At 73.3% G+C, this 56091-nt stretch carries 48 protein-coding genes and 1 pseudogene (2 of these 49 running past the window's edge); 22 read left to right on the top strand and 27 right to left on the bottom strand.

Annotation, left to right across the window (positions count from 1 at the left end; genetic code table 11):
- The 3 genes in view from FGW37_RS22050 to FGW37_RS33910 are tightly spaced (each overlapping or abutting the next) and all read right to left on the bottom strand, a layout consistent with a single transcriptional unit that may run on beyond the window.
- On the bottom strand, nt 1–289 hold the 5' portion of the coding sequence (locus tag FGW37_RS22050; protein WP_058046245.1) for a DUF742 domain-containing protein. The gene continues 107 nt to the left of window position 1, outside the view; only the first 289 of its 396 coding nucleotides appear in the window; its start codon is at nt 287–289; its stop codon lies beyond the left edge, outside the window.
- Nucleotides 286–795 carry a roadblock/LC7 domain-containing protein gene (locus FGW37_RS22045; protein WP_179082628.1) on the bottom strand — a complete coding sequence of 170 codons (510 nt, stop codon included), beginning with the start codon at nt 793–795 and terminating at the stop codon, nt 286–288. Before FGW37_RS22045 ends, FGW37_RS22050 begins: the two co-directional genes overlap by 4 nt.
- Complete coding sequence (locus FGW37_RS33910; protein ID WP_281394893.1) at nt 792–3434, bottom strand: sensor histidine kinase; 2643 nt, start codon at nt 3432–3434, stop codon at nt 792–794. The genes FGW37_RS22045 and FGW37_RS33910 overlap by 4 nt, the downstream gene beginning before the upstream one ends.
- Before the next feature lie 248 nt (nt 3435–3682).
- Here FGW37_RS33910 and FGW37_RS22035 point away from each other — a divergent pair, with 248 nt between their 5' ends.
- Complete coding sequence (locus FGW37_RS22035) at nt 3683–4447, top strand: protein phosphatase 2C domain-containing protein (protein ID WP_179082627.1); 765 nt, start codon at nt 3683–3685, stop codon at nt 4445–4447.
- A gap of 44 nt (nt 4448–4491) precedes the next feature.
- On the opposite strand, the gene FGW37_RS22030 is transcribed toward FGW37_RS22035, so the two are convergent.
- A complete protein-coding gene (locus FGW37_RS22030) occupies nt 4492–4923 on the bottom strand; it encodes a MarR family winged helix-turn-helix transcriptional regulator (protein ID WP_179084843.1) in 432 nt (143 codons plus the stop codon).
- Nucleotides 4924–5211: 288 nt separating this feature from the next.
- Between FGW37_RS22030 and FGW37_RS22025 the strand changes: the two genes are divergently transcribed.
- The gene (locus FGW37_RS22025; RefSeq protein WP_179082626.1) at nt 5212–6078 is read left to right on the top strand and encodes a lysozyme; all 867 of its coding nucleotides are present in this window, start codon (nt 5212–5214) and stop codon (nt 6076–6078) included.
- A 102-nt stretch (nt 6079–6180) separates the two neighbouring features.
- Here the strand turns inward: FGW37_RS22025 and FGW37_RS22020 are convergent, their stop codons facing one another.
- Entirely contained in the window at nt 6181–9078 is a 2898-nt protein-coding gene (locus FGW37_RS22020) for a M4 family metallopeptidase (RefSeq protein WP_425506575.1), read from the bottom strand.
- Between the two features lie 149 nt (nt 9079–9227).
- On the bottom strand, nt 9228–10085 hold the full coding sequence (locus FGW37_RS22015) for an MBL fold metallo-hydrolase (protein ID WP_179082625.1): 858 nt from the start codon (nt 10083–10085) through the stop codon (nt 9228–9230).
- A gap of 123 nt (nt 10086–10208) precedes the next feature.
- Here FGW37_RS22015 and FGW37_RS22010 point away from each other — a divergent pair, with 123 nt between their 5' ends.
- Entirely contained in the window at nt 10209–10634 is a 426-nt protein-coding gene (locus FGW37_RS22010) for a MarR family winged helix-turn-helix transcriptional regulator (RefSeq protein WP_179082624.1), read from the top strand.
- A gap of 65 nt (nt 10635–10699) precedes the next feature.
- On the opposite strand, the gene lon is transcribed toward FGW37_RS22010, so the two are convergent.
- Both lon and FGW37_RS22000 read right to left on the bottom strand, forming a co-directional pair.
- A complete protein-coding gene (lon, locus tag FGW37_RS22005) occupies nt 10700–13099 on the bottom strand; it encodes an endopeptidase La (protein WP_179082623.1) in 2400 nt (799 codons plus the stop codon).
- A gap of 207 nt (nt 13100–13306) precedes the next feature.
- Nucleotides 13307–14284, bottom strand: a complete 978-nt coding sequence (locus FGW37_RS22000) for a GlxA family transcriptional regulator (protein WP_425506658.1) — start codon at nt 14282–14284, stop codon at nt 13307–13309.
- A gap of 148 nt (nt 14285–14432) precedes the next feature.
- On the opposite strand from FGW37_RS22000, the gene FGW37_RS21995 reads away from it, so the two are divergent.
- Complete coding sequence (locus tag FGW37_RS21995; protein WP_179082621.1) at nt 14433–15299, top strand: NAD(P)-dependent oxidoreductase; 867 nt, start codon at nt 14433–14435, stop codon at nt 15297–15299.
- Nucleotides 15300–15616: 317 nt separating this feature from the next.
- Here FGW37_RS21995 and FGW37_RS34000 read toward each other — a convergent pair whose 3' ends face one another.
- Nucleotides 15617–16669, bottom strand: a complete 1053-nt coding sequence (locus FGW37_RS34000) for a rhomboid-like protein (RefSeq protein ID WP_179082620.1) — start codon at nt 16667–16669, stop codon at nt 15617–15619.
- A gap of 195 nt (nt 16670–16864) precedes the next feature.
- Here FGW37_RS34000 and FGW37_RS21985 point away from each other — a divergent pair, with 195 nt between their 5' ends.
- From FGW37_RS21985 to FGW37_RS21965, 5 genes are all read left to right on the top strand, one after another.
- A complete protein-coding gene (locus FGW37_RS21985; protein ID WP_179082619.1) occupies nt 16865–17578 on the top strand; it encodes a spermidine synthase family protein in 714 nt (237 codons plus the stop codon).
- A 92-nt stretch (nt 17579–17670) separates the two neighbouring features.
- Nucleotides 17671–18408 carry a response regulator transcription factor gene (locus FGW37_RS21980; protein WP_030366311.1) on the top strand — a complete coding sequence of 246 codons (738 nt, stop codon included), beginning with the start codon at nt 17671–17673 and terminating at the stop codon, nt 18406–18408.
- Entirely contained in the window at nt 18405–19598 is a 1194-nt protein-coding gene (locus tag FGW37_RS21975; protein ID WP_246430495.1) for a HAMP domain-containing sensor histidine kinase, read from the top strand. Before FGW37_RS21980 ends, FGW37_RS21975 begins: the two co-directional genes overlap by 4 nt.
- 240 nt (nt 19599–19838) lie before the next feature.
- Entirely contained in the window at nt 19839–23648 is a 3810-nt protein-coding gene (locus FGW37_RS21970; protein ID WP_179082618.1) for a multifunctional oxoglutarate decarboxylase/oxoglutarate dehydrogenase thiamine pyrophosphate-binding subunit/dihydrolipoyllysine-residue succinyltransferase subunit, read from the top strand.
- Nucleotides 23649–23781: 133 nt separating this feature from the next.
- Nucleotides 23782–23961 (top strand): DUF6104 family protein, encoded by a 180-nt coding sequence (locus FGW37_RS21965; protein WP_126916014.1) that lies wholly within the window; start codon nt 23782–23784, stop codon nt 23959–23961.
- A 37-nt stretch (nt 23962–23998) separates the two neighbouring features.
- On the opposite strand, the gene FGW37_RS21960 is transcribed toward FGW37_RS21965, so the two are convergent.
- Nucleotides 23999–24817, bottom strand: coding sequence for a hypothetical protein (locus FGW37_RS21960; protein ID WP_179082617.1), 819 nt, complete (start codon nt 24815–24817; stop codon nt 23999–24001).
- 120 nt (nt 24818–24937) lie between these two features.
- On the opposite strand from FGW37_RS21960, the gene FGW37_RS21955 reads away from it, so the two are divergent.
- Nucleotides 24938–25864, top strand: coding sequence for a DUF4097 family beta strand repeat-containing protein (locus FGW37_RS21955; RefSeq protein ID WP_179082616.1), 927 nt, complete (start codon nt 24938–24940; stop codon nt 25862–25864).
- Nucleotides 25864–26877, top strand: coding sequence for a PadR family transcriptional regulator (locus FGW37_RS21950; protein WP_179082615.1), 1014 nt, complete (start codon nt 25864–25866; stop codon nt 26875–26877). The genes FGW37_RS21955 and FGW37_RS21950 overlap by 1 nt, the downstream gene beginning before the upstream one ends.
- A gap of 77 nt (nt 26878–26954) precedes the next feature.
- On the opposite strand, the gene FGW37_RS21945 is transcribed toward FGW37_RS21950, so the two are convergent.
- Nucleotides 26955–27401, bottom strand: a complete 447-nt coding sequence (locus FGW37_RS21945; protein WP_179082614.1) for a hypothetical protein — start codon at nt 27399–27401, stop codon at nt 26955–26957.
- Between the two features lie 235 nt (nt 27402–27636).
- Between FGW37_RS21945 and FGW37_RS21940 the strand changes: the two genes are divergently transcribed.
- A complete protein-coding gene (locus FGW37_RS21940) occupies nt 27637–28869 on the top strand; it encodes an NsdA family TPR-like regulatory protein (RefSeq protein WP_246430494.1) in 1233 nt (410 codons plus the stop codon).
- Here the strand turns inward: FGW37_RS21940 and FGW37_RS21935 are convergent.
- The 4 genes and pseudogenes from FGW37_RS21935 to FGW37_RS21920 all read right to left on the bottom strand — a co-directional run bounded on the left by FGW37_RS21935 (nt 28850) and on the right by FGW37_RS21920 (nt 32851).
- The gene (locus tag FGW37_RS21935; RefSeq protein ID WP_179082613.1) at nt 28850–29512 is read right to left on the bottom strand and encodes an HAD family hydrolase; all 663 of its coding nucleotides are present in this window, start codon (nt 29510–29512) and stop codon (nt 28850–28852) included. The two genes, FGW37_RS21940 and FGW37_RS21935, sit on opposite strands and share 20 nt — an antisense overlap.
- A gap of 145 nt (nt 29513–29657) precedes the next feature.
- Complete coding sequence (locus FGW37_RS21930; RefSeq protein ID WP_281394889.1) at nt 29658–30419, bottom strand: amino acid ABC transporter ATP-binding protein; 762 nt, start codon at nt 30417–30419, stop codon at nt 29658–29660.
- Nucleotides 30416–31357 (bottom strand): annotated as a pseudogene (locus FGW37_RS21925) (amino acid ABC transporter permease); the annotation flags it as partial. The pseudogene FGW37_RS21925 and the gene FGW37_RS21930, both read right to left, overlap by 4 nt.
- A gap of 528 nt (nt 31358–31885) precedes the next feature.
- Entirely contained in the window at nt 31886–32851 is a 966-nt protein-coding gene (locus FGW37_RS21920; protein ID WP_179082612.1) for an ABC transporter substrate-binding protein, read from the bottom strand.
- Between the two features lie 632 nt (nt 32852–33483).
- On the opposite strand from FGW37_RS21920, the gene FGW37_RS21915 reads away from it, so the two are divergent.
- The 3 genes from FGW37_RS21915 to FGW37_RS21905 all read left to right on the top strand — a co-directional run bounded on the left by FGW37_RS21915 (nt 33484) and on the right by FGW37_RS21905 (nt 37466).
- Complete coding sequence (locus FGW37_RS21915) at nt 33484–34695, top strand: NAD(P)-dependent malic enzyme (RefSeq protein ID WP_179082611.1); 1212 nt, start codon at nt 33484–33486, stop codon at nt 34693–34695.
- A 307-nt stretch (nt 34696–35002) separates the two neighbouring features.
- Nucleotides 35003–35965 carry a zinc-binding dehydrogenase gene (locus FGW37_RS21910; protein ID WP_179082610.1) on the top strand — a complete coding sequence of 321 codons (963 nt, stop codon included), beginning with the start codon at nt 35003–35005 and terminating at the stop codon, nt 35963–35965.
- A 7-nt stretch (nt 35966–35972) separates the two neighbouring features.
- A complete protein-coding gene (locus FGW37_RS21905; protein ID WP_179082609.1) occupies nt 35973–37466 on the top strand; it encodes a cellulase family glycosylhydrolase in 1494 nt (497 codons plus the stop codon).
- Between the two features lie 60 nt (nt 37467–37526).
- Here FGW37_RS21905 and FGW37_RS21900 read toward each other — a convergent pair whose 3' ends face one another.
- Entirely contained in the window at nt 37527–38288 is a 762-nt protein-coding gene (locus FGW37_RS21900; RefSeq protein WP_179082608.1) for a class I SAM-dependent methyltransferase, read from the bottom strand.
- A 101-nt stretch (nt 38289–38389) separates the two neighbouring features.
- Between FGW37_RS21900 and FGW37_RS21895 the strand changes: the two genes are divergently transcribed.
- A complete protein-coding gene (locus tag FGW37_RS21895) occupies nt 38390–39037 on the top strand; it encodes a CGNR zinc finger domain-containing protein (RefSeq protein WP_179082607.1) in 648 nt (215 codons plus the stop codon).
- Here FGW37_RS21895 and sodX read toward each other — a convergent pair.
- Nucleotides 38923–39393: a nickel-type superoxide dismutase maturation protease gene (gene sodX / locus FGW37_RS21890; RefSeq protein ID WP_179082606.1), complete on the bottom strand. Its 471-nt coding sequence runs from the start codon at nt 39391–39393 to the stop codon at nt 38923–38925. The genes FGW37_RS21895 and sodX overlap by 115 nt on opposite strands.
- Before the next feature lie 146 nt (nt 39394–39539).
- Here sodX and sodN point away from each other — a divergent pair, with 146 nt between their 5' ends.
- A complete protein-coding gene (gene sodN, locus FGW37_RS21885; RefSeq protein ID WP_168095046.1) occupies nt 39540–39935 on the top strand; it encodes a superoxide dismutase, Ni in 396 nt (131 codons plus the stop codon).
- 69 nt (nt 39936–40004) lie between these two features.
- On the opposite strand, the gene FGW37_RS21880 is transcribed toward sodN, so the two are convergent.
- Both FGW37_RS21880 and FGW37_RS21875 read right to left on the bottom strand, forming a co-directional pair.
- Nucleotides 40005–42674: an HAD-IC family P-type ATPase gene (locus tag FGW37_RS21880; protein ID WP_179082605.1), complete on the bottom strand. Its 2670-nt coding sequence runs from the start codon at nt 42672–42674 to the stop codon at nt 40005–40007.
- Nucleotides 42658–43077 (bottom strand): ArsR/SmtB family transcription factor, encoded by a 420-nt coding sequence (locus tag FGW37_RS21875; protein WP_168095044.1) that lies wholly within the window; start codon nt 43075–43077, stop codon nt 42658–42660. Before FGW37_RS21875 ends, FGW37_RS21880 begins: the two co-directional genes overlap by 17 nt.
- A gap of 161 nt (nt 43078–43238) precedes the next feature.
- Here FGW37_RS21875 and FGW37_RS21870 point away from each other — a divergent pair, with 161 nt between their 5' ends.
- Nucleotides 43239–43502: a GlsB/YeaQ/YmgE family stress response membrane protein gene (locus FGW37_RS21870; RefSeq protein ID WP_179082604.1), complete on the top strand. Its 264-nt coding sequence runs from the start codon at nt 43239–43241 to the stop codon at nt 43500–43502.
- A gap of 69 nt (nt 43503–43571) precedes the next feature.
- On the opposite strand, the gene FGW37_RS21865 is transcribed toward FGW37_RS21870, so the two are convergent.
- Complete coding sequence (locus FGW37_RS21865) at nt 43572–44231, bottom strand: HAD family acid phosphatase (protein ID WP_179082603.1); 660 nt, start codon at nt 44229–44231, stop codon at nt 43572–43574.
- Nucleotides 44232–44444: 213 nt separating this feature from the next.
- Here FGW37_RS21865 and FGW37_RS21860 point away from each other — a divergent pair, with 213 nt between their 5' ends.
- A complete protein-coding gene (locus FGW37_RS21860; RefSeq protein WP_425506657.1) occupies nt 44445–45317 on the top strand; it encodes an RNA polymerase sigma factor SigF in 873 nt (290 codons plus the stop codon).
- Nucleotides 45318–45597: 280 nt separating this feature from the next.
- Here the strand turns inward: FGW37_RS21860 and FGW37_RS21855 are convergent, their stop codons facing one another.
- Together FGW37_RS21855 and FGW37_RS21850 are read right to left on the bottom strand one after the other, a co-directional pair.
- Nucleotides 45598–45966 carry an ATP-binding protein gene (locus FGW37_RS21855; RefSeq protein ID WP_179082601.1) on the bottom strand — a complete coding sequence of 123 codons (369 nt, stop codon included), beginning with the start codon at nt 45964–45966 and terminating at the stop codon, nt 45598–45600.
- 106 nt (nt 45967–46072) lie between these two features.
- Entirely contained in the window at nt 46073–47317 is a 1245-nt protein-coding gene (locus FGW37_RS21850; protein ID WP_425506573.1) for an MFS transporter, read from the bottom strand.
- Nucleotides 47318–47436: 119 nt separating this feature from the next.
- On the opposite strand from FGW37_RS21850, the gene FGW37_RS21845 reads away from it, so the two are divergent.
- Nucleotides 47437–48393: a LysR family transcriptional regulator gene (locus tag FGW37_RS21845; protein WP_179084837.1), complete on the top strand. Its 957-nt coding sequence runs from the start codon at nt 47437–47439 to the stop codon at nt 48391–48393.
- Here the strand turns inward: FGW37_RS21845 and FGW37_RS21840 are convergent.
- The 5 genes from FGW37_RS21840 to FGW37_RS21820 all read right to left on the bottom strand — a co-directional run bounded on the left by FGW37_RS21840 (nt 48383) and on the right by FGW37_RS21820 (nt 54780).
- Nucleotides 48383–49096, bottom strand: coding sequence for a DUF3592 domain-containing protein (locus FGW37_RS21840; RefSeq protein ID WP_179082599.1), 714 nt, complete (start codon nt 49094–49096; stop codon nt 48383–48385). The genes FGW37_RS21845 and FGW37_RS21840 overlap by 11 nt on opposite strands.
- 150 nt (nt 49097–49246) lie before the next feature.
- Nucleotides 49247–50656 carry a sensor histidine kinase gene (locus tag FGW37_RS21835; protein ID WP_179082598.1) on the bottom strand — a complete coding sequence of 470 codons (1410 nt, stop codon included), beginning with the start codon at nt 50654–50656 and terminating at the stop codon, nt 49247–49249.
- The gene (locus FGW37_RS21830) at nt 50653–51336 is read right to left on the bottom strand and encodes a response regulator transcription factor (protein ID WP_179082597.1); all 684 of its coding nucleotides are present in this window, start codon (nt 51334–51336) and stop codon (nt 50653–50655) included. The genes FGW37_RS21835 and FGW37_RS21830 overlap by 4 nt, the downstream gene beginning before the upstream one ends.
- 368 nt (nt 51337–51704) lie before the next feature.
- Nucleotides 51705–53051 (bottom strand): hypothetical protein, encoded by a 1347-nt coding sequence (locus FGW37_RS21825; protein WP_179082596.1) that lies wholly within the window; start codon nt 53049–53051, stop codon nt 51705–51707.
- Between the two features lie 118 nt (nt 53052–53169).
- Nucleotides 53170–54780 (bottom strand): LCP family protein, encoded by a 1611-nt coding sequence (locus tag FGW37_RS21820; RefSeq protein WP_246430491.1) that lies wholly within the window; start codon nt 54778–54780, stop codon nt 53170–53172.
- Nucleotides 54781–54938: 158 nt separating this feature from the next.
- On the opposite strand from FGW37_RS21820, the gene tatA reads away from it, so the two are divergent.
- Nucleotides 54939–55202 carry a Sec-independent protein translocase subunit TatA gene (gene tatA / locus FGW37_RS21815; RefSeq protein WP_179082595.1) on the top strand — a complete coding sequence of 88 codons (264 nt, stop codon included), beginning with the start codon at nt 54939–54941 and terminating at the stop codon, nt 55200–55202.
- Nucleotides 55203–55297: 95 nt separating this feature from the next.
- Nucleotides 55298–56091, top strand: the 5' portion of a protein-coding gene (locus FGW37_RS21810) for an alkaline phosphatase (protein WP_179082594.1). 583 nt of this gene lie beyond the right edge of the window; 794 of the gene's 1377 nt are visible here — the first part of the coding sequence; it begins with the start codon at nt 55298–55300; its stop codon lies beyond the right edge, outside the window.

Genomic DNA, 56091 nt, shown 5'->3' with positions numbered 1-56091 from the left:
CGAGCAGGAGGACCCGGACCGCGCCGAGCGGCATCCGCAGCAGGGCGGCGATCTCCGCGACCGACCGCAGCCGGTGGCACAGGTCCAGGATGGCGCGGGCCTCGGGCGGCACGCGGGCGCCGGGGCCGGCGTCGCCGTGCGGTCCGGTGCCCGCGGGGTCCCCCGGGGTGTCGAGCGCCGCCACGAACGTCTCCACGAGCAGCAGCCGGCACCGGCGGGGGCGCCCGCCGGTGAGCGAGTAGGGGCGGACGCGCGCCGGCTTGCCGCAGGCGGCGGTGGAGGCCGTCATCCGACCGCCTCCACCGACTGCCGCAGCTCCCTGCGGAGTTCGGGGGTGAGGACGTGCCCGGCCCGGCCGACGAACAGGGCCATGTGGTAGGCGACGACGCCCATGTCGCAGTCGGGTTCGGCGTGGACGCCCAGCAGCGAGCCGTCGCTGATGGTCATCACGAACAGGCTGCCCTCGTCCATCGCGACCATGGTCTGCTTGACGAAGCCGCCGTCCATCAGGCACGCCGCACCGGTCGTCAGGCTGCCCAGGCCCGCCACGATGGTGGCGAGGTCGGCGGTCGAGCCGCGCGGGCCCTCCGGTCTCTCGCCGCGGTGGGCCATGCGCGGGTCGGAGGAGAGCAGGAGCAGCCCGTCCGAGGACACGACGGCGACGGACCGCACGCCGGGCACCTCCTCCACCAGGTTGGTCAGCAGCCAGTGCAGGTTGCGGGCTTCGTGGCTCAGTCCGTAGGAGACGGGGCCGGCGGGGGATACGGGGGTCGCCCCCCGGGGGAATGCAGTCAACCGCGTGCCTCCTCGGGGGTGCCGCCGGCGTCCGGCGGGCCCGCTTGATTCCGTTGTGTCTCGCGCCCGGCCAGCTCGGCCCGGGCGTCCCGCCGCCCGTCGGCCGCGCCGCGCTGGAAGCCGGCCAGTTTGCGCCGCAGCGCCTCCGCGTCCACGCCCTGGCGCACCCGCCGGGGGGCGGGGCGCTGGGCGACGACCTTGGGGGTGCGCTTGGGCAGGGCGGTGCCGTTGGGAAGTCCGGTGCCGGTGCCGTCGGCGGGTGGGGCCGTGGTCTCCGGGGGTGCGGCCGGGCGGGCGTGGCGCCCCGTCGACGCGGGCGGCGACGGCACGGACGGGGGCGCCTGCGCCACCCCGGTGAGCTGCATCGTCGACTCCGCGGACGGCACGGGCTCCGCGAGGCCGCCGGGCACGGCGGGCGGGTCCGCCGGGTGGACGGGCGCGGGTGCCGCATGGGCGCCCGGCGGCCGGTGGCCCTGCTGCGGGCGGCCGCGCAGCGTATGGGAGTTGGCCTCGGCGATGGAGCCGGGGAGGTGGACCTGCGGGACGGCGGCGGCGCCCGGGACGGGCGGGGTGTCGCCCAGGCCGGTGACGGCCGGGGGGCCGGCGGGCAGCAGGCTCACGGGCAGCACCACGACCGCGGCGACCCCGCCGGTGGTCTGCTCGCGCAGCTGGACGCGCACCCCGTGCCGGAGGGAGAGCCGGGCGACGACGTAGAGGCCGAGGCCGAGCGGCGACTGCGCCGCACGCCCGGAGCGCCCCGCGCCGTCGGCCCGGCCGGTGTGGTCGGCGGCCGGCAGCGGGGGGCAGGCGGGGTCGGGGTCGGCCAGCAGGGTGTTGACCTCGGCGAGCCGCTCGGGGGCCATGCCGATGCCCTCGTCCTGGACGCAGAGCACGATCTCGCCGCCCTCCAGGTGCCAGGCGGAGACCTGCACCTGGGCGTCCGGCGGAGAGAACGCGGTGGCGTTCTCCAGCAGTTCGGCGACGAGGTGGCTCACGTCCTCGGAGGCGAAGCCGGCGAGGCGGGCGTGCGGCGGCAGGGACTGGATGCGCACGCGCTGGTAGCGCTCGGTCTCGCCGACGGCCGCCCGCAGGACGTCGAGCAGGGGGACGGGGCCCGCACGGCCGGTGCCGCTCTCGGCGCCGGCGAGGACGAGCAGGTTCTCGCTGTTGCGGCGCATGCGGGTGGCGAGGTGGTCGAGCTTGAAGAGGGTCTCGAGGCGCTCGGGGTCGGCCTCGTGGGCCTCCATGCCCTCGATGACGGCCAGTTGGCGCTCGACGAGGCCGAGGGTGCGCAGGGAGAGGCCGACGAGGATGCCCGTCTCGCCCTCCCGGCCGCCGGGCTGCTCGGCGGGCAGGGCGGCGAGCCGCTCGGTCAGCCGCTGCTGCTCGGCGCGCAGGGAGTCGCGCTCGTCGGCGGCGTCCTGGCGGGCGGCGATCAGGCGGGTGCGCTCGCCTTCGAGGGCGGCGATGCGGCCTTGCTGGCGGCGGAACTTGCCCTGGAGGTGGTTGACGGCCCGGGCGGTCTCGGCGAACTCGTCGTCGCGGCCCTTGAAGGCGATGGGCTCCTCCGTCACCGGGTCGGCGCTCACGCGCCGCGTGCCCAGCCGCACGGTGCCGAGCGGGCGGGTCACCGAGCGGGTGGACCAGATGCCGGTGAGCAGGGCGGCGAACAGGCACAGCGCGGCGGTCAGCACCCGCCGCTCCAGCTCGGTCATGGCCTCGTGGCGCAGGGCCTCCAGGCGGGGTGCCTCGCTCTCGGCGAGGGCGGTCTCGACGCCGCGCATGCGCTGGAGGCGGGTGGTGAGGGCCGTACGGACGGGCTCGGCCGGCTGGGTGGCGAGCTCGCCGGCCGCCTGGCTCTTGGTGAGACGGGCGAGATGGCCCTGGGCCGCGGTGATGTCGGGGCCGGTGACGGCCTCGGCGTAGGCGTCGCGGGCGGCGGCGGGGGCGAGGCGCCGGAAGTCGGCCAGGGCGTCCTGGGTGCGGGTGTCGGCGCGCTGGGCCGCGGCGGCCAGCTCGGGCTTGCGGCCCTGGGCGGCCAGGGCGCCCAGGAGCAGGCCGCGCCCGGCCGAGGCGGCCTCGGTGGCGCGGGCGAGCGGCGGCAGCGCGGCGGAGTCGCCGCCGCCGGCCTGCCGGTCGAGGGTGTCCGCGAGGCCGTGGAGGGCCTGCACGGCGGGGGTGTAGGCGGTGAAGGCGGCCAGGGCGTCGCCCTTGCCGGAGTAGGCCTCGTGACGCGTGCGCGGGAGGGCGTCGAGGAGCTCGCGCACGGGCGCGGGCGCTTGCGGCCGGAACTGCTCGATCTGCCGGTCCAGCGCGACCCGTTGGCGGTCGGAGAGCCCCGCGCCGGTGGAGTCGGCGCGCCCGCCCGCCACGTACTGCACCATGGCGTCGCGCTCGTCGGCCAGGGAGTGCGCGAGGGCGAGGGCCGACTCGTCGGCGGTGGCGAGGGCGGCGAGGCGGCGGGCCTCGGTGAGGTCGCGCCAGGCCTCGCGGACGCCGGAGGCGCTCGCGCCGAGCACGGCGAGGGCGATGACCGCGACGGAGGCGGTCAGTCGGTTACGTACGCGGGCGGTGCGCTCCGGCACCGCCGTGGCCCGCGGCTTCCGTCCGCCGCCGCCCCCAAGCCGCTTCTTCCGCACCGGTGCTCACAATCTTTTCTCGTCCCACCCCTGGTACTGATTTGACCCTTTCAGCACCTCTGCGGGGCGGGGGTGCCCATCGACCGCCCGGCCACTCGAAGGAGTGAATCTCTATGAGAGATTGACAATCGGCCTGCTTCACTCATCGCACACGTGCCAGGTCAGCACGTCACCTGAAGCAACGCGGAGGTCGCCGACAGGATGCGCACGTGCCTCCGTCGATTTCCGGCATCCGGCACACTGGCCCCATGCGCATCGAACTCGCCACCCGGCCGGGGGACATCCGACACCCGAACGAGGACTTCGTATCCGTCGCCCTGCCCGCCTCGGGTAAGGGCGGTGCGCTGGTCCTGCTCGACGGGGTGACGCCGCCGCCCTCCGGAGAGACCGGGTGTGTGCACGGAGTGCCCTGGTTCACGGCGCGGCTGGGCGGTGCGCTCCTCGAACTGGCCGTGGCGGAACGGGAGCTGGCGCTGGCCGGCTGCCTGTCGGCCGCCGTCTCCCGTACGGCGGACGCCCACCGGGACTCCTGCGACCTCGCGCACCGGCGCACGCCGCAGGCCACGGTGGTCGTCGCGCGGTGGGACGACGCGCGCGTGGAGTACCTCGTACTCTCCGACTCCGCGCTGCTCGTCGAATCTCCCGGCGGCACGGTGACGGCCGTCCTGGACGACCGCATCGAACGCCTGCGGGCGCTGGGGCCGGTGACGGACGCCGCGCGCAACGCGGAGGGCGGCTTCTTCACGGCCGCGGCGGATCCGGACGTGGCCGCGCGGGCGGTGACGGGCTCGCTCGCGCGGGCGGAGGTACGGGCGCTGGCCGCGCTCACGGACGGCGCGGCGCGGTGGGTCGAGGTGTTCCGGGAGGGGGACTGGACCGCTTGCCTGGCGGTCCTGGCGAAGGACGGCCCGCAGGCGCTGATCGACCGCGTACGTACCGCGGAACGGGGCCCGCAGGGCGAGCGGCCGGGGAAGCGGCACGACGATGCGGCGGCCGTGTACGTGGAACTCTGACGGGCCTCCGCCCCGGCCGGAGCCGGTGGACTACAGCCGGTGGACTACTGCTCCGCGCTCGCGTTCAGCTGGTGCAGCAGCCGGGCCAGTTCCGCCACCTCGCCGCGGTCCCAGTCCGCCAGCTTGCGTACGTACTGCGCGCGGCGGGCGTCGCGGACGCGCGTGAAGCGGGCACGGCCCTCCTCGGTGATGCGGACCAGGGAGGCGCGGCCGTCGGCCGGGTCCGGTTCGCGGGTGACGAGGCCGAGCTCGCACAGGGCGCGCAGCTGGCGGCTCATCGTGGCCTTGCCGACGCCGAAGTACGCCGCGAGGTCCGTGGCGCGCTGCCGTCCCGCGTCCTCCAGGCGGACCAGGAGGCCGTAGGCCGCCGCCTCCAGCTCGGGGTGGACCGCGCGCGCCATCTCACCGGAGGACGCCCGGGCCCGGCGCAGGAAGACGGCCAGCTCGCGTTCCAGCGAGAGGTAGGCCTGGTCCATACCTCTGCTGTCCGCGGCGCCCGGCCCGCCCTCCTCGGGGGGCGGGGTAGTCGTCTGGTGCACGTCAGGGCCCTCTCCGGGTTTCCGGTTGTTGAAAGTTTTTCCCGTTCGCGGTCTTCACCGCAGCTCCGCCAGTATTTCGCAGGATTAGACCAACGGCAGCACCGCGTCCCCCTATGCCTGGCGCGTCCGTCCCCATAACGTCATTTATGACATGGCCATACCAATGGCTCGCGTCGCCGACGCGTCATTGGTACTCCCCCCACGGACCCTTCTGGAAGGCACGCCATGGTCGCGTTCAGATACAGATCCGGCCGCACGGGCCGCAGATCCCCCACGGCGTTACGCGCCCTCTCCGTCCTCTCCGTCCTCCTCTCCTCCCTGCTGACCGCCCTCTGCCTCCTCGCCCTGCCGGCCGCCGCGCAGGATGCGAAGCCTCCCGCCCACCCCGAGCGGGACTGGCTCGGCTCCACCCTGCGGGCCCACGAGGACCCCGGCCCCGGCACCCCTCCCCCGCCCCGGACCGCCGCCTCCGTCGAAGGGGTCGACGTCTCCAGCCACAACGGCAACGTCCCCTGGGCCACCCTCTGGAAGGCCGGAAACCGCTTCGCCTACGTCAAGGCGACCGAGGGCACGAGCTACACCAACCCGTACTTCGCCCAGCAGTACAACGGCTCGTACGCCGCCGGCATGATCCGCGGCGCGTACCACTTCGCCCTGCCCGACAACTCCGGCGGCGCCGCCCAGGCCGTCTACTTCGCCACGCACGGCGGCGGCTGGTCCAAGGACGGCAGGACGCTGCCGGGCGTCCTGGACATCGAGTACAACCCCTACGGCCCCACCTGTTACGGGATGAGCGCGAGCGCGCTCGTCGGCTGGATCAGGGACTTCTTCTCCGCGTACAAGGCGCGCACGGGGCGCGACGCGGTGATCTACACCTCGACCAACTGGTGGAAGCAGTGCACCGGCAACTACGGCGGCTTCGCCTCCGCCCACCCCCTGTGGGTGCCCCGCTACGGCGCCTCCCCCGGTGCGCTCCCCTCCGGCTGGGGCTATCACACCTTCTGGCAGTACACCGACACCGGACCGACCGTCGGTGACCACAACCGCTTCAACGGTGCGTACAGCCGGCTCCAGGCCCTGGCCAACGGCTAGGGCCCGCCTCGCCGGACCGCAGGGAAAGACGCCGGGCCCCCGGCACATCGGCGCCGGGGGCCCGGTACTGCGCTCACGCGGGGTGGGAGCCGGACGTGCGGGTCAGCCGCAGGTGCCCGCCGGGCGGGTGCGGGTGACCAGGTCGGTGGTGCCGGTCGTGCCGTCGATCCAGACCACCTGCTTGCCGCCGGCCGCGGCGGCCGAGGTCTGCTCGCCGCGGTTGCACGAGACGCGCGCCCGGGACGAGCCGTCGGCCGCGAACTGCCAGAGCTTGGCCAGCGTCTCGTTGCGGTACGTCATGTCCGGCACCTCGGCGGTCACCGTCACCGCGCTCTCGGAGACCGTCAGGTCGGAGGCGTGCAGCGCGTCCGCGCCCGTCTCCTTGCTGAGGTCCGTGACGCCGGTGCCGTCGAGCGCGGCGCGCCGGACGGCCACCTGACCCTGGTCCCCGGCCGCCTCGTCGGCCGGCCAGAAGACGCCGGTCGCGTTGATGCCGGTCTGCCCGATGGACTCGGGCTTGCCCAGCTGTCCCATGAGGGTCCTGGTGCCGGTCTTGAGGTCAAGGACCTCGGTGCCGACGCCGTAGTCGTCGCCCTCGGGATAGAGCTTGGCGTAGGCGACCTTCCCGCCGCTCAGCGACGGCAGGGCCGTGGCCAGCTCGGCGCGGCCGCCGTCCACCCAGGTGGGCTGCTTGTCGCCGGTGCGGACGTAGCCGACGTGCCGGCCGCCGACGGGGTCGGCCATGTCGATGACGACCGTGCCGCCCTCGACGCGCACGCCGTAGACGCCGCCGGTCGCGGTGCTGTACACCTTCTTGACCGGGCCGCCCGCCAGGGGCCGGGTCAGGACGTCGGCGCCTGCCGTGCCGTAGGCGACCCAGGCGACGGTCTTGCCGTCGGTGGCCGGGTAGACGTGGTAGCGCCCGTCGTTGGGGCTCATCAGCTTCGGCGAGCCGCTGCCGTCCGTGCGGCCGGCCCAGACGGAGTACGCCTCGGAGCCGTCGTCGTTCGACCGCGAGGCGGCCCACCAGCCGCCGCCCGCGCCCGTGCCGGTGTTGGCGGTGTTGAGCCTGGGCGAGAGCAGGTCGGTGTCGACGCCGAGGGCCTGCTCCCAGTTGGCCACGATGCCGTGCGCGTTGAAGGAGCGCTGGACGGTGCTCAGTTCCTTGCCGGAGGCGCCGAGCGCCTTGGCGGCGGCGATCACCGCGTCACGGCCCTCGGTGAAGCCGTCGAGCGGCGTCATGTACTCGGTCAGGGCCTTGTAGACGATCTTGTCGGCGAGGGTGCGGCCCACGTCCTCGCGGATGTCCCACAGGGCGCCCGAGAAGATGGTGGAGTTCAGGTGCACGCCGCCGCCGTCGGAGCCGAAGCCGACACCGATGAAGTTCTTGGACGTGGTGTGGCCGTCGTTGAGGTCGCGGAAGGCGCACTCGCGCGGGGACTTCGTCCGGCACAGGTCCTCGCCGAGCAGGCCGGCGGACGGGTCGTCCATGGCCTTGCCGGCGGCGTCGGTGTCGATGGCGTTGCCGAAGTAGTCGGCGACGGCCTCGTTGAGGGCGCCGGACTGGCCCGCGTAGACGAGGTTGGCGGAGTTCTCGACGACGCCGTGCGTCATCTCGTGGCCGACGACGTCGAGGTCGGCGGAGAGCGTCTTGTACTCCTCGTCGCCGCCGCCGTACACCATCTTGGTGCCGTCCCAGAAGGCGTTGACCAGCGGCCCGCCGAACTCGGTGACGCCCACGAGGGAGTTGATGGCCATGCCCCGGCCGTCCAGGCTGTCGCGGCCGTGGACCTTCTTGTAGTAGTCGTAGACCTTGCCGGCGGCCCAGTGGGCGTCGACGGCGCCGGCCTCCGTGGCCTCCTTGCCGAAGGAGGGCGACGGGGAGCCGAACTCCTTGATCCCGTCGGGCCAGCGGCCGCTGGCCTCGCCGACGTCCTTGCCGCGCGCGTCCCAGGTGGAGAGCAGGTTCTTGCTGGAGTCCCACATCCGCGCGTAGTCCGTCATGACGTACTCGTTGCGGGCGGTGTCCTTGTACAGGCCGAGCTCGACGGTCGTCCCGTCGTACTTGACGCCGGAGCCGGTGACGCCGGGGCTGAGCGGGCCGGCGGCGGCGCGGGCGGCGGCCTCGGACGTGCCGGCGGCGGCGCCCCGGGCGCGGTCGCGCAGCGCGGCCGCGTCGCCGCTGCCGGTGCCCGCGCTCGTGCTCGTGCTCGTGCCGAACGACTTGAGGCCGCTGTACTGCAGCACCGGATAGCCGGCCGCGGCATCGATGTAGACCTCGCGCAGCACGGGGCGGCCGGTGGCCGGGTCGGTGCCGCGCACGGTGACGTGCTGGGTGAGGACGCCGGGGCCCTTGGGGACGACGACGAGGCCGCGCGCGGTGCCCGACAGCGAGCGGGCCTGCTGCGGCGCCGCGCCCTTCGCCCGGACCGCGTCGCTCTTGGCGAGGCGGTTGCCGGCGAGGTCGTGCAGGGTCGCGGCGACGGCCCGCTCGACGGCCAGCTTCTCGCTCACCCCGGCCTGCGTGCCGGCCTTGAGCCCGGTGAAGTACTTGCCGGAGGTGCCGGTGACGACGCGCTTGCCGTTCTTCTTCTCCATCCGCACGACGTACTGGCCGCCCAGTACGTCGACGCCGCGGTGCTTCTGCTGCAGCCGCACGGTCTCGGCCGCGCCCGCGTTCAGCGTCTGCACGGGCTTCAGGTCCCGGGCCGGTTCGGCGATGCGGTAGCGGTCGCGCTTGCCGGCGAGGTGGCCGCGGGCCGCGTCGGCCGCGCTGCCCGCGGAGGCGGCCGTCTCGCGGATGCCGTCCACGAGTGCCGGGGTGGCGGTCCCCTTGCCCGGGATCACCTCCGCCGGGCTGCCGTCGGCACCGCCCGCCGCCTGGGCGGGTGCCCCGGTAACGATGAGCGCGGCGGCACCGATCAGTGCCGCCGCGCCCGGTATTCCGCTCTTGATGGTCCGTCTTCCTGCTCTGCCCGAACGTGCCTTCGTCTTGCGCAAAGGTCCCCCTCCGAACGTGACTGGTCGGTCAGCGGAGCTTGGTCGGGGACCATGCAAGCGGCGGGGTTCGCGTCCGTCAACGGGGCAAAGGGGGCAGGGGCCCCTTCACGTGCTTACGTGTCTTTGCGCGCTTGCGCGCCTTTACGTGCTTACGCGTCGACGGGCTCCCACGTCGTGACCCCCGCAGCGTCGCGCAGCACCCGCCCGAACACCACGTCCGCGAAGTGGATGCCGAAGCCGATCGTCCCGGGCTCCGCCATCTCCTCCACCAGGCGCCGGCGGAAGACCGCGGCCTGCCGGGCGTCGTGGTCGACGACGGCCGACCACTCGGGGTGGGTTATCTGGATCGGCGAGTGCAGGGCGTCGCCGAAGGCGATCAGGCGGCGGCCGCCGCCGGTGATGACGTAGGCGGAGTGGCCCGCGGTGTGGCCGGGGGTGAGCATGACGCGGACGCCGGGGAAGATCTCCTCCCCGTCGGCGACCGTGCGCAGGCTGGGCTCCAGGGCGGCGAGGACCTCCGGGGACACGCCGTGCTGCCCGGCGAGGGGGCGGTGCTCCCACTCGGGTGCGCTCATGAGGTGGACGGCGCCGGCGTCGGCGAGCTGCGCGGACCAGCCGATGTGGTCGCCGTGCAGGTGGGTGACGGCCACGGCCTCGATGCCGGCGGGGGTGCGGCCGAGGCGGGCCAGGTTGTCGAGGAAGGCCCCGCCGTTGATCTCCCCCACGGCGGCGCCGGGTTCGCCGGGGAGGTGCACGGGGCCGACTCCGGCGTCGATGAGCAGGGCCCGGTCGCCGTGCTCGACGAGGAGGCCGCCCATGCTCGCCACGAGGTTGCCGGTCGCGTCGAGATAGGCGGGGTGCTCCGCCCACACCTCGTCGGTGGTGTCCGGCAGCCAGCCGCGCGGGCCCAGCTGCCCGGCGCCGTCCGGCACGTACGTGACCTTGATGTCGCCGAGCTGCAGGGAGCGGATGCCGGCCGGGCGGTGGAGGCGGGCGTCGTCGGTCATGGGTGGGTTCCGTCCTTCGTGGTGCAGGGGTTCCTTGATCGACGACAATAAGCTTCTTGCTTGAATGATTCAAGCTAAAAAATTATCGGCTTGATGAAGTGGGCTCCGATTACGATGGCGGTCATGACCACCCCGGAAGCCCACGCCATCGCCGAGCGCCGGCTCTGCGGCCTGGTGAACGGCCTCGCCCGCCGGATCGCGGACCACGTGCGCGACCGGGCGGCGATGCTGGACCTCACCGCACCCCAGGCCACGGCCCTGCGGGAGCTGACCGGCCCGGTGACGATGCGCGAGCTCGCCGACCGCATGGCCTGCGAGCCCTCCAACGCGACCTTCGTGATCGACAAGCTGGAGGGCCGCGGGCTCCTGGAGCGCCACCCGCACCCCACGGACCGCCGCGCCAAGCAGCTGGTCCTGACGGACGAGGGCGCGGCCCTGCGGGAGCGGCTCATGGAGCTCCTCGCCCGGGAGTCGCCGCTGGCCGGGCTCTCACAGGAGGAGCAGGACGCCCTGCACGGCCTGCTGGACAAGGCCATCAGCCACACCTGAACCGGAAAACGGCGCGGGGCTCGTACCTCTTATGAAGAGGTACGAGCCCCGCGCCGTTGCGGCCGTTACGCCGCCACCGCCACCTCCGCCCCGGCCGGCTGCAGGGCGAGTGCCAGTACCTGGCGGACGTCGGAGACCGGATGGACGTCGAGCTCGGCCAGCACCTCGCCCGGCACATCGTCCAGGTCGGGCTCGTTCCGCTTCGGGATGATCACCGTCGTCACGCCCGCGCGGTGCGCCGCCAGCAGCTTCTGCTTGACGCCGCCGATGGGCAGGACCCGCCCCGTGAGGGACACCTCGCCGGTCATGGCCACCTCCGGCCGCACCCGGCGGCCCGACAGCAGCGATGCGAGCGCCGTCGTCATGGTGACGCCCGCGCTCGGGCCGTCCTTCGGGACGGCGCCCGCCGGCACGTGCAGGTGCACGCCGCGTTCCTTGAAGTCGCCCACCGGCAGCTCCAGTTCCGCGCCGTGCGAGCGCAGGAAGGACAGCGCGATCTGCGCCGACTCCTTCATCACGTCGCCCAGCTGGCCCGTGAGGGTCAGGCCCGCGCCGCCCGTCTCCGGGTCGGCCAGGGAGGCCTCAACGAACAGCACGTCGCCGCCCGCGCCCGTGACCGCGAGCCCCGTCGCCACGCCCGGCACCGCCGTGCGCCGCTCGGCCGGGTCCTGCGCGGACTCCGGGGTGTGGTGCGGCCGCCCGATCAGCGGGCGCAGCTGCTCCTCGCCGATGGTGAACGGCAGCTCCTGCTCGCGCAGTTCGTGCCGGGCCGCGACCTTGCGGAGCAGCCGGGCGAGGGCGCGCTCCAGGTTCCGCACGCCCGCCTCCCGGGTGTACTCGCCGGCGAGCTTGCGCAGGGCGGCGTCCTCCAGGACGACCTCACCGGGCTCCAGGCCCGCGCGCTCCAGCTGGCGGCGCAGCAGGTGGTCGCGGGCGATGACGACCTTCTCGTCCTCGGTGTAGCCGTCGAGGCGGACCAGCTCCATACGGTCCAGCAGCGCTTCGGGAATGGCCTCCAGGACGTTGGCCGTCGCCAGGAAGACGACGTCCGACAGGTCCAGTTCGACCTCCAGGTAGTGGTCCCGGAAGGTGTGGTTCTGCGCCGGGTCCAGGACCTCCAGGAGGGCCGCCGCCGGGTCTCCGCGGAAGTCCGAGCCGACCTTGTCGATCTCGTCGAGCAGGACGACCGGGTTCATCGAGCCGGCCTCCTTGACCGCCCGCACGATCCGGCCGGGCAGCGCGCCGACGTACGTGCGCCGGTGACCGCGGATCTCGGCCTCGTCGCGGACACCGCCGAGCGCCACGCGGACGAACTTCCGCCCCATGGCACGGGCGACGCTCTCGCCCAGCGAGGTCTTTCCGACGCCGGGCGGGCCGACGAGCGCGAGCACCGCGCCCCCGCGCCGCCCTCCGACCACGCCCAGCCCCCGGTCGGTGCGCCGCTTGCGCACCGCCAGGTACTCGGTGATCCGCTCCTTCACGTCCTCCAGGCCCGCGTGGTCGGCGTCGAGGACGGCCTTCGCGCCGGGGATGTCGTACGCGTCCTCGCTGCGCTCGTTCCAGGGCATCTCCAGGACGGTGTCCAGCCAGGTGCGGATCCAGCCGCCCTCGGGGCTCTGGTCGGAGGACCGCTCCAGTTTGCCGACCTCCTTCAGGGCCGCTTCGCGCACCTTCTCGGGCAGGCCGGCGGCCTCGACGCGGGCGCGGTAGTCGTCCGGCTCGTTCTCCGGGTCGCCGCTCAGCTCGGCGAGCTCCTTGCGGACGGCCTCCAGCTGGCGGCGCAGCAGGAACTCGCGCTGCTGCCTGTCGACGCCCTCCTGGACGTCCTTGGCGATGGACTCGGCGACGTCCTGCTCGGCGAGGTGCTCGCTCAGCCATCCGACGGCGAGCCTGAGCCGGGCCACCGGGTCGGCGGTCTCCAGGAGCTCGACGCGCTGCTGAGCCGTCAGGAAGGGCGAGTAGCCGGAGTTGTCGGCGAGCTGGCCCACGTCCTCGATCTGCTGGACGCGGTCGACGACCTGCCAGGCGCCGCGCTTGCGCAGCCAGCTGGTGGCGAGCGCCTTGTACTCCTTGACGAGCTCGGCGACGGCGCCCGGGAGGGGGTCGGGGGCGACCTCCTCCATCGCGGTGCCCTCGACCCACAGCGCGGCCCCGGGGCCGGTCGTCCCCGCGCCGATGCGCACCCGGCGGACGCCGCGGATGAGCGCGCCGGGGTCGCCGCTGCCGGAGAGCCGCCCCACCTGCTCGACGCTGCCGAGCGTGCCGACGCCCGCGTAGGTGCCGTCGACCCGCGGTACGAGCAGCACGAGCGGCTTGTCGCCGCCCCGCGCGGCGGCCTGGGCGGCCTCGACGGCGGCCCGCACCTCGGTGTCGGACAGGTCGAGGGGCACCACCATGCCGGGCAGGACGACCTCGTCGTCGAGGGGCAGCACGGGCAGGGTGAGCGGTGCGGACATCGAAGCCATGATCTCCCCTTAGGCAGGCAAGTTGAGCTATGCCGACTCAATGCGTGGCGCTCCGCGGATGTTCCCGGCCCTGTTCGGCGTTCGCTCTGAGCGATCAGGCGGGCGCGGCGAGATCCCTGTTGCTCCCGCCGCCGCGGCGGGCAGCCGAAGTGGCGCTGTCCGGCGGTGCCGGTCCCACCCGGAACCGGGAACGCGCCGTACGGCCGGTCAGGCCGCTGCCGCCGCTCCCGGGAACGAGCGCCGGTAGTCCGTCGGGGTCACCCCGAAGTGCAAGGTGAAGTGGCGGCGCAGGTTGGCGGCCGTGCCCAGGCCGCTCACCTCGCTGACGCGCTCTACGGACAGGGCCGTCGACTCCAGCAGCGACTGCGCGCGGGCGAGGCGCTGGGCGAGGAGCCACTGCAGCGGGGTCGTGCCGGTGGCGGCCTGCAGGCGGCGGAAGAAGGTGCGGGAGCTCATGCCGGCGCGGGCGGCGAGGTCGTCGACGGACAGGGGCCGGTCGAGGTGCTCGCGGGCCCAGTGCAGGACGGGGGCGATGCCCTCGTCGCCGGCCTCGGGCACGGAGACGTCCACGTACTGCGCCTGCCCGCCTGGCCGGTGCGCGGGCACCACCAGGCGGCGGGCGAGCTGGTTGGCGACGTGGGCGCCGAGGTCGCGGCGGACGAGGTGGAGGCACAGGTCGAGGCCCGCGGTGACGCCCGCGCTGGTGAGGACGTCGCCGTCGTCGACGTAGAGGACCGAGTCGTCCACGTGCACGCGCGGGTGGCGGCGCGCGAGGGCCTCGGCGTGCATCCAGTGGGCGGTGGCGCGGCGCCCGTCGAGGACGCCGGCGGCCGCGAGGGCGAAGGCCCCGGCGCACAGGGAGACCATGCGGGCCCCGGAGTCCGCGGCCCGGCGCAGGGCCTCCAGCAGGTCGGCCGGCAGTTCGCGCCCGCCCTCGATGCACGCCTCGGGCACCGACGGCACGATCACCGTGCCGGCGCCCTCCAGCCCCTCCAGGCCGTGCGAGGTGCGCAGCGTGAGCCCGAAGGGGCCGGGCTGCGGCGCGCCCCCGCCCGCCGAGCACACGCGCAGGTCGTACCAGGGGTCGGCGAGGTCGCGGTGCGGGATGCCGAAGACGGTGCAGACCACCCCCAGCTCGTACAGGTCCCACATGGGGACGTCGTCGTCGATCACGGCCACGGCCACGGTTCCGGCGCTCATGATCACCAGCCTAGGCAGGGCGTGGCAGGAATTTTTCGCAGGGCGTCACTTCTGCCACTGTCGGGGCTCCCGTGCCCGGTGCGAGGCTGGTCGCACTTGATCAACTTCTGTGACACACGGGGAGAAACCACCCATGAAGGTGACCGTTCTCGGCCTGGGTTCGATGGGTACGGCCCTGGCCGGCGCCCTCCTGGAAGCCGGCCACGAGACCACCGTCTGGAACCGCTCGGCGGGCAAGGACGAGGCCCTCGTCGCACGCGGCGCGGCCCGCGCGGCGACGGCGGCGGAGGCCGTCGGGGCGAGCCCGCTGGTGCTCGCCTGCCTGTCGGACTACGACGCCGTGCACGGCCTCCTCGACCCCCTGGCGGACGAGCTGCGCGGCCGCACGCTCGTCAACCTCACCTCCGGCACGCCGGAGCAGGCCCGCGAGAGCGCCTCCTGGGCCGTGGGAGCCGGCATCGGCTACCTCGACGGGGCGATCATGTCGACGCCGCCGGGGATCGGCAGCCCGGCCGTCATGCTGCTCTACAGCGGCTCCTCGCAGGCCTTCGCCGAGTACCGGGAGACCCTGGCGAGCCTGGGCGACCCCGTCGGCCTCGGGGACGACGCCGGAGCCGCCTCCCTCTACGACACCGCCCTGCTCGGCATGATGTGGGCGACGCTCGGCGGCTGGCTGCAGGGCGTGGCGCTGACCGGCGCCGACGAGGTGGAGGCGGCGGCGTTCACCCCTGTCGCGATCCGCTGGATGGCGGCGGTGAACGGCTTCATGAGCACCTACGCGCCCCAGGTCGACGCGGGCGTCTACCCGGGCGACGACGCCACCCTCGACGTCCACCTCGGCGCGATCGAGCACTTCGTCCACGCGAGCGCCGCGCGCGGCCTCGACCCGGCGCTGCCGCGGCTGCTGAAGTCCTCCATCGAGCAGGCGGTCGCGGCCGGCCACGGCGGCGACGGCTACGCCCGCCTGATCGAGTCCGTCCGGGCGGGGGGCCGGGCATGACCGCGGCCGGACGCACGGCGACCGCTCCCGCCGCCCCGGTCGGCGGGGCCTCCCCGGCCCCGGCCGGCGGCCCCGCCGCGCCCCGCACCGCCGACGCCTGGGCCGCGCTCGTCACCGACGCCGCGGACCACTGCTCCGCGGTCCTGGAGGCGGGCGCGGGCCACGACTGGTCCCGGCCCGCGGCGGGCCTGGAGTGGTCCGCGGCCGCGACGCTCGACCACCTCGCGCTCGGCCTCGTCGGCTACGCGGGCCTGCTCACGGCCCGGCCCGCCGACCGCTACATCGCCCTGTTCGCCTCGCTCGACCCCGAGGCCCCGCTACCGGCCCGCCTGGAGGGCATCCGCATCGCTGCGGCGCTGCTCGCCGCGACCGTCCGCGGCGCGCGGGAGGGGGATCGCGCCTGGCACCCGTGGGGCCGTTCCGACGCGCCCGGCTTCGCCGCCATGGGCGTGACGGAGCTCGTACTCCATACGGACGACATCGCGCGCGGCCTCGGGCTCGCCCCCGTCTTCCCCGGCGGCCACAACCTGCCCGACGAGCTCTGCGCGCCCGCCGTCGAGCGGCTCTTCCCGGACGCCCCGGCCGGCCACTCGCCCGCTAAGACGCTGCTGTGGTGCACCGGCCGGGCCGCCCTGCCCGGCCTCCCGCGGCGCACGCAGTGGGCCTGGGACGGCACCGTCCGCAGCTGACCCGCCCGCCGGCCCCTTCTCGCGCAGCAGGCCCCAGCAGGCCATGCCGGTGAGCAGCGCTATGGGGTGGCCCCAGCTGGCGAGGGGGTCGGCGAACTCCACGAGGTCCTGGGCGCACATCAGGAAGGACAGGCCCAGGACCGTCCGCTTCCCGCGCCGCCCCAGCAGCCCGGCGAGCGCGCCCGTGCAGGCCATGACGCCGAAGCTGATGCCGTAGTCGAGGCGGTGCAGCGAGGCCTCGGGCAGCCGCCCCGCGGCCACGGCGCCCGCCACGGGCAGCTCGGTGGCGAGGGTGGCCAGCACGTGGCCGAGGAGGAAGACGCCGGCGGCGCGGGCCCCGCCGACCCGGCGCTCCAGCGCGGCGACGACGAGGACGAAGAGGATCCCGTGCAGCGAGTACAGGCCGCCGGCTATCCACAGGGCGCTCGCCAGCAGGACGAGGAGCGGCTGTTCGGCCAGGTGCGCGGCGTCGGTGCTGGACTCGCGCAGGAGCGCGTTGACCGTGGCCTCGTCGCCGTAGTGCGTGTAGAGCGCGGTGGCCAGCAGGACCAGGCCGTAGGAGAACGTGAACGGCGTGCCGAGGGGGGTGGGCAGCGCCCGCAGGATCCGGCCGGGCGAGGGGGCCCGGGGAGCTCGCCGCCGGCGCCGCAGGTGCTCGCCGCCGGGATCCACCACACTCACTCGGCCCAGCCCCTTCCTCGCGGGGTCCGTCACGGCACCCGGCGCAGCGAAAAGCGATCCCGCTCCGGCTCCCTCCGACATTAAGGTCCATCGAGGGCAGGCGAATCAACCACAGGCCGTGACTCCCGTCACGCCTCTCAACCCCGCACCCGCCTGCCGCGTCCGCCGAGTACCGACCGACACGGAGGCCACCCGATGACCACCCTCCAGCGCGACCCGTACGGCACCGGCGAGGGGCCCGTCACCCTGGACCGCCGCGAGGGCCCGTACGGCGAGGTTGTCCTGCGCCGCCGGGGCACCGGTGACGGCGCTGTCCACGAGATCATCGCGAACGGCTGCTTCCTGATGGACACCTCCGACGGGCGCTCGGAGCGGCTGCTCGTGGACGCCGCGCTGGACGCCCTCCCCGCGGACCGCCCGGGGCCGTCCGTCCTCATCGGCGGGCTCGGCGTCGGCTTCTCGCTCGCCCGGGCCGCCGAGGAGCCCCGGTGGGGCCGGATCACGGTCGTCGAACGGGAGCGGGCGGTGATCGACTGGCACCGGGCCGGCCCGCTGGGCGCCGTCTCGGCGCGGGCGCTGGCCGATCCGCGCACCGAGGTCGCCGAGGACGACCTGCAGCACCACCTGAGCACCGCCCCCGTGCGCTACGACGCCCTGTGCCTGGACATCGACAACGGCCCCGGCTGGACCGTCACGGAGGACAACGGCGGCCTCTACTCCCCCGCCGGCCTGGCGGGCTGCCGCGAGCGCCTGACGCCCGGCGGTGTGCTCGCCGTATGGTCGGCCCGGCCGTCGGCCGAATTCGAAGGAGCCTTGCGGAATGCCGGTTTCGAAGGGGTACGGACCGAAGAGATCGCGGTTGCCCGGGGCGTACCGGACGTAGTGCACCTCGCGCTACGTGCCGCGTAGCCGTCGCCCGCCACCTGCCCGTACCCTGCTTGCCACAGCTGAAGAGCCGGCAGAGAACGACGCGACGGAAAGACGCTAGGGGCGGGGCGCGCATGGAGCAGACACACATCGGCCCGAACGGTGCCGCAGCCTCCGCCGGGGCGCAGCGCCGGGTGCTGGTGGTCGAGGACGACCGGACCATCGTCGACGCCATCGCGGCCCGGCTGCGGGCCGAGGGCTTCCAGGTCCGCACCGCGGGCGACGGGCCGGCGGCCGTCGACACCGCGGAGGCGTGGCAGCCCGACCTGCTCGTGCTCGACGTGATGCTGCCGGGCTTCGACGGCCTGGAGGTGTGCCGGCGGGTGCAGGCGCAAAGACCGGTGCCCGTCCTGATGCTCACGGCGCGTGACGACGAGACGGACATGCTGGTCGGCCTCGGCGTCGGCGCCGACGACTACATGACCAAGCCGTTCTCGATGCGCGAGCTGGCGGCCCGGGTGCACGTGCTGCTGCGGCGCGTGGAGCGGGCGGCCCTCGCCGCGCACACCCCGCGCAGCGGCATCCTGCGCCTGGGCGAGCTGGAGATCGACCACGCCCAGCGCCGGGTGCGGGTCAGGGGCGCCGACGTGCACCTGACGCCGACCGAGTTCGACCTGCTGGTCTGCCTGGCGAACACCCCGCGCGCCGTCCTCTCCCGCGAGCAGCTGCTCGCGGAGGTGTGGGACTGGGCCGACGCCTCGGGCACCCGCACGGTCGACAGCCACATCAAGGCGCTCCGCCGGAAGATCGGCGCGGAGCGGATCCGTACGGTGCACGGCGTCGGCTATGCACTGGAGACCCCGGCGGCATGACCGGCGGCACGGCCGGCCCCGGGGGCGGCACCGGCCAGGGCGTGGCACGGGGCGCGGGCCAGGGCAGGCGGGCCCGCGAGGCCGAGCGCGGCAGGGGCGGCGCGGCGGTGCCGGCGGGCCTGGGGGGCCGCGTCTGGGAGGCGCTGCGCCCGCTGGACCCCTACCGGTCGGTGAAGGCGGCGCTGGGCGCCCTCGTCATCGGCTCGGTGGTGATAACGACCTTCCTGGTCTTCGTCGCGATCCACTCGGCGACCGAGCTCCGGGTGATCACCGTCTTCTCGATCATCGCCTCGCTGCTGATAACGCAGTTCGTGGCGCAGGGCCTGACCGCACCGCTGGACGAGATGACCGAGGTCACCCGGGCGATGGCGCAGGGTGACTACACGCGCCGGGTGGGTGCCGGGCGGCGGGACGAGTTCGGGCACCTGGCGAACGCCTTCAACCGCATGGCGGCCGACCTGGAGGCGGTGGACACCCACCGCAAGGAGCTCGTCGCCAACGTCTCGCACGAGCTGCGGACCCCGATCGCGGGCCTGCGGGCGGTCCTGGAGAACGTGGTGGACGGAGTGTCGGCCGCGGATCCGGAGACGATGCGGACGGCGCTGCGCCAGACCGAGCGGCTCGGCCGCCTGGTGGAGCAGCTGCTGGATCTGTCCCGGCTCGACAACGGGGTCGTACCGCTGCATGCGCGGCGCTTCGAGGTGTGGCCGTATCTGGCGGGCGTCCTGAAGGAGGCGAGCATGGCCAACGGCTCCGGCTCCTCTCCGCACGCCCGCAAGGACGTGCACCTGCACCTGGACGTGTCCCCGCCGGAGCTGACGGCCCACGCGGACGCGGAGCGGCTGCACCAGGTGGTGGCGAACCTGGTGGACAACGCGGTCAAGCACAGCCCCCCGCACGGGCGGGTCACGGTGCGGGCGCGCCGGGGCGAGGGGCCGCAGTCGCTGGCCCTGGAGGTGCTGGACGAGGGGCCGGGCATCCCCGAGGCGGAGCGGCACCGGGTCTTCGAGCGGTTCAACCGGGGCGGCTCCGGGCAGCAGGGCCCGGGCACGGACGGCGGCACGGGGCTGGGGCTGGCCATCGCCCGCTGGGCCGTGGATCTGCACGGCGGGAGCATCGGGGTGGCCGAAAGCCCTCAGGGGTGCCGCATTCAGGTCACTCTTCCGGGCGTACCCCGCGATCAATGTTGACGTATGGTCGGTGACGGAGGCACACATTCGAGGGAGTGTGGGGCGCGCTTGAGCGAACCCTGAGACCCCTGGGACCAGCAGAACCCCGTGTGTTTCCCGCCAAGTCATGCCCCGAAACCCCGGAGCGAATGTGACTTGCGCGACTGCTGGCCCGGGTGGCCTGCATCAACCGTGCAGACAGGCGTAGCCTTTATTCCCGCTGTCCATCACCTTGTGAAGCGGAAGAGGGCGGTTGCCGCCGTGTCGCCACAGTCCCCCAACACCTCGAGCATCTCGACCGACCAAGACGGGCAGGGCAAGAGCCCTGCAGACGTATTCGGTCCCAATGAGTGGCTCGTCGACGAGATCTACCAGCAGTACCTCCAGGACCCGAACTCGGTCGACCGAGCCTGGTGGGACTTCTTCGCCGACTACAAGCCGGGCACCGCGGCGGCAGCGCCGCCGCAGGAGGTGATCGAAGCCGCGGGCGGCCCCGCCCCGGCCGCCACCACGCCCGCGGCGCCCGCCGCACCGGCCCCGGCCGCTCCGGCCGCCGCCGCGCAGCCCGCCACCGCCGCCCCGGCGGCTCCGGCCGCTCCCGCCGCCGCTGCGGCCGCCCCGGCGGCCCCCGCTCCGGCGAAGCCCGCGGTCAAGGCCGCGCCCGCCAAGCCGGCGGCCGCCGCGAAGCCGGCCGAGCCGGCCGCGGGCCCCGAGCTGGTCACCCTGCGTGGTCCCGCCGCTGCGGTCGCGAAGAACATGAACGCCTCCCTGGAGCTGCCGACGGCCACGTCCGTCCGCGCCGTCCCGGTGAAGCTGCTGTTCGACCAGCGCATCGTGATCAACAATCACCTCAAGCGCGCCCGCGGCGGCAAGGTCTCCTTCACGCACCTCATCGGCTACGCCATGGTGCAGGCGCTGAAGCTCATGCCGTCGATGAACTACTCCTTCACGGAGAAGGACGGCAAGCCCACCCTCGTCAAGCCCGAGCACGTCAACCTCGGCCTGGCGATCGACCTGGTCAAGCCGAACGGTGACCGCCAGCTCGTGGTCGCGGCCATCAAGAAGGCCGAGACGCTGAACTTCTTCGAGTTCTGGCAGGCCTACGAGGACATCGTCCGCCGCGCCCGCGTCGGCAAGCTGACGATGGACGACTTCACCGGCGTCACCGCCTCGCTGACCAACCCCGGCGGCATCGGCACCGTGCACTCCGTGCCGCGCCTGATGCCCGGCCAGGGCCTGATCCTCGGCGTCGGCGCGATGGACTACCCCGCCGAGTTCCAGGGCACCTCTCAGGACGCCCTGAACCGCATGGGCATCTCCAAGGTCATGACCCTGACCTCGACGTACGACCACCGGGTGATCCAGGGCGCCGCCTCCGGCGAGTTCCTGCGGATCCTGGCCCAGCTGCTGCTCGGCGAGAACGGCTTCTACGACGAGATCTTCGAGGCGCTGCGCATCCCCTACGAGCCGGTCCGCTGGCTCAAGGACATCGACGCCTCGCACGACGACGACGTCACCAAGGCCGCCCGCGTCTTCGAGCTGATCCACTCCTACCGGGTCCGCGGCCACGTCATGGCCGACACCGACCCGCTGGAGTACCGCCAGCGCAAGCACCCCGACCTCGACATCACCGAGCACGGCCTCACCCTGTGGGACCTGGAGCGCGAGTTCGCGGTCGGCGGCTTCGCCGGCAAGTCCATGATGAAGCTGCGCGACATCCTCGGCGTGCTGCGCGACTCGTACTGCCGCACCACCGGCATCGAGTTCATGCACATCCAGGACCCCAAGCAGCGCAAGTGGATCCAGGACCGCGTCGAGCGCGGCCACTCCAAGCCCGAGCGCGAGGAGCAGCTGCGCATCCTGCGCCGGCTGAACGCCGCGGAGGCCTTCGAGACCTTCCTGCAGACGAAGTACGTCGGCCAGAAGCGCTTCTCCCTGGAGGGCGGCGAGTCCGTCATCCCGCTGCTGGACTCGGTGCTGGACGCCGCCGCCGAGGCGCGTCTGGACGAGGTCGTCATCGGCATGGCCCACCGCGGCCGCCTCAACGTCCTCGCGAACATCGTCGGCAAGTCCTACGCCCAGATCTTCCGCGAGTTCGAGGGCAACCTCGACCCGAAGTCGATGCACGGCTCCGGCGACGTGAAGTACCACCTGGGCGCCGAGGGCACCTTCACCGGCCTGGACGGCGAGCAGATCAAGGTCTCGCTGGCCGCCAACCCCTCCCACCTGGAGACGGTCGACCCGGTCGTCGAGGGCATCGCCCGCGCCAAGCAGGACATCATCGGCAAGGCGGGCACGGACTTCACCGTCCTGCCGGTCCAGCTGCACGGCGACGCGGCCTTCGCGGGCCAGGGCGTCGTCGCCGAGACGCTGAACATGTCGCAGCTGCGCGGCTACCGCACCGGCGGCACCGTGCACATCGTCATCAACAACCAGGTCGGCTTCACCGCGCCGCCGGAGTCCTCGCGCTCGTCGATGTACTGCACCGACGTCGCCCGGATGATCGAGGCGCCGATCTTCCACGTGAACGGTGACGACCCGGAGGCCGTGGTCCGCGTCGCGCGGCTCGCCTTCGAGTTCCGCCAGGCGTTCAACAAGGACGTCGTCATCGACCTGATCTGCTACCGCCGCCGCGGGCACAACGAGTCGGACAACCCCTCGTTCACCCAGCCGCTGATGTACGACCTGATCGACAAGAAGCGCTCGGTGCGCAAGCTGTACACCGAGTCGCTGATCGGCCGGGGCGACATCACCCTGGAGGAGGCCGAGCAGGCCCTGCAGGACTACCAGGGCCAGCTGGAGAAGGTCTTCGTCGAGGTCCGCGACGCGGACGCGGCCACGGCTCCGGCCGCCGTCCCGGCCCCGCTGGGCGGGTTCCCGGCGGCGGTGAACACCGCGATCTCCCAGGAGGTCCTCAAGCGGATCGCCGAGTCGCAGGTCACCACGCCCGAGAACGTCACGGTGCACCCGCGCCTGGTGCCGCAGCTGCAGCGCCGCGCCGCCAGCATCGAGGACGGCACGATCGACTGGGGCATGGGCGAGACCCTCGCCTTCGGTTCGCTGCTGATGGAGGGCACCCCGGTCCGGCTCGCCGGCCAGGACTCCCGCCGCGGCACCTTCGGCCAGCGTCACGCGGTGCTCGTCGACCGCGAGACCGGCGAGGACTACACCCCGCTGCTCTACCTGTCCGAGGACCAGGCCCGCTTCAACGTCTACGACTCGCTCCTCAGCGAGTACGCGGCGATGGGCTTCGAGTACGGCTACTCGCTGGCCCGCCCGGACGCGCTGGTGCTGTGGGAGGCCCAGTTCGGTGACTTCGTCAACGGCGCCCAGAGCATCGTCGACGAGTTCATCTCCTCCTCCGAGCAGAAGTGGAACCAGACCTCCGGCGTCACGCTGCTGCTGCCGCACGGCTACGAGGGCCAGGGCCCGGACCACTCCTCGGCCCGCGTCGAGCGCTTCCTGCAGCTGTGCGCGCAGAACAACATGACGGTCGCCATGCCGACGCTGCCGTCGAACTACTTCCACCTGCTGCGCTGGCAGGTCCACAACCCGCACCACAAGCCGCTGATCGTCTTCACCCCGAAGTCGATGCTGCGTCTGAAGGCCGCGGCGTCGAAGGCGGAGGAGTTCACCAGCGGCCAGTTCCGTCCGGTCATCGGTGACGACACGGTCGCCGCGGCGGACGTCCGCAAGGTCGTCTTCTGCTCCGGCAAGGTCTACTACGACCTGGCCGCCGAGCGCGCCAAGCGCGGCGCCACGGACACGGCCCTCGTCCGCATCGAGCGCCTCTACCCGCTGCCGGGCGAGGAGCTCCAGGCCGAGATCGCCAAGTTCCCGAACGCCGAGAAGTACATCTGGGCGCAGGAGGAGCCGGCGAACCAGGGTGCCTGGCCGTTCATCGCGCTGAACCTGATCGACCACCTGGACCTGGCCGTCGGCGCCGACGTCCCGGCCCGCGAGCGGCTGCGGCGGATCTCCCGTCCGCACTCCTCGTCCCCGGCGGTCGGCTCGGCCAAGCGTCACCAGGCCGAGCAGCAGACGCTGATCAACGAGGTGTTCGACGCCTGACGGGTGTCCTCGCCTGTACGGGACCGGGCCCCCACCGCCTCGCAGCGGTGGGGGCCCGGTCCCGTATGACTGCCCGCCCTATTCTTGATTCCTGGCCTGACCGGACCTGACCTGACTCATAACGGAGAGAACGTTGTACTTCACCGACCGCGGCATCGAGGAGCTGGAGAACCGGCGTGGCGAGGAGGAGGTCTCGCTCGGCTGGGTGGCCGAGCAGCTGCGGACCTTCGTCGACCTGAACCCGGACTTCGAGGTGCCGGTGGAGCGCCTGGCGACGTGGCTGGCGCGGCTGGACGACGAGGACGACGAGTGACGCGTCGCGTCATACGCGACAGCCCGGCCGCCGACGGCTAAGCGCGCCCGCGCCACCAGTCGTAGGCGAGCGTCAACGCACCGTCCGCGAGGACGACCGCCCCCACGGCGGCGACGCCGCGCCGCCCGCTCCACCGCCCCCAGAGGGCCAGCGACGCCCCGGCCGCGACCTCCGCGGCGCCGAGGGCGCGGGCGCGCGGCCCGCGCGTCCAGGCGCCGAGCCGCCCGCTCTCCGCGTCCAGCAGCCCCGTCCGCACCGCCTCGCGCCAGCCCGGCCAGTCGACCGCCTCGGCCAGGGGGTGTGCGCCCGCGGCGGCGCGCAGCCCGTCGGCCGGGACGCCCGGGGCGAGACCGGGCACGAGATTCAGGCCCGTCCGGGAGAGGACGGCGATCAGCCCGAGGACCCGGGACGCGGCGTCGGCGTCCGTATCCGGCCGGGTGAGACCGTCGAGCGCGGCCCCGTCGAGCACCGGGTCGAGTCCGGTGCGGGCCCGCAGCGCGGTCATGGCCGCCTCTTCGCCGTGCGGGGTGCCGTCGGCGAGCCATGTGTACCCCACGGTCCGCCGGAAGCCCGCGGCGACCACGAATCCCGCCCCGTGCGCATCCCACCACAGGCCCACGACGGGCCACTGCTCGGCGACTGCCAGGGCGTGCGCCCAGCCGGCGGTGGCGGTGGCGAGGTCGGTGCCTTCGGTACGCCAGGAGTCCTTGCCGGGGATCAGCGCGCTCCAGCCCTCCCCGGCCGGGACCAGGAGGAGCGGTTCGTTCAGGAGCTGTGCGGAGGGCCGGACGCGGCCGGGCTCGGCCCGGCAGAGCAGCAGGACCCCCGCCGCGCGGCTGTGATCAGTAGCGGACATGCGACAACGCTATGCCAAGCGGGAGTGCTTGACTTCGCCGGACCGCGATATATCGTGTTTCACGGAAGACGCGATAGGTTGCGTCTTACTCCGCCGTCCTGACGCAGAAGGGGGCCCGGCATGCCCGTCGAGTCCGAGTGGTCACTGTCCGCACCACGGAACATCACCTTCGAGGAGCCGGTCGACTTGCTGGACGTGCGCCTGGTGAACGGCACGGTCAACGTCGTCGGTGCGGAGGGCGGCCCGGCCCGCCTGGAGCTGACGGCGATCGGCGGCCCGCCACTGCAGGTCAGCCACCGGGGCGGCAAGCTGACCGTCACGTACGAGGACATGTGGCCCCCGAAGCCCTTCTCGTCCTTCCAGTCCTTCCGCGACTGGTTCTCCCGCAAGGACTGGGGCCGCTCGGCGGACGTGACCCTCACCGTGCCCGCGGCGGCCGGCGTCGCGGTCACCGTCGTCGGGGCGGGCACCGTGGTCTCCGGGATCGGGGGCAGCACGACGGTGCGGGGCGTCTCCGGCGACACCACGCTCGTCGGCCTCACCGGAAACGTCCGCACCGAGACGGTCTCGGGGCGCGTGGAGGCCCAGCACCTCGGCGGCGACGTCCGCTGCAACACCGTCTCCGGCGACCTCACGGTCGTCGAGTGCACCGGCGGCCGGATCAAGGCCGACTCGGTCAACGGCAATGTCGTGATCGACCTGTCGCCGGCCGCCCCGGGCGCCGACCTGGCGGTCACCTCCGTCTCCGGCGACGTCGCCGTCCGGCTGCCCGCCACGGCGGACGCGACGGTGGAGACGGGCACCACGGTCGGCCCCGTCTCCTGCGCCTTCGGGGAGCTGCGGGTCCAGGACCAGTTCGGCGCGCGGAACATCACCGGCCGGCTCGGCGGCGGCCGCGGCCGGATCAAGGTCACCACCGTCTCCGGCGCCGTCGCCCTGCTGCGCGGACCGGACGCCGACGAACGGGCCGACGACCGCGCCGACGACCGGGCCGGCGGCCCCGCCGAGGCCTCCGCCGAGACCCCCGCCCAGGGAAAGGTCCTCTGATGCCCCCCGTCTTCGCCCACGGCCGGCTGCGCCTGTACCTGCTCAAGCTGCTCGACGAGGCGCCCCGCCACGGCTACGAGATCATCCGGCTGCTGGAGGAGCGCTTCCAGGGCCTGTACGCACCCTCCGCCGGCACCGTCTACCCGCGCCTGGCCAAGCTGGAGGCCGAGGGCCTGATCGCCCACACCACCGAAGGCGGCCGCAAGGTCTACGCCATCACCGCCGCCGGCCGCGCCGAACTCGCCGGCCGGCAGGGCGAACTGGCCGAGCTGGAACTGGAGATCCGCGAGTCCGTCGCCGCGCTCGCGGCCGACATCCGCGAGGAGGTCCGGGGCGCGGCGGGCGACCTGCGGCGGCAGGTGCGCGAAGCCGCCCGGCAGACCCGGGCGGCGGCCGACCCGCACTCCTTCGACAGCGCGAAGGAGGACTTCCGCCGGGCGAAGGAGCAGTGGAAGGAACAGGCCCGGCAGGCCAAGGAGGAGAGCCGGCGCGCCCGCCAGGACGCCCAGCAGGCCCGCCACCAGGCCCGGGAGGCCCAGCAGTGGGCCCACGAGGAGGTCCGGCGCGCCACCCGGCGCGTCCAGGAGCAGGTGGAGGAACACCTGCGCCGCGGCGACTGGCCGACGGGCGTCGCGGAAGGCGTCAGCGCCCTGGCGAAGGAGTTCGGCGCCTTCGCGTCCCGCACGACGAGCACCACGGGACAGGGCTGCGCCACCGGCACGGAGGGGCCGGAGAGCGCGGCAGGCGGGGCAGGCGCGGGCAGCGGGGCGGGCGCGGCAGGCACACGGCGCCCCGAGCCGCCCGCGGGCCCCGCCCCCGAGTGGGCCGAGGCCGGCGACACCCCCTCCGAAGACCCGGCCCGCGACCTGGACCGCCTCCTGGACCGCTTCCGCGACGACATCCGCGACGCGGCCCGCGACCACGGCGTGAGCCGGGACCAACTGGAGGCGTCCCGGCGTCATTTGGCCGATGCGGCAATCCGCATCACGTCCCTGCTCCGCCCGGGAGGCTGAGGTGCCCACGGGGTCCACGGCGTGGTGGCTGGCAAGGCTGTTAGGGCCGCGGACGGCCCCCGCGGCCAAGCCGGCCACTACCCGGCAAGCACCGCAGCCACGCCCCTGATGGCTGCAGGTACGCACAGCCCCTCCACACCGGTGGGAGCCCGCAGCAGCCAGTACGTCCCGGGCGGCTCAGCCTGCCCCGGCGCCGGCACCCCCAGGAAGCACGCGAGACCCAGCGCCTCGGTGCCGGGCTCGTCCCAACTCTGGGCGGTGCCGGGCGGCACGAGGACGTAATACCAGCGCCGCGCAGGATTGACGATCACCGCAGACTCGACGCCTGCTTCCCGGAAGACCCGCTCGACGCTGTCCCGGCCATCGCCACCCGCGCGGCGGTGCACGACCTCGGCGGACAGCCGAATGGCATCGAAGCAGAGGCCCGTACGGAGCATGGCTGGTGCGCCACGGCTCCATGCCTCGCGGACGGCGTGGGGATGGCGCTCGCCCGCGGCGAGCCAGAAGGCGGGGTGAGGGGACATGGGCGGCTCCGGGGTGCACTTCGTGCGGACAGCTGACCGGCTCAGCATCCCGGGGAAGCCCGGCCCGAACGAGGACTCCGAGAGGGCTTTCACAGGACCTGGCAAGGACCTTCAGTCCTCCAAAAGGCTGAACAGAACCCCTTGTCAGGGAATACGGTGCTGCTGCCGTCGCATGAACGCCGCTGGAGGTCTCGTGTCACGACCAGCCGGGAACAACCGTCTCAAAGCTGCTCGGATGGCCGCCGGGTACACATCGCAGCAGAAACTGGCCGACGCCATCACCAGCAGAGCACCACAGCTCGGGCTTCGCGGGGTCACCGTGGGAGTCCGGCAGGTCCGGCGGTGGGAATCACCCAATCCACCATGGCCTCAGCCCGACATCGGGCGGATCCTCGGCCACCTGCTCGGCCAGGGCTTGGAAGAGCTCGGATTCACACCTCCATGGGGTCCGGGCGAGGAGCGGCCTGACCCCCTCCGCCGGAGTCGCGTCGTCGGCAGCGGCGCGGCGGTGGGGATGGGTGCCGCCCCCATCCGGGTCACCGCCACCCGCCAGCCGGCAACGGTCGGCCGCGACTTCAGTGATGTGACACGGTCCCACAGGCGTCTGTACTGGAGCGTCGCGCCGACGACGCTGCTCCCCGCTGTTGTGGGGCATGCACACCTCGGATGTGCACTCCTGCCGGATACGACAGACACGACCCGCCGGGTTCTCGCGGCCGCCCTGGCGGAGTCGCTCCTGCTCGCAGGGCGTATCGAGTTCTTCGACCTGCAGCAACCGGAGCAGGCGGCCGAGACGCTCCTGCGTGCTCTGCAAGCGGCAGGTGAAGCGGACGACGCCCTCCTCGGCAGCGCCATCCTGGCGCATACGGCATTCATCCCCGGCTGGGCAGGTCAGCGGGACGAAGCCAACGAGCGCATGGTCGCGGCACGCGCCTACGCGCGACGTGGCACTCCGTCGGCGGATTTCCTGGCTTGGCTGGACGCAGTGGAGGCCGAGTGCGAGACGAGGTGCGGAAATCCGCGTGCCGCACTGCACCTCATCGCCCACGGTGAGGACATCATCTCTGCGAAGCCCGGCCTCCCTTCGCCACCCTGGTTCGACTGGTTCGACGGGACAAGGCTGGCCGCGTTCAAGGGCAACACACAACTGAAGGCAGGGCACCTCCCCCAGGCGCGGGAGACTCTCCTCAGCGTCCTTGACGACCTGCCCGTCGAATCCGACAAGCAGCGCACGGTCGTCCTGGGCGACCTCGCAGCAGTCGAGGCAGCCGCCAGGCGTCCGGCCGAAGCCTGCACGTACGCGATCCGTGCGCTCGAACAGCTCCACGCCACCTGGTACGCGACCGGCATGGAGCGGGTGCGCGAGGTACGGCGAGCGCTCGTGCCATGGCAGCACGAGCCGTGCGTACGCGAGCTCGACGACCGGCTGTACGGCTGGGGAACGACCGTCAGCGTGCTGCGGCGTTGAACTTGGCGATCTTCTCAGTGAGCTCGGCGAGACCGCCGATGCGGAAGGTCGGCAGGTTCGCGGCGGCCGGGTCGTCCTGCTGAATGGTGCCCCAGGGCCCGCGGCGGATCAGGGCCGTCCGCATACCCGCGGCCACGGCGGGCCTGATGTCGTTGTCGAGGCGGTCACCGACGTAAAGCGTCTCGTGAGCGGAGAACGGCACGGCCTTCGCCACGCGGACGAAGAACTCCGGATCCGGCTTGCTCGCGCCCCAGTCGTCGGAGGTGCCGATGAGATCGACGTCGCCGGTGAAGAGCTCACGCAGCAGGCCACCGGCCCGTACGGTCTGGTTGCCCGCAATGGCCAGCCACAGCCCGGCGGCGCGCAACTCCGCCAGGGCCGACCGCACATCAGGGTAGAGGTCTTCCTCGCCGAACCACTCCGGCTTACCGGCGGCGGCACGCTTCTCCCGCTCCTCGTAGAGGTCGAATCCGGGCCGGAAGATCTGGAAGGTGTCCCGGTAGTCCTGCCCGCGGGCGATGACCGCACCGAACACGGCGGCGAACGTGTGCCGGGGGACGCCCAGCCAGTCGGCCCACGTCCCGTACTCGCGGGTCTCGTCCACAAGGCACTCGCCGACGTCGAAGACCACAGCTCTGATCATGTTGCGCATCGTAGGGGCGAACGCGCGATCCCTGCCAGACCGAGCGGTGCGGGTGGTGGGCGTGGCAGCGGGGCCGGGGGCTCCGAACGGCAGAGGTGGTACGAGTGCCGGACTCGTACCACCTCTGTCACCACTGCAGGCGCAGCTACAGCACCTTCGACAGGAACGCCTTCGTCCGGTCGTGCTGCGGGTTGGTGAGCACGTCGCGCGGGTTGCCCGACTCGACCACCACGCCCTGGTCCATGAAGACCACCGAGTCGCCGACCTCGCGGGCGAAGCCCATCTCGTGGGTTACCACGATCATGGTCATGCCGTCCTCGGCCAGGCCCCGCATGACGTCCAGGACGTCACCGACGAGCTCGGGGTCGAGCGCCGAAGTGGGCTCGTCGAAGAGCATCAGCTTCGGCTCCATCGCCAGCGCCCGCGCGATCGCGACGCGCTGCTGCTGGCCGCCGGAGAGCTGCGAGGGATAGTTCTCGGCCTTGTCGCCGAGGCCGACCCGGTCGAGGAGCTTCTTCGCCCGCTCCCGGGCGACGGCCTTCGTCTCGCCCTTGACCTGGACCGGCGCCTCCATGACGTTCGCCAGCGCCGTCATGTGCGGGAAGAGGTTGAAGCGCTGGAACACCATGCCGATGTCCCGGCGGTTCTTGGCGACCTCGCTGTCCTTGAGCTCGTAGAGCTTGTCGCCCTGCTGGCGGTAGCCCACCAGGCGGCCGTCGACGTACAGCCGGCCGGCGTTCACCTGCTCCAGGTGGTTGATGCACCGCAGGAAGGTGGACTTGCCGGAGCCGGAGGGGCCGATGAGGCAGAACACCTCGCGCGGGGCGACCTCGAGGTCGATGCCCTTGAGGACCTGCACGGCGCCGTAGGACTTGTGGACGCCCTCGGCCTTCACCATCGCGTTCATGCGCTGACGCCTCCCTTGGGACGGTTGCTGAAGGAGGACAGGTTGGCCTTGACCTTCTGCCACGGGGTGAGCGGCAGGGTCCGCAGGGAACCGCGGGCGTAACGCCGCTCCAGGTAGAACTGGCCGACGCTGAAGATGCTGGTGAGGATCAGGTACCAGGTGGCCGCGAGGAAGAGCATCTCCACCGGGGCGCCGGTGGTCTGCCCGATGTCGGACGTGGAGCGCAGGAGCTCCAGATACTGGGCCGCCGCCGCTGCCAGCGACGAGGTCTTGAGCATGTTGATGAACTCGTTGCCGGTCGGCGGCACGATGACCCGCATCGCCTGCGGCAGCACGATCCGGCGCAGCGTCCGGGCCTGGCTCATGCCGAGCGCGTGCGCGGCCTCGGTCTGGCCCTCGTCGACCGACTTGATGCCGGCCCGCACGATCTCGGACATGTAGGCGGCCTCGTTGAGCCCCAGGCCGAGCAGCGCGGCCATGAACGGCGTCATGAAGTCGCTCATCTCGTCCCGGTAAATGGGGCCGAGGTTGATGTACGGGAAGATCAGCGCGAGGTTGAACCACAGCAGCAGCTGGACGTAGACCGGGGTGCCCCGGAAGAACCAGATGTAGGCCCAGGAGACCGAGGACGTCACCGGGTTCTTCGACAGCCGCATCACCGCGAGCAGGATGCCGCCCACGAGGCCCAGCAGCATGGCGAGCACCGAGATCAGGACCGTCTTGCCGAGGCCCTCGACGACCGTCGAGTCGAAGAGGTAGTCCGGGATGGTGCTGTAGTGCACCTTCGCCGAGGCGAAGGCGTTGATCAGCAGCCCCAGGAGGGCGAGGACGACGACGGCGGAGATCCAGCGGCCGTAGTGCCGGACGGGGATGGCCTTGACCGCCTCGGGGTCGGTCGCGGCCTTCTTGGCGGCGGCCTCGCCCTTGGCCGGGCCGGCCGGCTTGTCGCCGCCGCAGGTCTCGCAGGCCTCGCCGGCCTTGCCCGGCTCACCGGACTTGGCGAGCTTGCCGGACTTAGCAAGCTTGTCGGACTTGTCCGCGCCTACGCGCTTGTCCGCGTCGTCGGCCTTTTCGGCGTCGGCGTCCGAGGACTTGTCGGTCTTGCCGGCGTCGGCCGGCTTGTCCGCATCCGAGGCCTCGGCGGGCTCGGCGGGCTTGCCGGCGTCGGCCGCCTTCGCGCCGTCGGCGGGCTTGTCCGCGTCGGCAGGCTCGGCCGCCTCGGCGGGCTTCGCGGCGTCAGCCGCCTTCGCGGCCGCGTCCTTGCCGGCTTCGGCGGCACCGGCGGCACCGGCCGCCTTCGCCGCCTTCGCGGCCTCGGCCGCCTCGGTGGGTTCCTTCCCGTCGGGCTTGTCGGGCGACGGGGAGTCAGGGGAAGAAGTCACGGGGAGTGCCTTTCAGCAGATCCGTACGAGGGTGAGGGGGACGGGGGAAGCCGCAGCGGGACGCGCCCGCGCGGCGGCGACTCGTCAGGAACCGCCGTTGATCCGGGCTTCCTTGACCGCGCCCGCGTCGACGCCCCAGGTCGTGATGACCTTCTCGTACGCACCGTTCTTGATGATCGCTTCGAGCGCCGCCTTCAGGGCGTCCCGCAGCTGGGTGTTGTCCTTCGCGACGGCGATGCCGTACGGCGCGGCCTCGACCTGGTCGCCGACCGCCTCGAAGTCGTTGCCGCCGCCCGAGGTCTTGACCGCGTACGCCGCGACCGGGAAGTCGCTGGAGACGGCGTCCACGCCGCCGGCCTTCAGCCGGGTCTGGGCCTCGAGGTCGGTGTCGAAGGCCTCGATGGAGATCGAGTCCTTCTCGTCCTTCTCGCACTTCTCGGACTGGGACTTGGCCAGGTCGTGCGAGACCGTGCCGCGCTGGACCGCGAGCTTCTTGCCGCAGAGGTCGTCCCAGCCCTTGATGTCCTTGGTGTCGCCCTTCTTGGTGTAGAGCGAGACGCCGGCGTTGAAATAGTCGACGAAGTCGACTCCCTCGCCGACCTTCTTCTTGGTCTTGGGGTCCACGCCTTCCTGGCGGTCCTTGGTGTCGGTCATCGCGGACATCGCGATGTCGTAACGCTTGGATCGCAGACCGGTCAGCAGCGCGTCGAAGGTGCCGTTGTTGAACTCGACCCTCACGCCGAGTTCCTTGCCGAGGGCGGCGGCGATGTCGGGGTCGATGCCGACGACCTTGCCGTCCTTCTTGAATTCCACCGGCGGGTAGGCGATGTCCGAACCGACCTTGATGACGCCGGAGTCCTGGATCTTCTTCGGCAGCTTGTCGAAGAGGGGGGCCTTGGAACCCTGGGCGCTCTGGCCGGCCTCGTTGCCGGTCTTGTCCCGCTGGTCGCCGCAGCCGGTGAGCAGCAGGGCGCCGGCGACCGCGATCGCGCCGGCGGCGGCCAAACGACTCCTGGCGGCAGCCGTGCGAGGGGTGGTGCTTGCGGTCATTGCTGGTTCCTCCTGCGGGTGAGGGGGTGGCCCAAGGAGCCGACTGTTGGACAGACACAGAACAAACACAGGAAAACGCTGATGACGCACGAGGCGCGGAGCACACATCCTTGGATGTCGCGACCTCGCGTGATTGGGGCATCTTGCCATCCGGACTGCACCATTCGGGGGCCCCGCTATGTCAAAATCGGATAACGGGCGATCCCCGTGCCGTATCGGGTCGGTACCAGGTCGGTCCCGAGTACCGGATTCAAGGGCTCCGCTTCTGTGAGCCGCCGGGCGAGATGTATGTCACGCGCACTCTGTCTCAGTCCGTGGACTTATGCCCTCAGTCGACACCGTTCCGACCTGTGAACGGGGCTGCTCCCGGCCGCGCCGCGACAAGTCAGCGAGAACTCATCAGCGGGAACTCACTCGTAGGCCGCAGCGCTCATTTGATAGAAAGGCCAGCCACACCCCGCACCAGGGGCGAGGGCGCGTGTGCGGCGCGCCCGGCATACGGATCCGTAACGCGCGGCACCACCCCCCGCGCGCAGGTCATCTCGGTGGCCGGACACGGACGTGAAGCCCGACCCGCCCCGCAACCCAGGGCGGATACCCTCGACGGACATTCGACAAAGGGGTCAAATAAAGTGGCAGCGGAGATCGTGAATCCTCGCAGCGACAGCGGTCCGGACGATGCTCACGACGAGTTCTTCGATCCGGCGTTCGCGCTGCACCGGGGCGGCAAGATGGCCATCCTGGCTACCGTGCCCGTGCGCGACCGGGACGATCTGTCCCTCGCCTACACGCCCGGCGTGGCCAAGGTGTGCAGCGCCATCGCGGAGCAGCCGGAGCTCGTCCACGACTACACCTGGAAGTCCCAGGTCGTCGCCGTGGTCACGGACGGCAGCGCAGTGCTCGGGCTCGGTGACATCGGCCCGGAGGCCTCCTTGCCCGTGATGGAGGGCAAGGCGATCCTCTTCAAGCAGTTCGGCGGCGTCGACGCCGTCCCCATCGCCCTCGACTGCCGCGGTGTCGACGAGATCGTCGACACCGTCGCGCGCCTCGCGCCCTCCTTCGGCGGCATCAACCTGGAGGACATCTCCGCGCCGCGCTGCTTCGAGGTCGAGCGCAAGCTCCAGGAGCGGCTGGACATCCCCGTCTTCCACGACGACCAGCACGGCACGGCCGTCGTCACCCTCGCCGCCCTGCGCAACGCGGCCAGGCTCACCGGCCGGACGCTCGGCGAGCTGCGCGCCGTGATCTCCGGCGCGGGCGCGGCCGGCGTCGCGATCGCCAGGATCCTGGTCGAGGCGGGCATCGGCGACGTGGCCGTCTGCGACCGCAAGGGCATCGTCTCCGGCGACCGGGAGGACCTCACCGAGGTCAAGCGCGACCTCGCCGGCTTCACCAACAAGGCCGGGCTCACGGGCCCCCTGGCCGTGGCCCTGGACGGCGCGGACGTCTTCATCGGCGTCTCCGGCGGCACGGTCCCGGAGGAGGCCGTGGCCACGATGGCGAAGGACGCCCTGATCTTCGCGATGGCCAACCCCACCCCGGAGATCCACCCGGACGTCGCCCACAAGTACGCGGCCGTCGTCGCCACCGGCCGCAGCGACTACCCGAACCAGATCAACAACGTCCTGGCCTTCCCGGGCATCTTCGCGGGCGCCCTCCAGGTGCGGGCCTCCCGCATCACGGAGGGCATGAAGCTCGCCGCCGCGGAGGCCCTCGCGGCCGTCGTCGCGGACGAGCTGAGCGCCGAGTGCGTCATCCCGTCGCCGTTCGACGAGCGGGTCGCCCCGGCGGTGACGGCCGCCGTCGCGGCCGCCGCGCGCGCGGAGGGCGTGGCCCGGCGCTGACGCCGGCGCCCGCACCCGACACCGCATGCCGTACGGAGTACGCCGTACGCCGTAACCCGTAGGCGTACGAGACCGGGCCGCATCTCCCTGCCGGGGGTGCGGCCCGGTCGCCGTATCAGCCGAGCCGCCGGGCGAACGAACACGTCGCCCGTGCCGTTTCGGGCCTCACGCCCGGCCGGCGAGGAGGCGCAGCCTCCGCCGCGGATACGGCCGTTGCGACAGGGAGGACTGGACGGGAGGCACGGCGCGGCGCGCGTCACACCGCGGCGTGGTTTCGCCCGGCAGGCGGCGGGGCTAGGTTCGGATCATGTTCGCCGCCTACGCAGCACGCATCGACCGTGACCAGCCGCTCGCCGGACTCGAGTTGGGGCAGCGCCCCGAGCCGGAGGCCCCTCCGGGGTGGACGGTCGTCCACGTCAAGGCCGCCTCCCTCAACCACCACGACCTGTGGTCGCTGCGCGGGGTGGGCCTCGGCGAGGAAGCGCTGCCGATGATCCTCGGCTGTGACGCCGCCGGGGTCGACGAGTACGGCAACGACGTCGTCGTCCACTCCGTCATCGGCCAGACCGGCCACGGCGTGGGCCCGACGGAGCCGCGCTCCATCCTCACCGAGCGCTACCAGGGCACCTTCGCCGAGCGCGTCGCCGTCCCCGCGTGGAACGTGCTGCCCAAGCCCAAGGAGCTCAGCTACGAGGAGGCCGCCTGTCTGCCGACGGCGTGGCTGACCGCGTACCGCATGCTGTTCACCAACGCGGACGTGCGCCCCGGCCAGAGCGTCCTGGTGCAGGGCGCGGGCGGCGGCGTGGCCACCGCCGCGATCGTCCTCGGCGCCGCGGCCGGCCTGCGCGTCTTCGCGACCAGCCGCGACGCGGCCAAGCGTGAGCGCGCCGTGGAGCTGGGCGCCGAGGGCGCGTACGAGCCGGGGGCGCGGCTGCCGCACCGGGTGGACGCCGTCATCGAGACGGTCGGCGCCGCCACGTGGTCGCACTCGGTCAAGTCCCTCAAGCCCGGCGGCACCCTGGTGATCTCCGGCGCGACCAGCGGGCCGAACCCGCCGTCCGCCGAACTCAACCGCATCTTCTTCCTGGAGCTGAAGGTCGTCGGCTCGACCATGGGCTCCAAGGAGGAGCTGGCGGACCTGCTGAGCTTCTGCGCGGCGCACGGCGTACGGCCCGTGATCGACTCGGTCCTGCCGCTGGACCGGGCGCGCGAGGGATTGGAGAAGATGGCCGGTGGCGACCTGTTCGGCAAGGTCGTACTGACGGTATGAACGGCGGATGCCGAAGAGACGCTTGCACACGGCTGCGTTCCTCGCCGCGGCCGCGGTCCTGCTCCTCCTGACACCCGGGACGCCCGGAACACCCGCGGCGGCCCGTACGGTCCCGGCCCCGGTCCCGGCTCCGGCCCCGGTCTCGCTCCCGGCTCCGGCCCCGGTCCCGGCCCCGGGCACATCGGGCCGGGGCATCCCGCCCCTGACCGACGAGCAGGGGCGGGCCCTCACCCTGCGCGGCTGGAACCTCGCGGACAAGGAGCACCGCGGCGACGAGGCCCTCGCGGACATCACGGAGCGCTCCCTGCGCGACATGGCCGCGCAGGGCTTCAACCTCGCCCGACTCGCGGTCTTCTGGGACGACCTGGAGCCGCGGCCCGGCCACTACAGCACGTCCTACCTCCGCAAGATCGAACGCGTGCTGGACTGGGCGCACAAGTACCGCGTCCGCGTCGTCATCGACGCCCACCAGGACGTCTACGGACCCGCCTTCGGCAGCCACCGCGGCATCCCCGCCTGGGCCACCCGCACCGACGGCCTGCCCTACCGGCCCCACCCCGACGACTGGTTCGCCGAGTACTTCGAACCGGCCGTCCAGGCCGCCTTCGAACACCTCTACCAGGACGAGGACCTGCGCCGCGCCCAGGCCCGCATGTGGCAGGTCCTCGCGGGACGGCTCGCGGGCCACCCCGCCGTGTTCGGCTACGACCTCATCAACGAGCCGATGGGCCGGATGCGCCCCGGCGAGAGCATCCCCGACGCGGCCCGCCGCATCGAGTCCACGCAGATCACCCCCATGTACCGGCGCATCGCCGAGGCGATCCGGCGCGTCGACCGCCGCCACTGGCTGTTCGTCGAGCCCACCCCCGCCGCCGGCGAGGGTGTCCCCACCGGCCTCGGCCGTATCCGCGACCCCAAGGTCGTCTACGCCCCGCACTTCTACAACGCCGCCATGGAGGCCGGGCGCGACTACGACCCGGCGGCGGGCTGGCTGAACGCGTACGAGGCCGCCGTCGTCCACTATCCGCGCGCCATGGGCATCCCGGTCTTCATCGGCGAATGGGGCCCGCTCAACAGCTCCCTGCCGAACATGGGCCGCTTCTACAAGGACGCCCTCACCTCCATGTCCCGCTACGCGACCGGCTGGGCGAGCTGGCAATGGTGCTACGGCGGCGGCTACTGCGCCCTGGACGAACACGGCCGCTTCCAGCCCAACAAGTCCCGGACGGCGGAGCCATACGCGGCCGCCGTGGCGGGCACGGTGCGGGCCGCCTCCTACGACCCGGCGACGGGCGTCTACCACCTGACGTACGCTCCGGCGCGGCACGGCACGACGGAACTGGTCCTCCCGCCGACGCCGCACGGCTGGCACATCACCGTGCGCGGCCCGGCCCGGACCGACACCACAAGGGTTCCGGCGGGTGAGCGGGGCGCGGTGCGGGTGACGGCGGGCGCCGGCGGTGGTGAAGCCGGGGTGACGGTGACGGCGACGGCGGGCTGACGGGACCGGCGACCGCGGGGGCGGTACGGGTCCCGGACCCGTGCCGCCCCCTGTCGCTTGCTACTTGAGTGCCAGCACCATCGCGTCCGAGGGCGAGCTCCAGACCGTCCGGGCCTCGGCGAAGCCCGCCTCGCGCAGGGTCTGTGCGTGCCACTCGGCGGAGGGGGTGTCGCCGTCGGCGTGCTCCCCGTAGATCTCGAAACGTTCGGCGGTCGGCCCGGCGAGCACCGGGTCGGCGGCGGCGAGCTGCCACCACGCGCGCCAGTCGAGCGCGCCCGCGGCCTTGGCACGGTCCATGCGCGCGTGGCGCAGCGCGCGTTCGGCCTCGTTGATGCGGGGCGTGCCGGCGTCCGGCATGTGGTCGGCGTTGAGGAAGACGCCGCCCTCGCGGACGACTCCGGCGAGCTGCCCGTAGAGGGTGCGCAGGGGGTCCGAGTGCAGCCAGTGCAGGGCGGTGGCGGTGAGCACGGCGTCGTAGTGCTCGTGGGGCAGCTTCGCGGTCCAGTCCGGGTCCTTGAGGTCCGCGGTGACGAACCGGACGCGGTCGTCGCCGGCGAAGGTGCCGCGGGCGATGGCCAGCAGGGCCGGGTCCAGGTCGACGCCGGTGGAGACGGCCCCGGGGAAGCGGTCGAGCAGGCGGGCGGTGATGGTGCCGGTGCCGCAGGCGAGGTCGAGCACGCGGGGGGTGGGGCCCGCGAAGGCCTCGACCATGTCGAGCATCACCCGGAACCGCTCCTCGCGGTCGGGCAGATACCACTCCTGCTGCCGGTCCCAGCTGTCCTGCCAGGCGTTCCAGTCCGTGCCGGCGACGGCCTCGGTCATGAGGTTCCTCCAACGGGTGATGCCGTGTAATACCCTCGGTCGTACACCGACCATTACAGGCCGGTGAGCCGACCTTAGACCGCCCTGCGTAAGGACCACAAGTGGAACTGGCCTATTACTCGGACTTCGCTGTGCGGCTGGTCAACAGCGAGGAGCCCGGCCGCGGCACGGACACGCTGACCTCCGTCGAAGCCGTGCGCGGGCTCTTCGGGCCCAGCGCCCAGGGGGCCCGGCGGGCGGGCGACAGCGACGTCACCCGGCTGAGAGCCGTCCGGGCCCGGCTGCGCGCCGTCTTCGAGGCCGCCGCCGAGGGCGACGAAGTGCGCGCCGTGGACCTGCTCAACGCCCTGCTGATGGAGTATCCGGTCAGCCCGCAGGTCTCCGGGCACGAGTACCGCGACGACGACGGCCGCCCCAAGTGGCACATGCACATCGCCGACCACGCGGCCAACGCCGGTGCCTCGTACGCCGCCACCGCCTGCATGGGCCTCGCCGTGCACCTGACGGAGTACGGCGTCGACCGGCTCGGCATCTGCCAGGCCTCGCCCTGCCGCAACGCCTACCTCGACACCTCGACCAACCGCTCGCGCCGCTACTGCTCCGACCGCTGCGCCACCCGCGCCAACGTCGCCGCCTACCGCGCCCGCAAGCGCCTGGAGAGCCGCGCGTCCGAGGCCCCGGCGGGCAGCGACCGCACCGGCCTGAGCGCCGAGACCAGCCACGACAGCAGCGCACCCGCCGAGCGCTGACCCGCCTGCGGGGGCCGCCGCAGCCGCACCAGTGCGCGGGCCACGACGAGCTCCTGCGGCACCACCCCGAACTCCCGGCTGTCGTTCTCCACCAGCGGGTTGTCCCCGCGCACCCACCAGCCGCCCTCGCGCAGCTCCACGGCGCGCTTGACGATGAGCAGGTCCTGCCGGAACGGGTGGCGCAGCACCACCACGTCACCCGGCCGCACCACCGCTCCGTACTGGACGACCAGCTGGTCCCCGGGGTTCAGGGTCGGCACCATCGACGGGTTGTAGACCTCGGCCAGACCGATCCGCAGCAGTCCGCGACGCTCGCGGTCCAGCTCCTGCCCGCGCTCGTCCACCTGCTCCTGCACCGTGGCACCTCCCGGTCCGTAATCCTCCACCAGTCCCAGACTGACACTGGACTTTTGTCCTAAGCCCCCCGGGGCACCCGAGAAAAGCCTTCCCACACCGAGTAATCTCGCACCTGAGAAGACGATCACGAGGAAGGACAGCTCTTATGCTCTCCCGCCTGTTCGCACCCAAGGTGCGAGTCAGCGCCCACTGCGACCTGCCCTGCGGTGTCTACGACCCCGCCCAGGCGCGCATCGAGGCAGAGTCGGTCAAGGCCGTCCAGGAGAAGTACCAGGCGAACGAGGACGCGGACTTCCGCGCCCGTGCGCTCATCATCAAGGAGCAGCGCGCGGAGCTCGCCAAGCACCACGTCTCGGTGCTCTGGAGCGACTACTTCAAGCCGCCGCACTTCGAGAAGTACCCCCAGCTGCACCAGCTGGTCAACGACACCCTGAAGGCGCTGAGCGCGGCCAAGGCGTCCAACGACCCGAAGACGGGCCAGAAGGCGCTGGACTACATCGCCGAGATCGACCGCATCTTCTGGGAGACGAAGAAGGCCTGATCAGGCGGCACGGTGCTGTCCGCACCCGGTCCCCGGCCCCATTGTGGGCCAGCGGGGCCGGGTGCGCTGCTATGTGTGGGCTTTTTTGCTTGCTGCCGTCAGTGCTGCCCCGTACAGCGTCAGGACTACGGCCATCAGGCCGTAGTACAGCGGCGGCAGGGGCGTCATGCCCAGGGCGGGGGCCAGTGGGGACAGGGGCAGGAGCAGGCCCGTGGCGGCGAGGCCCGTGGTGGCCAGGCGGACCGGTAGTGGGGAGCGGCGCTCGGCCGCGTCCCTGCCGGCGCGGAGGAGGAGGATGACCAGGGCCTGGGTCAGCAGGTTCTCCGTGAACCAGCCCGCGTGGAAGGCGGCCCGGCCCCCGGTGCCGCCGGAGTGCACGGTCAGGGCCAGCACTCCGAAAGTCGCGAGGTCGGCGGTGGCGTTCAGCAGGCCGAAGCCCGTCATGAAGCGGAACAGGGCGCGCGGGCGCAGCACCACGGGGCGCAGGTGGGCCGTGGCCCCGGGCCGGTCGAAGGCGAGGGCGAGCTGGGCCGCGTCGAAGCACAGGTTCTGTACGAGCACCTGCGCGGGCAGCATCGGCAGGAACGGCAGCAGCAGGCCCGCGGCCAGCATGGCGATGACGTTGCCGAGGTTGGACGAGAGCGTGATGCGCAGGTAGGCGGCGATGTTGCCGGTGCTGCGGCGGCCGGTGACGACGGCCCGGTCGAGGGCGGTGAGGTCCTTGGAGGCGAGCACGACGTCGGCCGCCTCGCGTGCCACGGCCACCCCGTCGCGCGGGCAGATGCCCACGTCGGCGGCGCGCAGCGCGGCGAGGTCGTTGACGCCGTCGCCGAGGAAGCCGGTCGTGGCGCCGCAGGTGCGCAGGGCGCGGACGACGCGGGCCTTGTGCTCGGGTGCGCAGCGGGCGAAGACGGTGGTGCGGGCTGCGAGCCGGGCGAGTTCGGCGTCGTCGGCCGCGTCGATCCGGGCGGCCGTGAGGGGTTCGCCGGGGTCGAGTCCCAGGTCCCGGCAGGCCCGGGCGGCCGTGCCCGGGTGGTCGCCGGTGAGGACCTTGACCGTCACACCGCGGCCCGCGAGGACGGCCAGGGCCTCCGCGGCGGTGGGCGCGAGGGCGTCCTGCAGTCCGACGAAGCCGATGAGGGTGAGCTCCTGCTCGTCCTCGGGCGCGTACGGGCTCGCGCTCGCAGGCCGCTCGGCGAGGGCGACGGCGAGCACCCGCAGCCCGCTCCCAGCGAGGGCGTCCGCCCGGGCGGCGAGGCGGGTGCGGTCCGCGGAGCCCAGGGGGCGGGCAGCGGCGGGGTCCCCCGCGCCGTCCGCGACGCGCGTGCACCGCGCCAGGACATCCTCCGCGGCGCCCTTCACCACGAGCACGTACCGGCCCGCGGGGGCGCCGGCGTCCGTAGCCGCCGGGCGGAGCGGACGGACGTTGCCCGGCAGGGAGCCCGGCAGAAAGCCGGGCAGGGAGTCCAGGGTGCCCGGCTCGCCGCCCGCCACCCGGACCAGCGCTGACGCGATGCGGCGCCCCGGGCCGCAGGGCAGCGCCGCGACGCCCTCGACGCCGTCCGCGCCGCCGCCCCGCTCCTCATCAGCGTCGAGGAGCGCCTCGTCGAGGGCGTCCGGGGCCGGCAGCTCGGCGAGGTGCAGGGTCCACAGGGCGGCAACGGCGGCCCAGTGCAGCACGGCCGGGTCGTCGCGGCCCTCCGTGTCGACCGCGCAGGCGAACACCGGCCGGTCCTGGGTGAGCGTGCCCGTCTTGTCGACGCACAGGACGTCCACGGCGCCGAGGTCGTGCAGCGCGGGCAGCCGTCTGACGATCACCTCGCCGCCGCGCGCGAGGAGGGCCGCACCGCGCGCCAGGGCCGTCGTGACGACGACCGGCAGCATCTCGGGGGTGAGGCCCACCGCCACGGCGACGGCGAACGGCAGCGTCTCCATGCCGCGGCCGCGCACCAGCGCGCTCGCGACCAGTACCAGCGGCGCGACGAGCAGCATGCACCGCACCAGCGTCCAGGCGATCCCGTTCACGGAGCGGTCGAAGGGGCCGGGGAGCCGGCGGCCGCGGTCCTGCGGCAGGGCCCCGGACAGGACGGTGTCCGCGCCGGTGGCGACGACGACGCCGGTCGCGCTGCCGGAGACGACGCTGCTGCCCTGGAAGCACAAGTCGCCTGCCGCGCCCCTGGCGACGGGCGCGGACTCCCCGGTCAGCGCCGCCTCGTGCACGGTCAGGCCGGTCGTCCGCAGCAGTCTCAGGTCGGCGGGGACGAGGTCGCCGGGGGCGAGGAGGACGACGTCGCCCGGCACGAGCTGCTCGACGGGCAGCTCGCGGGTCACCGGTTCCTCCGTCTCCGCGGGGCGGCGGCGGACGGTCGCGGTGGTGGCCAGCAGCTCGCGCAGGGCGGCCGCCGAGCGGTCGGCGCGGTGCTCGCCGGTCGCGCGCAGCACACAGCTGACCGTGACGAGGACGGCGATCACGCAGGCGGTGCCCCAGGCGGCGAGGGCCGCCGACACCAGGCCGAGGGAGAGGAGGACGGCGGTGAAGGGGTCGCGCAGGCTGCGGGCGAAGCGCCGCGGCCAGGGTTCGGGGCGGCGCCCGGGGAAGACGTTCTCGCCGTGGCGCGCGAGCCGCTCGTCGGCCTCGGCCTCGGGCAGCCCGCGGGGCCCGCTCTCCAGCGCGCGCAGGACCTCCAGGGTGGTGCCGGTGCCTCCTCGCGCGGCGGAGCGGTCAGGCGCCCAGGCCATGGAGGCGCCCGGTGCGGGCGGCGCCGCGCCCGCCGGCCCGGCCCGTCCCCCCGGCCTCGCGGTCGGCGAGCTGGCCGACCATCAGCCGGACGATGGCGACGACGTGCGGGTCGTCCACGAGGTAGACCATGCGGCGCCCCTCGCGGCGCGACCGCACGAGCCCGGCCAGCTTCAGCTTCGCCAGGTGCTGGCTGATCGCGGGAAGCGCGCCGCCCACCCGCTCGGCGAGGGCCGTGACGTCGCTCTCGCCCTGGGCGAGGGCCCACACCAGGTGGAGCCGGGCGGGCGAGGCGAGCAGCCCGAAGGCCGCGGCGGCCTCGGTGAGCACGTCCGCCGAGGGGTCGCCGAGGCCTTCGCCGAAGTCCTCTTCGACGTCCTCGAAGCTTCCGACACCTGCGGCCACTGTCGCTCTCCCGTTCCTGCCGCGCGTCCCTGTGCCCGGCACGACCAGTCTAGGCAGGGTGCGGGGAGCGGGCGGGCGGACATGCGCCGCCCGGCGGCTGGGCAGAAGTATCGAGAGCAACCGGTCCGGAACGGCGGCAACAGGCTGCAAAAGGGGGACCCGTGGAAATCTCCGGAATTTTCAGCGCCATCGTCATCGGTCTGATCATCGGCGTGCTCGGCCGGCTCGTCGTGCCGGGGCGCCAGCACATCGGGGTGCTGTGGACGATCGTGGTCGGCATCGCCGCCGCGTTCCTGGGCGCGGCCGTCGCCCACTGGCTGGGCGTCGACGACACCAAGGGGGTCGACTGGATCGAGTGGCTCATCCAGATCGCGCTGGCCGCGCTGGGCGTGGCCGCGCTCGACAGGGCGAAGGCGCGGCACTGAGCGGCACTGAAACGTACGGGGGCCGGCGGCTACGGCCGGGAGCCGGCAGCTACGACCGGGGTCCGGCGGTTACGACAGCTTGCCGTCGTAGTCCGGCAGCTTGAAGGTCCGCTCCGCGTGGCCGCCCACGAGGTCGGTGGTGTTGTTCCCGATGTTCGCGATGATCGAGTACCCCTGCTTCTCGATCTCCGCGCGCTTGGCGGTCTTGTACGTGCTCACGTCCTGGAAGAGGTCCGGGAGGTGCCGTACGTACAGGCCGCTGACGGGGTAGCCGACCTCGCGCAGGTTGTACTCGGTGAGCGAGTCGAGGATGCCGGGGCGGGCGGTGACGAAGAAGACCGCGGCTCCCCGGGCGTGTGCGTAACGCGTCAGCTCCAGCACCGGGGCGATGGCCGGCGTGGGGTAGGTCCAGTGGAAGTCGGTCTCCAGGGAGCTGTTGTCGATGTCGAGGACGACGGCCTGCTTCCGGCCGTGCGCATCCGCGGTGCGCTCCTTGACGTAGGGCAGGGCCCTGTCGATGACGGCCTGCACGTCGCGTTGCCAGACGGCGTAGTCGACGCCCTTGAGCCCCGCGGGCCCGGAGGTCCGGGCGGCGCTCGCCGTGGCGGCGGCCGGGCGGACGGTGGGGGCGGCGGTCGCGTCCGTCGTGGTGGCGGCCGTCACGGCGGTGGCCAGGGTGGTGACGGCGAGGGCAACTGCGGTGCGGCGGGCCGGTATCGGTGCGGTCATGTTGGCATGTTCACGCCCGAAAGTAACGGAAGGGGAACGTCCGGGTTGCCGTCCGGCGACGCCCGGCCGCCCTCCGCGTGCGACCGGTTCGCGTCGCTGCGCCGCCGTCTCCTTCCGCTTGTGCGCGCCTTCCGCGAACCGGCATGCATGGGCCACGGGTCGCCGGGTAGGCGCTCGGAGGTCACCTACGGATCTGGGGAGGACGATGTGACCATCACGGCATCCACGGTTACGACAGGGCATTCGGGGGCTGTGCCGCAGCACCTCGAAGAAGCGGTCGGGGGGCTGCCGTACATCGAGGACGCGTCCACAGTGGCGCCTCGCGACGCCCGTGCACTGTCCGGGCTGTTCTTCGCACGCCTGCGGGAGCTGGAGGAGGGCACGCACGCGTACCAGTACGCGCGGAACACCCTCATCGAGATCAACCTCTCGCTCGTCCGCTTCGCCGCCTCCCGGTTCCGCAGCCGCGGCGACCAGATGGAGGACATCATCCAGGTCGGCACGATCGGCCTGATCAAGGCGATCGACCGGTTCGACCTCTCGCGCGAGGTGGAGTTCACCACCTTCGCCGTGCCGTACATCGTGGGGGAGATCAAGCGGCACTTCCGCGACACCGGCTGGTCGGTGCACGTGCCGCGGCGGCTGCAGGAGCTGCGGGTCGAGCTGGCCAAGGCCACCGGCGAGCTCTCGCAGGAGCTGGACCACTCGCCGACGCCCGCCGAGCTGGCCGAGCACCTCGGGCTCAGCCGCGAGGAGGTCGTGGAGGGCATCGTCGCGGGCAACGGCTACACGGCCGGCTCCATCGACGTCCCGGTGGACGACGGCTCCGATCAGTCCGGCACCACCTACGCCGACCGGCTGGGCGGGCTCGACCCCGCCATCGAAGGCGTCGAGAACCTGCACGCGCTCAAACCGCTCGTCGCCGAGCTCGACGAACGCGACCGGCAGATCCTGCGCATGCGGTTCGGCGGGGAGATGACGCAGTCCGAGATCGGTGCGGAGCTGGGCATCTCGCAGATGCACGTGTCGCGGCTGCTGACGAGGATTCTGACGCGGCTGCGGACGGGGATGCTGGGGCACCGGTAGCCCTCCGGGCGGGTCACGGCACGGTGCGGTGTCGCACCGTGACCGGGGCGCCCGGGGCACCGCCCGTTCCGCGCCCGTCCGGCCCGTCGGGCCCGTTCCGCCGGACGCGCACCGTCGTGGTGCCTCGCCGCTGCGGCGGGCGCCGCCGAAGCGGACCGCGCCTCAGCGAGGAGCCGCCCACCAGGGCTCGGGACACACGGCTCAGGACACCGCCGGTCGGCCGGTCGCCTCACCGCCTCACCGACCGAGTCGCCTCACCGAGAAGCCTCCGGCCGAACACTCAGGGCACCACGGGCCCCAGCCACGTCGCCCGGACGGTCTTGCCGTCGGGCCGCCGGTCCACCTCCAGCAGGCCGGCCAGCCGTTCCACCATGTGCCAGCCCAGCCCCCCGCCGCCGCCGAAGTCCGGCGGGCGCGGCTGCGGCGGCCGCGGGCTCGCGTCGGCGATCTCCACCACCAGGCGGCCCTGCACGGCCCGCACGCACAGCCGCCACCAGCCGCCCGCGTGCCGAATCGCATTGGTGACCAGCTCCGAGACGACCAGGACGACCGCCTCGGGGTCCGCCCACGGGCAGTGGCGGGCCAGGAACTCCGCCGTCGCGTGACGCGCCCGGGCGGCGTCCCCGTACGGGGCTTCGATCACAACCATCCGGCGGCTCCCTCGTCGCTGCTCTACCTGACCTGCTGGTTCACCTCTGTCGACCGGCGTATACCCAGCGATCGCCGGGTCATGACCTCCGTTGCGGAGGGGTTCGTCACGGAAGGTCCGCGGCCGCGGTGCGCGACCGGCGGGCGCCGGGCCCCGTCACCGCCAGCACCACGAGTGCCGCCGTCACCAGCAGCCCGCCCAGCCACAGGGCGGCAGGCAGCGACACCGCGTCCGCGGCCCGCCCGCCCAGCAGGGCCCCCAGCGCGATCGCCGCGTTGAAGGCCGAGACGAACAGCGCCGAGGCCGCCTCCCGCGATCCCGGCGCCGCCGCCGTCAGCAGCCCCTGCGTGGAGACCGACACCCCGCCGTACGCCAGCCCCCACACCACGATCAGCGCACCGGCGGCGACCGCCCCGCCGGCCGGTACCGACACCGCCGGGAGCACGGCGGCCAGCGCGACCGAGATCACCAGCAGGGTGCGGCGCAGGTTGCGCGCGGCGGCCGCGCCCGCCAGGAAGTTGCCGGCCACGCCCGCCACGCCGTACGCCAGCAGCAGGCCGCTGATCAGGCCGGCCCCCGCTCCGGACGCCCGCTCCAGGACGGGCCGGACGAAGGTGTAGCCGGCGAAGTGCCCGGCCACGATCAGCACGACGACCAGCAGGCCCGCCCGTACGCCCGGAATGCGCAGCAGCCCCGCCACCTCACTCGGCCGAACGGCCCGCTCCGCCGGCAGCGGCGGCAGCAGCGCCGCGAGCGCCGCCGTCACAGCCAGGCAGACCACGCCCATGGCCGCGAACGCCGCCCGCCAGCCGCCCAGTCCGCCGGCCAGGGTCCCGGCCGGCACGCCGAGCACCGACGCCACCGCGATGCCGCTGAAGATCAGTGAGGTGGCCGCGCCCACCGACCGCTCCGGCACCAGCCGTACCGCCAGCCCCGCCGCTATCGCCCACACGCCCCCGATACACACGCCCACCAGGACCCTCAGCCCCACGAGCACCGCGATGTGGGTCGCCAGCGCCGACAGCAGGTTGGCCACGGCCAGCAGGGCCATGAGCCCGACCAGCACCCACCGCCGGTCCGTCCGGCCGGCGGCCGCCGTCACCGCGGGCGCGGCGACCGCCGCGACCAGTCCGGGCACGGTCATCGTCAGACCGGCCGTCCCGGCCGGGACGCCCAGCCCGGAGCCGATCGGGGTGAGCAGCCCCACGGGGAGCATCTCGCTCGTCACGACCGAGAACGTCGCGGCGGCCACTGCGACGACCGCGGCCCGGCCGCCCGTCTCAGCTGCCTTTGCCCCACGCTTGCCCGCACCACGCTCGCCTGCATCGCGCTCGCCTGCACCTTGCTTCACTGCACCTTGCTCCATGGGCCTCAGCCTCGGCGGCGGCGCGGCCGGGAACAACGCCGGACTTCTCATCCTTTGATTAGCAGGATTCATCGGTCGGCGGAGGGCGGGGCGTGGGCACGGACATGGGCGCAGGCACAGGCACAGGCGCAGGCACGTGCACAGGCGCAAGCACGGGCGTGGGGGCGGACCTGCGGGAGCTCGAGTGCTTCCTGGTCCTCGCCGAGGAGCTGCACTTCGGCCGGACCGGCGAGCGGCTGTACGTGTCGCAGGGCCGCGTCAGCCAGCTCCTGCGCTCCCTCGAAGGCCGCATCGGCGCGCGACTGTTCGACCGCACGAGCCGCCGGGTGGCCCTCACGCCGCTCGGCGAGCGGTTCCTGGCCGGGCTGCGGCCCGCGTACGGGGCCCTCGCGGGCGTCGTCGACGATGCCCGGGCCGCCGCCCGCGGGGTGGAGGGCGTCCTGCGCATCGGCTTCCAGGGCACGGCGGACGGCGGGGTGATGGAGGCCGTCGGAACGTTCCAGGAGCGCCGGCCGGGATGCGTGGTCGAGCTCGTGGAAATCCCGCTGAGCGACCCCTTCGGCGCCGTTCGCAGGGGCGAAGTCGACGCGGCGGTGGTGCTGTTGCCCGCGGAGGAGCCGGACCTGGCCGTGGGGCCGGTCTTCTCCCGGCAGCAGCAGACGCTGGCGGTGTCCGTACGGCACCCCTTCGCGCGACGTGCCGAGCTCGGGGCGGAGGAGCTCGCGGACTGCCCGCTCGTCGTGCCCGCCGCCCCCGCCCCGGCGTACTGGCGCGCGGCCCAGGCCCCCGCGGTCACGCCCGGCGGGCGCCCGGTCCCCCGCGGCCCGGAGGTGACGACGCTGCAGGAAGGCATCACCCTCACCGCCGCCGGGCGCGCCGGGATGCTGCTGTGCCGGCCGACGGCCGACTACCACGGGCGCCGCGACATCGCCTTCGTGCCGGTGACCGGCCTGCCCGGCTCCGCCCTGGGGCTCGTGCGGCAGCGGGCGGCGGAGACGGAGCGGCTGCGGGCGTTCGGGCGCGTACTGACCGAGGTCACCGGCCGGGCCGTCAGCGGCTGAGGCCGCCGGAGGGCGGGCCCGTGGGGAACCCGCTCGGCGGGCCGGAGGGGAAGCCGGTGGGGAATCCGCTCGGGAAGCCTGTGGGGAATCCGGTGGGGAAGTCCGTGGGAAAGCCGCTCGGGGCTCCCGTGGGGAGGTCGCCCGGCGGGCCGTCCGGCGGGGTCGGCAGGGCCGGCGGCGTCACCTGCGGGGTCGCCGGAGGAGCCGACGGCCACGAGTCCTCGATCCGCTCGGTGACCTTCTCCTTCGCGGGCTTGAACACGCTCAGGTAGAAGACCCCGAAGCCCACGCACCCGGCCACGAACAAGGACAGGAACACCAGCAGGATCCCCGTGCCCACCCGCGTCCTGACGTCACCGGGCGGAAGGGCCGTGGCCCTGTCCGGGCGGCCCTGCGGGTAGCGGATGACGACGGTGTCCCCCTCGATGACCGTCGCCGACCCGCCCGCCTCCTCGAACCGCCGGTGCCGCCCCTCCCCGTCGGTGAACTCGTAGACGTGGTGCAGCGTGGTCGAGGACGACCTGTGCGCGCCCCGTCGGCGGGTGACCGTCGTCGCGTACAGGCGCAGGCAGCGCCCGGGCACCTCGATGCCGCTGTGCCACGCGGCCCGCAGGCGCCGCATCCGCACCACCGCCCACACCATGCCGGCGATCCCTCCCGCCGCCATGAGTGCGGGCAGCGTGAGGATGACGATGTCGAACATGAACCCCCCGATGTCGGATGTGCGTGCGCATATTCAACTGTGCCGGGGGGTTCTGACGCCATGAGTTAGATCTTGGCCCGCCGGCTCAGTCCACCGACTCGGTCCGCCGACTCGGTCCGCCGACTCGGTCCGCCGGCTCGGTCCGCCGGCTCAGTCCGTGGGGCCCTGCGCGGGGCAGGGGTCCGTGACCGGCAGCGTGGTGGTGAACCGGGCGCCGCGCGGGCTGTCGGTGATCTCCAGGGTCCCGCGGTGGACGGTCGCGATGTGGTGGGCGATGGCGAGGCCGAGGCCCGTGCCGCCCGTCGCACGCGTACGGGCGTCGTCGAGCCGGGTGAAGCGTTCGAACACCCGCTGCCGGTCGTCCGGGTGGATGCCCGGCCCGTCATCCTCGACGTGCAGGACCGCGACCCGTCTCGCGGCGTCGTGGCCGAGGCGCACGGTGACGGTGTGAGCGGCGTGCCGGTCGGCGTTGTCGAGGAGGTTGCCCAGGAGGCGGGCGATGAGCGTGTGACGGCCGTGCACGGTAAAGGGGGCTCCTCCCTCGATGCGGACCTCCAGGGCGCGCCGCCCCTCCGGACGGCGCCGCACCTCCTCGCGGACGAGGGCGGCGAGGTCGACGGGCTGGGCCCCCGGCAGCCCGTCGGTGCCGGTCGCGTCCAGCCGGGCGAGCAGCAGCAGGTCCGAGGTGATGCTCTGCAGCCGCCGGGTGTCGCCGAGCGCCGCCTCCGCGACCGCCGTCCACTCGGCGTCCCCGGGGTGGGCGAGGGCGATCTCCAGCTCGGCCCGCAGGGCGGCGAGCGGGCTGCGCAGTTCGTGCGAGGCGTCCCCGACGAACCGGCGCTGCTGGTCGACGGCCGCCTGCAGCTGGTCGAGGGTCTTGTTCATCGTCGCGGCCAGCCGGGCCACCTCGTCGCGCGTGGGGGGTACGGGCACCCGGCGTTCCAGGTGGTGTGCGGTCAGCTCGGCGAACTGGGTGCGGATCGCTTCCACGGGGCGCAGCACCCGCCCGGCCACGAACCACGTCGCGCCCGCGAGGGCGGCCGTCACCAGCAGCACGGCGCCGGCGAGCAGCCCGACCAGGTGGTTGAGGCGGCGCTGCTCGTTCTGGAGCCGGTTGAAGACGTGCAGGTAGCGGCCTTCGGTGCCGACCAGGATGTAGTCGAGGCTGGGGGTCCGGCTGCCGGGGTCGGTCCACGGCCACAGCGACAGCAGCTCGTCGCCGTGCGGCGGCTCGTGATCCGTCACCCCGGGGCCCGGTTCCCAGCGCTCCTTGCGGGGCTCGATGCCCGTCTCCACCTGCAGCCGCGGGTCGTCGCGCAGCTTCTCGGCCGCGTAGAAGAGCTGGGCGTCCGGATCGCCGTCGACGAGGCGGGGGACGGCGACGGTCTTCCGGGAGGTGTAGTCGACGGCCTCCCGCGCCAGGTAGTCGCGCAGCGAGCCCGCGGCCAGCGCCGCGCCGGCGATCAGCGGGAGCAGGGCCGAGACGGCGACGAGCCACGTCAGCCGGCCCCGGATCGAGGCGGGCCGCAGCAGCTCGCGCACCCGGCCGGCCCGCTTCATCCTGCGGGGGCGTCGGCCGCCAGCCGGTAGCCCACGCCGCGCACGGTCTGGATGGTGTGCCGCCCGAACGGCGCGTCGATCTTCCGGCGCAGCGCGCTGACGTGTACCTCCACGATGTTCACATCGCCCTGGAAGGCCTCGTCCCACACATGGGCGAGGATCTCGGCCTTGGCCACGACCTCGCCGTCGCGCCGGGCGAGGTACTCCAGGACCGCGAACTCCCGCGCGGTGAGGGTGAGATCGACGGAGCCGCGCCGGCAGCAGCGGCTCGCGGGATCGATCTGCAGGTCGCCGACCCGGATCAGCACGGGGCGCTCGGGCCGGCCGCGGCGCACCAGGGCGCGCAGCCGGGCGACGAGGGCCACGTAGGAGAAGGGTTTGGTCACATAGTCGTCGGCGCCCGTGTCCAGGCCCTCGGCCTCGTCGTACTCGCCGTCCTTCGCGGTGAGCATGAGCACCGGCGTCCAGACGCCGGCCTCGCGCAGCCGGGCGCACACGCGGTAGCCGTTGAGGCCGGGCAGCATGACGTCGAGCACGATCACGTCGTAGGCGTCCTCGGCCGCGAGGTGCAGGCCCGTGTGCCCGTCGTGCGCGACCTCCACCGCGAACCCCTCGGCGACCAGGCCGCGGCGCAGCAGTTCAGCGAGCCGCCGGTCGTCCTCAACCACCAGTATTCGCATGCCTTCAGCATGGCCCGGAGCGCAGGTCCGTGACCTGAAGACCCCTTAAGGAATCCTCAGCGCTGCTTCAGCTGCGGGGTGCGAGCATGCTCGGTGTGTCCTCCCCGGCACTCCGGCCCACCGGGCGCGTACCGGCGGCACACGGGGGTGGGGCCCGTTCGCTTCTCCGGCCGGGCCCGACCGCCGGTCCGCGCCCCTCTCCGGCCGCGGCCGGCCGCTCTGCTCCGGAGGCGGCCGGTCCGCGGCCCCGCGGCCTCCCGCGGGGCGGCTACGGCTGAGTCTCCGGCTCCGGCTCCGGCTTTGGCTCCGGCTTTGGCTCCGGCTTTGGCTCCGGCTCCAGCTGCGGCTCCGGCCGGGGCGCGCCGCCGTCACCAGTCCCCGCCCCCGAACCCTCCGCCGTCGCCCCCGAAGCCGCCGCCCCCGCCGCCCCAGCCGCCGCCGAAGTCGTCGGAGTTGAAGTCACTGCCGGTGTAGTCGCCGCCGTCGGGCCCGGTCTCCGCCGGGGCCGCGTAGGCGGGGCCGGAGAGCATGCCGCCCAGCATGGTGCCGACGAGGAGGCCGGGCAGGAGGCCGCCGCCGAAGTAGCCGCCGGCCCAGGGGGCGTAGGCGGGGCCCGCGTTCCAGTACGGCTGGCGGCCGTCGGCGGTGTCGACCGTGCGGGACAGGGGGTCCTGGCCCGCGGCCAGCCTCGCCGCGTCGGCCGCGCAGGCGGGCACGGTGCGCAGCGCGCCGCCCGGGGGCGCCCACTCGACGTCCTGGACGGACGGCCCGTGGCGCGGGTCGAAGAAGCAGGGCATGCGGCGTTCGGGCAGGGGGGCGCCGCTGCGGCGGGCGGCGAGGGTGGCGAGGGCGAAGCGGCCCTTGTCGAGGGTGGCGGTGACGGCGGTGACCTCCTCGGGGTGCGCCACGACGGCCATCTTCGACTTGGCCTCCTCGTAGGCGTCGAGGGCCTCCTCGTAGTCGCCCCGCATGGCGTCGTCGGCGCCGGGCTCGGAGGGGTGGAAGTCGAGCCGGTCGAGCTCCTCGCCGAAGGCGGTGATGTCCTCGTCGACGACGACGCGCAGGGCGTCGAGCTCGGCCCGCTCGCGCTCCTCGCGCCGGCGCTTGTTGCGCCGGTAGAGGGCGTACGCGCCCGCGCCGCCCGCGACGACGATCGCGCCGCCGGTGATCAGCCCTGCGGTGCCGACGCCGGAGTCCGCGCCGTCCCAGGAGCTGGGGGCCCGGCCCCGGGCCTGCCGGTCCGCCTGGTCGACGAAGCTGTTGAGCATGGTCCCGGTGTCGCCGCCGGAGCGCTGGACGGAGCCGACGAGGTTGCCGATCGCGTTGCGGGACATGACGCGGGAGTCGGCGTGGGCGTTGAAGTCGTCGCCGAGCCGGATGGCGTAGACCCCGGCGATGCCGACCTTGGTGCGCAGGTCCCGGAAGACGGTGGCCTTGGGGAACTCCGGGCTCGCGGGCAGGACGGCCACGAAGACCGGCTTCCCGGCGTCCTCGATCTTCTTGGCCAGGGCGTCGGCGTCGGCCGCGGGCAGCTGGCTCGCGGCGCGCGGATCCACGTAGACCGGGCTCTCGCGCAGTGCCTCGGCGACGGTGTCGAGGCCGGTCGCGGCGTGCGCGGCGGGGGCAGGGGCGTACAGCGCCGTGCCGGCCAGGGCGATCAGGGCGGCGATCAGGGCCAGCAGCGGCCTGGGAAGCGCCCGGGTGGTGGCGGGCATGGCGTTGCTCCTCGGATCGAGGTCGGGTTCCTACCTACAGCGAAATTTACTCCCAAAACGGATTAATCAGACATCGGGTTCCCCCACCTCCCCCGGCTCACCCCGGCTCACCCCAGGCTCATCCGTACGAGAGGTTCGCGCAGGGGTCGTCGTCCGCCGACCGGGCCGTGGCGGCGACGTCGGTGGAGAGGGTCCCGGGGGCCGGAGCTGAGGCCGGGGCGGAGGGCGCCGCGGACGGCCCGGCAGCCCCGGCCGCACCCGCGGAAGCACTGCCGGAGGCGCTCCCGGACGCACCTCCGGTCGCGCCGGCGGAGGCGCTCGCGGACGCGTAGTCGCGGCCCACCGTCACCGTGACCCCGTCCTCCGCCACGCCCCGGATGTACGCCCCGGGGAAGAGCCGGGCGACCGTCCGCGCGTCGGCCGCCCGCCCCGGGCCGAACTCGATCACGGTGGTGCCCGCGTTGCGGACCTCCGCGTTGCCGGTGTCACCGACCGTGAACCCGTGCCGTTCGAGGGCGGCCGCGGCCCGCGCCGCGAGCCCGGTCACCCTGGTGCCGTTGGCGACGGAGACGCTCACACCCTCCCCGGAGACCGGCGCCGGTGCGGCGGGGGCCTGCGAGGCAGGGCCCGGGGAGCCCTGGGCAGGGCCCGGGGAGCTCTGGGCCGCGCCCGCCGGCCGGCCCTTGGAGCGGTCGCCGCCCGCGTCCTTGCCGTCGATGGTGCGGTCGGCCCTCAGGGAGGCCCACAGGGCATCGGCCTCGGGCCGGACGATGTCGACGCGGTCCCCCTCGTAGCGCCAGGGGACGGTGATGAACTTGATGTCGTGCAGGCCGACGTCCTTGAGTGACATCGCGAAGGACAGCAGCTTGTCGGCCGAGCCCAGCCCCGGGTCGACGGTCATCGACCGGGTGGCGGCGTCGGCCAGCGGCAGCAGCGTGGCGGGGTTGAAGCCCTGCGCCCGCACCTTCTTGATCAGACCGGCGAGGAAGGCCTGCTGGCGCTGGATGCGGCCTATGTCGGAGCCGTCGCCGATGCCGTGCCGCACGCGCACGTAGTCCAGGGCCTTCTGCCCGGAGACGGTCTGCTGCCCCTTGGGGAACAGGAGCCCGCCGCGCGAGCCGCGGTGCGGGTCGAGGTCGCCCTGGTAGACCTCTTTCGGCAGGCACACCTCCACCCCGCCGACGGCGGAGGTCATCGCGGAGAAGCCCTCGAAGTCGACGACGACGGTGTGGTCGACGCGCAGGCCGGTGAGCTTCTCCACGGTGTTCTGCGTGCAGGCCGGGTTGCCCTTCGCCGACTCCCCCACCGAGAAGGCCGAGTTGAACATCGCCCGCGTCCGCCCGGACGTCCAGCTGCCGTCGGGCAGCCGGCACGGGGGGATGTCCACGAGCGTGTCCCGGGGGATCGAGACGGCGATGGCGTGCTCGCGGTCGCGGTACACGTGCAGCAGGAAGGCGGTGTCCGAGCGGCCGACGTCGCCCTCGCCCCCGCCCAGGCCGCTGTTGCCCCCGGCGCGCGAGTCCGAGCCGATGACCAGGACGTTCTGACCGGCGACCCCGGCACCCGGGCGGTTCTTGGACAGCCCGTCCGCGTCGAACGTGCTGATGTTGCCGTTCAGCCGGAGCCAGAGCCAGCCGGCACCGGCGGTCAGCAGCACCACGAACGCCATCGCGACGAGCGTCGCCGTCCGCATCCGGTGATGCGTCCCGCTCCCTCGGCTGCCACTCATCTGCGAGCCCTCATCCATTCCCCCGGCGTGCCCGTCTCCCTGCCACCTCACCCCGATAGACGGCCGGGCAGCCACTTTGGTTGTCCAGTTGCGCAATCTGGCAAGTATGGTGACCACAACGGTTACGGAAGAGAGCGGAAGAGAGAGGTGCGCCGACCATGCTGCGCAATGCCCTGGAGCCGTGGCACATCCTCGTGGTGGTGCTCGTGATGGTCGTCCTGTTCGGGTCGCGGAAGCTGCCGGACACCGCCCGCGCGCTCGGCAAGTCGATGCGCATCCTCAAGAGCGAGGCCAAGGCCATGAAGTCCGACGGCCCAGCCGTGCAGGCGGACGACCGAGCCACGAAGGCCGACGGCCGAGCGATGAAGGCGGACGGTCAAGCCGTGCAGGCCGGCGATCAACCGGCCGACAACCCCCGGTGAACCACAGGACACCTGTACGACTCTTCCGGTACACCCGCCCCTGGTGAGCTTCCCCTCGGCCGGACATCCCGCCCGGCCTGCGAGGAGGAAAAACCATGGGTTCTCGTCCGTACCGGCGTCGTCTCGCCTGGGGCGCCGCCGCACTGCTCGCCGCCGGCGTCGCGGTACCGGCCGTGGCCACCGCTTCCGAGGCGGGCGGCAGCTCGGACGTCCCCGCGCTCAGCGCGGGCCACGGCGCGAAGAAGGCCAAGAACGTCATCCTGCTCATCGGTGACGGCATGGGCGACTCGGAGATCACCCTGGCCCGCGACTACACCGTGGGCGCGGCCGGCCGGCTGAACATGGACAAGTTCCCGCTCACCGGCGCGTACACGACGTACTCCGTCGACAAGGACGGCAAGCCGGACTACGTCACCGACTCCGCGGCCAGCGGCACCGGCTGGGCCACCGGGCAGAAGACGGTCAACGGCCGGATATCCAAGACCCCCGGCACGGACAAGGCGATGCCCACCATCCTGGAGCTGGCCCAGAAGAACGGCCTGGCCACCGGCAGCGTCACCACCGCCGAGCTGACCGACGCCACCCCGGCCGTCCTCGCCTCGCACGCCACCGACCGCAGCTGCATGGGCCCGGCCGACATGAAGGCCTGCCCGAACGACACCGTCGCCAAGGGCGGCCCCGGCTCGATCGCCGAGCAGAGCGTCAACCACAAGGTGGACGTCCTCCTCGGCGGCGGCAAGGCCCGCTTCGACCAGAAGGTCACCGAGGGCCGCTTCGCGGGCCGGACCGTCACCCAGCAGGCCGAGCAGCTCGGCTACCAGGTCGTCACCGACGACAAGGGCCTGAAGAACGCCAAGCCCGGCAAGCCCGTGCTCGGCCTCTTCGCCGA

Source organism: Streptomyces rectiverticillatus (assembly GCF_013394065.1).
GTDB lineage: Bacteria > Actinomycetota > Actinomycetes > Streptomycetales > Streptomycetaceae > Streptomyces > Streptomyces rectiverticillatus.
Note: the sequence above shows the minus strand (reverse complement) of the source record. Positions and strands in the feature narration are given on the sequence as shown.

Coding starts and splice junctions, on each gene's coding strand:
- FGW37_RS21980 (WP_030366311.1), top strand. CDS start 17,671: ATGGAGCAGACACACATCGGCCCGAACGGTGCCGCAGCCTCCGCCGGG.
- FGW37_RS21905 (WP_179082609.1), top strand. CDS start 35,973: ATGCCGAAGAGACGCTTGCACACGGCTGCGTTCCTCGCCGCGGCCGCG.
- FGW37_RS21820 (WP_246430491.1), bottom strand. CDS start 54,780: ATGAGTGGCAGCCGAGGGAGCGGGACGCATCACCGGATGCGGACGGCG.
- FGW37_RS21880 (WP_179082605.1), bottom strand. CDS start 42,674: ATGGCCTGGGCGCCTGACCGCTCCGCCGCGCGAGGAGGCACCGGCACC.
- FGW37_RS21955 (WP_179082616.1), top strand. CDS start 24,938: ATGCCCGTCGAGTCCGAGTGGTCACTGTCCGCACCACGGAACATCACC.
- FGW37_RS21845 (WP_179084837.1), top strand. CDS start 47,437: ATGGGCGCAGGCACAGGCACAGGCGCAGGCACGTGCACAGGCGCAAGC.
- FGW37_RS21935 (WP_179082613.1), bottom strand. CDS start 29,512: ATGATCAGAGCTGTGGTCTTCGACGTCGGCGAGTGCCTTGTGGACGAG.
- FGW37_RS21830 (WP_179082597.1), bottom strand. CDS start 51,336: ATGCGAATACTGGTGGTTGAGGACGACCGGCGGCTCGCTGAACTGCTG.
- FGW37_RS22015 (WP_179082625.1), bottom strand. CDS start 10,085: ATGACCGACGACGCCCGCCTCCACCGCCCGGCCGGCATCCGCTCCCTG.
- FGW37_RS21960 (WP_179082617.1), bottom strand. CDS start 24,817: ATGTCCGCTACTGATCACAGCCGCGCGGCGGGGGTCCTGCTGCTCTGC.
- FGW37_RS21855 (WP_179082601.1), bottom strand. CDS start 45,966: ATGGTTGTGATCGAAGCCCCGTACGGGGACGCCGCCCGGGCGCGTCAC.
- FGW37_RS21985 (WP_179082619.1), top strand. CDS start 16,865: ATGACCACCCTCCAGCGCGACCCGTACGGCACCGGCGAGGGGCCCGTC.
- lon (WP_179082623.1), bottom strand. CDS start 13,099: ATGGCTTCGATGTCCGCACCGCTCACCCTGCCCGTGCTGCCCCTCGAC.
- FGW37_RS21835 (WP_179082598.1), bottom strand. CDS start 50,656: ATGAAGCGGGCCGGCCGGGTGCGCGAGCTGCTGCGGCCCGCCTCGATC.
- sodN (WP_168095046.1), top strand. CDS start 39,540: ATGCTCTCCCGCCTGTTCGCACCCAAGGTGCGAGTCAGCGCCCACTGC.
- FGW37_RS21920 (WP_179082612.1), bottom strand. CDS start 32,851: ATGACCGCAAGCACCACCCCTCGCACGGCTGCCGCCAGGAGTCGTTTG.
- FGW37_RS21975 (WP_246430495.1), top strand. CDS start 18,405: ATGACCGGCGGCACGGCCGGCCCCGGGGGCGGCACCGGCCAGGGCGTG.
- FGW37_RS21930 (WP_281394889.1), bottom strand. CDS start 30,419: ATGAACGCGATGGTGAAGGCCGAGGGCGTCCACAAGTCCTACGGCGCC.
- FGW37_RS22030 (WP_179084843.1), bottom strand. CDS start 4,923: ATGGACCAGGCCTACCTCTCGCTGGAACGCGAGCTGGCCGTCTTCCTG.
- FGW37_RS22010 (WP_179082624.1), top strand. CDS start 10,209: ATGACCACCCCGGAAGCCCACGCCATCGCCGAGCGCCGGCTCTGCGGC.
- FGW37_RS21940 (WP_246430494.1), top strand. CDS start 27,637: ATGGCCGCCGGGTACACATCGCAGCAGAAACTGGCCGACGCCATCACC.
- FGW37_RS21900 (WP_179082608.1), bottom strand. CDS start 38,288: ATGACCGAGGCCGTCGCCGGCACGGACTGGAACGCCTGGCAGGACAGC.
- FGW37_RS21950 (WP_179082615.1), top strand. CDS start 25,864: ATGCCCCCCGTCTTCGCCCACGGCCGGCTGCGCCTGTACCTGCTCAAG.
- FGW37_RS21865 (WP_179082603.1), bottom strand. CDS start 44,231: ATGACCGCACCGATACCGGCCCGCCGCACCGCAGTTGCCCTCGCCGTC.
- FGW37_RS22035 (WP_179082627.1), top strand. CDS start 3,683: ATGCGCATCGAACTCGCCACCCGGCCGGGGGACATCCGACACCCGAAC.
- FGW37_RS21825 (WP_179082596.1), bottom strand. CDS start 53,051: ATGCCCGCCACCACCCGGGCGCTTCCCAGGCCGCTGCTGGCCCTGATC.
- FGW37_RS21840 (WP_179082599.1), bottom strand. CDS start 49,096: ATGTTCGACATCGTCATCCTCACGCTGCCCGCACTCATGGCGGCGGGA.
- FGW37_RS21945 (WP_179082614.1), bottom strand. CDS start 27,401: ATGTCCCCTCACCCCGCCTTCTGGCTCGCCGCGGGCGAGCGCCATCCC.
- FGW37_RS21995 (WP_179082621.1), top strand. CDS start 14,433: ATGAAGGTGACCGTTCTCGGCCTGGGTTCGATGGGTACGGCCCTGGCC.
- tatA (WP_179082595.1), top strand. CDS start 54,939: ATGCTGCGCAATGCCCTGGAGCCGTGGCACATCCTCGTGGTGGTGCTC.
- FGW37_RS22025 (WP_179082626.1), top strand. CDS start 5,212: ATGGTCGCGTTCAGATACAGATCCGGCCGCACGGGCCGCAGATCCCCC.
- FGW37_RS21910 (WP_179082610.1), top strand. CDS start 35,003: ATGTTCGCCGCCTACGCAGCACGCATCGACCGTGACCAGCCGCTCGCC.